Genomic DNA, 55,347 nt, shown 5'->3' on the forward strand with positions numbered 1-55,347 from the left:
ACGCCGGTCTGGTCGGCCACGCGCAGGCGCAGGTAGTAACCGCTCGTGACTTCCTCGATCGGCAGGATCGGCGTGTTCGAGAGGCTGTCCGGCTGGAACGCCAGATGCGGCACGCGATGCTCGGGATCGGCCGTATGCAGGCGCGTCACGTCCACGAGATCGGCCACGACCGCCGAAGCCGTCGGCTCCGCGCCCGCGCCCTTGCCGTAGTACAGCGTGGTGCCCACGGCGTCGCCGTGCACGACCACCGCGTTCATCGGGCCTTCCACGTTCGCGAGCAGGCGCTTCGCCGGGATCAGCGTCGGATGCGTGCGCAGCTCGATGCCCTTCTCCGTGCGGCGCGCGATGCCCAGCAGCTTGATGCGATAGCCGAGTTCTTCCGCGTACTTGATGTCGATGGCGTCGAGCTTGCTGATGCCTTCCACGTAAGCCTTGTCGAACTGCACCGGCACGCCGAACGCGATCGCGCTCATGATCGTGGCCTTGTGCGCGGCGTCCACGCCTTCGATATCGAAGGTCGGGTCGGCTTCCGCGTAGCCGAGTTCCTGCGCGCCCTTCAGTGCGGTCGCGAAGTCGAGGCCGCGCTCGCGCATTTCCGAGAGGATGTAGTTCGTCGTGCCGTTGATGATGCCGGCGATGTACTGGATGCGGTTGGCCGTCAGACCTTCACGCAGCGCCTTGATGATGGGGATGCCGCCCGCCACCGCCGCTTCGAACGCGACCATCACGCCCTTGGCGCGTGCGGCCTGGAAAATTTCCGTGCCGTGCACCGCCAGCAGCGCCTTGTTGGCCGTGACCACGTGCTTGCCGTTGGCGATCGCGCGCAGCACGAGGTCCTTGGCGAGGGCGGTGCCGCCGATCATTTCGGCGATGATCGAAATCGACGGATCGTCGACGACGGCGTTGAAGTCGGTCGTCAGGTCGACGCTGCCGGCTTCGCTGCCGAGCGCCGCGGTGGCCTTGGCCGGATTGCGCACGGCAATGCGCGCGATCTCGATGCCGCGGCCCGCGCGGCGTTTGATTTCTTCCTGGTTGCGGCGCAGTACCGTGAAGGTGCCGCTGCCCACCGTGCCGAAGCCCAAGAGACCTACTTTGATCGGTTCCATGCAGCGTGTGTTCGTCTAAGTGTGTGAAAAGGAAATGCGTTTGCGTGGCGTTTTTCGTGGCGTCTGCGTGACGGGTGCCGTCGCTCAGGTGCCGTGACGCTGGCGATAGCCGTCGAGGAAGCGCGCGATCCGGTTGATCGAATCGGTCAGGTCGTCGACGTTCGGCAGGAACACCACGCGGAAGTGATCCGGCTGCTTCCAGTTGAAGCCCGTCCCCTGCACGAGCAGCACGCGCTCCTGCAGCAGCAGATCGAGGATGAACTGCTGGTCGTCCTGGATCGGATAAAGCTTCGGGTCCAGACGCGGGAACATGTACAGCGCCGCTTCCGGCTTCACGCAGCTCACGCCCGGAATGGCCGTGAGCATGTTGTACGCGAGTTCGCGCTGGCGATACAGGCGGCCGCCCGGCTGGATCAGCTCGTTGATGCTCTGGTAGCCGCCGAGCGCCGTCTGGATGGCGTACTGGCCCGGCACGTTCGCGCACAGGCGCATCGACGCGAGAATGCCGAGGCCTTCGGTGTAGTCCTTCGAGCGGCGGCGGTTTTCGCCCGTCATGCCCGAGAGGAACATCCAGCCGGCGCGGTAGCCGCACGCGCGGTAGCTCTTCGAGAGGCTGTTGAGCGTGACCGTGATGACGTCTTCCGAGAGCGAGCCGAGCGCCGTGTGCGTCTTGCCGTCGTAGATGATCTTGTCGTAGACCTCGTCGGCGAAGATGATCAGGCCGTGCTCGCGCGCGATCGCCACGAGGCCTTGCAGCAGCTCGTCCGAATACAGCGCGCCCGTCGGGTTGTTCGGATTGATGACGACGAGCGCGCGCGTGTTCGGCGTGATCTTCGCGCGGATGTCGTCGAGATCGGGCATCCACGCGTTCGATTCGTCGCAGATGTAGTGAATGGGCGTGCCGCCCGACAGGCTCACGGCCGCCGTCCAGAGCGGATAGTCGGGCGCGGGCAGCAGCACTTCGTCGCCGTCGTTCAGCAGCGCCTGCATGGCCATCACGATCAGCTCGGACGCGCCGTTGCCGATGTAGATGTCGTCGAGCTCGACGCCCTTGACGCCCTTTTGCTGGGCGTAATGCATGATCGCCTTGCGCGCGGCGAACACGCCCTTCGAGTCCGAATAGCCCGAGGAGCCCGGCAGGTTCAGGATCATGTCCTGAATGACCTCGTCCGGCGCGTCGAAGCCGAACGGCGCCAGATTGCCGATGTTCAGCTTGATGATGCGATGGCCTTCTTCTTCGAGGCGCTTGGCATGCTCGAGCACCGGCCCGCGGATGTCGTAGCAAACGTTCTGCAGCTTGTTGGATTTGAGAATCGGTTTCACGGCGGGCTTTCGGTCTGGGAAACGGTCTTAAGGGGCCAAATAGGCGAGTCGGGCATTGGCCGGGCGCGGCATACCGGGTAACTATACAGAGCGGGCCGAACGGCGCACGGGCCGCGAGCCTGTCGAGGCAAGGGGCGAGCGTGGCTGCGGCACGGGCCAACTCCGGCTAACCACGGGAAACTGCGGACATCTTCGGGCAACGTGCCAGTTGCAGCTTGTGACTGCGTTCGCCGGCTGGGTGTGTCCACTGGGTGTATCCAGACAGGATGTCGCAGGCGAATGGCGCGGATGTGGCGCTCGGACTGACGGGCTCGAAGCGGTTCAGGCCGGACCCCGCTGGGGCGACGGCGCGCCGCGGCGGCTAAAAAGCTATAATTTAGCGGATTTTGACCGACTTCCGCAATGCGCAAAGCGCCGTCACGGGCCGTGCCAGGCCACGGGCAGCGGCAGCGCGCGGCGTCCTTCGTCCGCGCCGTGCCTGCGCCGGCGCGCGCTGTCCGTAATAAGACCTTCGCTGAGACCTTCCGGAATTCCGTTTTGAAACTACACCAGGACTCCAGCGGCGCCCTGAACACCGTCACCGGTTATGGCGCCGATTACGTCGAGATCAATCTCGAGCGTCATAACGGCAGCATCCTCGTCATGCCTGACTCGCCGGTCCAGCCCTGGCCGGTGAATGCGTTCGACTCGCTCACCCCCGACCATTTTGCGGCGCTGCTGCCGCTCAAGCCCGAAGTCGTCGTGTTCGGCAGCGGCGAGCGCCTGCGCTTTCCGCATCCGCGCCTGACCGCGCCGCTGTCGGCCCAGCGCATCGGCGTGGAGGCGATGGATTTCAAGGCCGCCTGCCGCACCTACAACATCCTGATGGCCGAAGGCCGCCGCGTGGCGCTCGCGCTGCTGATCGAAGCCTGACTGAAGCCTGGTCGGGGCCTGATCGCAACCTGATTAAAGTCCGATCGCGCCCCGGATCGGCCGCCCGATCGCGCGGCCTCGTGCCCGCCCCTTAAGCTTGCCTTCAGGTACGCTCCCCGTGCCGTAGTACACTTGCGCGCCGCGCGGGCGAGGCGCGTATCCACGCCGCCACCCGACCGACTGCAACGTTGACAAAAACAGGCTGGAATCCATGAACGATACGCCCTCGCGGCTGCCGCTCAACCGCAGCGCGATCCTGCTTCTGATCGTCGCTCTCGCCGTGATCTGGTTCTTGCCGCTCGGCTGGCGCCATCTGCTGCCGAGCGACGAAGGCCGCTATGCCGAAATGGCGCGCGAAATGCTCGCGACCGGCGACTGGATCACGCCGCGCTACAACGGCTACAAGTATTTCGAGAAGCCGCCCCTGCAAACCTGGATGAACGCGCTGACGTTCGCGTGGTTCGGCATCGGCGAATGGCAGGCGCGCCTCTACACGGCGCTGACCGGCTTCGCCGGCGTGCTGCTGGTCGGCTTCACCGGCGCGCGCGTGTTCAACGCCGCCACCGGCTTCTTCGCCGCCGTCGTGCTCGCCTGCGCGCCGTACTGGAACCTGATGGGCCACTTCAACACGCTCGACATGGCCCTGTCGTTCTGGATGGAACTCACGCTCTGCGCGCTGCTGCTCGCCCAGCGCCCCAATCTGCCGCGCAACACCGCGCGCCTGTGGATGTGGGTCTGCTGGGGCGCGATGGCGCTGGCCGTGCTCTCGAAGGGCCTCGTCGGCCTGATCCTGCCGGGCGCCGTGCTGGTGCTCTACACGCTGATCTCGCGCGACTGGGCGCTCTGGAAGCGCCTCTACCTCGTGAGCGGCCTGATCGTGTTCTTCGCGGTCGTATCGCCGTGGTTTGTGCTGGTGCAGGAGCGCAATCCCGAGTTCTTCAACTTCTTCTTCATCGTCCAGCAGTTCCAGCGCTATCTGACGCCCGCGCAGAACCGCCCCGGCCCGTTCTATTACTTCGTGCCGGTAATGCTGGTCGGCTTACTGCCGTGGCTCTCCGTGAGCGTGCAGAGCGTGCGCCACGCGCTGCGCACGCCGCGCCAGCCGAACGGCTTCGCGCCGGTCACGCTGATGCTGGTCTGGAGCGCCTTCATCTTCCTGTTCTTCAGCGCGTCGCATTCGAAGCTGATCTCGTACACGCTGCCGATCGCTCCGCCGCTCGCGCTCGTCATCGGCCTCTATCTGCCGCTGATGACGAAAAAGCAGTGGAATCGCCATCTGATCGGCTATGCGCTGCTGGCCGTCGCGCTGATGGCGGGCTCGTTCGTACTCACGCGCCTCGGCGACTCGCGCAACCCCAACGCGCTCTACCGCGAGTACCAGGTCTGGGTGTTCGCCGCCGCCGCCGCCGCCTTCGTCGCGACCATGATCGGCTTGCGCATCGCTCGCGCGAAGAACACGCCCGAAACCGGCGCGCGCGCGCCCGCCGTGGCGCTCGGCACCGCGTGGCTGCTGCTCGCGACCATCGCCGGCACGGGCCACGACGTATTCGGCACGCTGAGTTCCGGCGCGCCGCTCGCGCCCGCCGTGCGCGCGGCCATCGCCAAAATGCCGCCCGACACGCCGTTCTATTCGGTCGGCGTGCTCGATCACACGCTGCCCTTCTACGTGCGCCACTCGATGACGATGGTCCAGGTCACCGACGAACTGGCCTTCGGCATCTCCGAGGAACCGCAGAAATGGGTGCCGACCGTCGCCGAATGGGAGCAGCGCTGGAAGACCGAACGCTACGCGCTGGCGCTGCTGCCCGCGCAGCGCTACGACCAGCTGGCCGCGCAAGGCTTCCCGATGCAGGTGATCGCCCGCGACGCGCGCCGCGTGGTGGTGGAAAAGCCGCAGCCCTGAGCCTGGCGGATCGCGGGCGCGCATGAGCGATAATGGCGGGTTGTGACCCTGACGGCGCCGGCCCGGCAGCCGCGCAGCGCGCGGGCCGTTCCACGCGCCCGCCTGTGGCTGCCCGCCCGCCGCAGCGGCGTCGCGGACCGCGCCCGGTCCGCCCCCATAACCGAGTTGATCACCAGAATGATGAATCCGATTTCCCTTATCTGCATCCTGGCCGGCGTCGGCCTGAATGCCTGTGCGCAACTGTTGCTGAAAGCCGGTGTCAATGCCGTTGGACACTTCGAATTCAGCCGTGCGAACATCCTGCCCATCGGCTGGAAGCTCGCCACGCAGCTGCCGATCATCGGCGGACTCACCTGCTACGTGTTCAGCGTGGTCGTGTGGATCGTGGGCCTCTCGCGCGTCGACGTCTCGATCGCTTACCCGATGCTCTCGCTCGGCTACGTGGTCAACGCGTTCGCGGCCTGGTATCTGTTCGGCGAAGTGATGAGCGTGCAGCGCCTCGTCGGCATCGGCATCATCCTGATCGGCGTGGTCGTGCTGGCGCGCAGCTGATCGGCGCAGCCGGGCCATCCGCCACATCGAAGCCACATCGAAGCCACATCGAAGCCACATCGAAGCGACATCGAAGCAAATCGTAAGGTCGGCGGCGCATGCTTCGCGCCGCCACAGCCTCACTCACTATCTGACGTTCTGACGAGCCAAGCCCTCATGACCCAGTCATCCGCGCAATCCTCCGTACCGTTCCTCCCGTTCGTCAAACCCGAGATCGACGAGGAAACCATTCAGGGCGTCGTCGACGTGCTCCGCTCGGGCTGGATCACGACCGGCCCGCAGAACCAGGCGTTCGAAGCCGCGCTGTCCGAGTATTGCGGCGGCCGTCCGGTGCGCACCTTCAACTCGGGCACGGCGACGCTGGAAATCGGTCTGCGCATCGCGGGCGTCGGTCCCGGCGACGAAGTCATCACCACGCCGGCCTCGTGGGTGTCCACGAGCAACGTGATCTACGAAGTGGGCGCGACGCCCGTGTTCGCCGACATCGACCCGCTCACGCGCAATATCGACCTCGACAAGCTCGAAGCCGCCATCACGCCGCGCACCAAGGCGATCATTCCGGTGTTCCTTTCGGGCCTGCCCGTCGACATGGACCGCCTCTACGCGATCGCCCGCCAGCACAAGCTGCGCGTGATCGAGGACGCCGCGCAGGCGTTCGGCGCGAGCTGGAACGGCAAGCGCATCGGCGAACTCGGCGACATCGTCTCGTTCAGCTTCCACGCGAACAAGAACCTCACGGCGATCGAAGGCGGCGCGCTCGTGCTCAACAACGAGGACGAAGCGGAACTCGCGCGCAAATACCGGCTGCAGGGCATCACGCGCACGGGCCTCGACGGCATGGACTGCGACGTGCTCGGCGGCAAGTACAATCTCACGGACGTGGCCGCGCGCGTGGGCCTCGGCCAGCTCAAGCACATCGAGCGTTTCACGCTGCAGCGCCGCAATCTCGCGAAGGCGTATTTCGCGGGCTTCGAAGGCGGCGCGGCCGTGAAGCTCGGCATGGGCCTGCCGCACGCCGACTTCGCGAACAGCAACTGGCACATGTTCCAGATCACCCTGCCGCTCGAAAAGCTCACGCTCACGCGCGCGGAATTCATGGAACAGCTCAAGGAACGCGGGATCGGTTCGGGCGTGCACTACCCGGCCATCCACCTGTTCACGCTCTATCGCGAGCGCGGTTTCCGTGCGGGCATGTTCCCGCACGCCGAGCGGTTCGGCGCGACCACGGTCACGCTGCCGCTCTTCACGCTGATGACGGAAGCGGACGTCGCGCGCGTATGCCACGCCGTCAACGACATCTGCACGCAGTTCGCGAAGTAGGCATCGCCAGCAAGTACCTGCACGGAGTGGGCGCTGTTCGGCCAATCGCGCCCGCCCCGCCCGCCGTACACTGTCGTGCAACACGGATTACCCCAACGGAAAAGACGCACACATGAGTCAAACGGAACAACGCACCTTGACCCCGGAAACGCCGGAAGTCTCGGTCATCATTCCGGTCTACAACGAGGAAGCCGGACTGGCCGCGCTGTTCGCGCGCCTGTACCCGGCGCTCGACAAGCTCGGCACCTCGTACGAAGTCATCTTCATCAACGACGGCAGCCGCGACCGCTCCGCCGCGATGCTCGCCGAGCAGTTCCGCGCGCGCCCGGACACCACGCGCGCGATCCTGCTCAACGGCAACTACGGCCAGCACATGGCGATCCTCGCGGGCTTCGAGCAGTCGCGCGGCGAGATCGTCATCACGCTCGACGCCGACCTGCAGAATCCGCCCGAGGAAATCGGCAAGCTGGTCGAGAAGATGCGCGAAGGCTACGACTACGTGGGCACGATCCGCATGCAGCGCCAGGACAGTCTGTGGCGACGCAAGGCTTCGCAGGCCATGAACCGGCTGCGCGAGCGCATCACGCGCATCAAGATGACGGACCAGGGCTGCATGCTGCGCGCCTACAACCGTCATATCGTCGATACGATCAACCGTTGCGGCGAAATCAACACCTTCATTCCGGCGCTCGCGTACACCTTCGCGCAGAACCCGGTCGAAGTCGACGTCGCGCACGAAGAGCGCTTCGCGGGCGAGTCGAAGTACTCGCTCTATAGCCTGATCCGCCTGAACTTCGACCTCGTCACCGGCTTCTCGGTCGTGCCGCTGCAGTGGCTGTCGTTCATCGGCGTGATTCTTTCGCTGGGCTCGGCGGGCCTGTTCGTGCTGCTGCTGATCCGCCGCTTCATCATCGGCGCGGAAGTGCAAGGCGTGTTCACGCTGTTCGCCATCACGTTCTTCCTGCTCGGCGTGATCATCTTCGCGCTCGGCCTGCTCGGCGAGTACATCGGCCGTATTTATCAGCAGGTGCGCGCGCGTCCGCGCTATCTGGTGCAGACGATTCTCGAAGCGCGCAACGGCCGCGAAGTGGTCGAAGTGCCGCGTCAGGACGTCGTGCAGGCCGTGCAGACCGCGCTGAATCCTGTCGGCGCCGCGAACCAGAACGTCAACCCGAACGTCGGCGCCAACGTCGACCAGGAAGCCGGTCAGGACGCACGCCACGGAGCCCAGTCATGAAAGCGCGCGCCGTCGTCTTCGCGTATCACAACGTCGGGGTGCGTTGCCTGCAGGTACTGCTCGCGCGCGGCGTGGACGTGGCGCTCGTCGTCACGCACGAAGACAGCCCGACCGAAAACATCTGGTTCGGCAGCGTGAAGTCGGTGGCCGAGGAACACGGCATCGACGTCATCACGCCGGCCGATCCGAAAAGCCCCGAGCTGCGCGCCGCGATCGCCGCCGCGCAGCCCGACTTCATCTTTTCGTTTTACTACCGCCACATGTTGCCGGTGGATCTGCTCGCGCTCGCCGCGCGCGGCGCCTACAACATGCACGGCTCGCTGCTGCCGAAGTATCGCGGCCGCGTGCCGACCAACTGGGCGGTGATCAAGGGCGAAACGGAAACCGGCGCGACGCTGCACGAGATGGCCGCGAAGCCCGACGCGGGCGCGATCATCGCGCAAACGCCGGTGCCGATCCTGCCCGACGACACGGCGGCGATGGTCTTCGACAAGGTGACGGTGGCCGCCGAGCAGACGCTCTGGCGCGTGCTGCCCGCCCTCGTCGCGGGCGAAGCGCCGCACCTGCCGAACGATCTGTCGCAAGGCAGCTACTACGGCGGGCGCAAGCCCGAAGACGGCCGGCTCGACTTCTCGCAGAGCACGCAGGACGTCTACAACCTGATCCGCGCAGTCGCGCCGCCGTACCCGGGTGCGTTCACGGACATCGGCGAGCATCGTTTCGTGATCGCGCGCGCGCGGCTGGTGCGCCCCGGCACGCAAGACGCCGAACGCGTGCGCGCCCTCGCCGGATTGCCCGCCGGCATCCACGTAAGCGATAATGCGCTTTTCGCCCTTTGCGGCGACGGCCGCGCCATCGCGATTCACGAACTGCGGCACGCACCGAATCTGGAACACGGCGGTCAAGAGACCGTCGTCACGCCCGCCGCGTTCTCCGACCTCATTTCATCTGTCCCCCGTCCATGAAAAAAGTTCTGATCCTGGGTGTCAATGGCTTCATCGGCCATCACCTCTCCAAGCGCATCCTCGAGACCACGGACTGGGAAGTGTTCGGCATGGACATGCAGACGGACCGCCTCGGCGATCTGGTCAAGCATGAGCGCATGCACTTCTTCGAAGGCGACATCACGATCAACAAGGAGTGGGTCGAGTATCACGTCAAGAAGTGCGACGTGATCCTGCCGCTGGTCGCCATCGCCACGCCGGCCACCTACGTGCAGCAGCCGCTGCGCGTGTTCGAACTCGACTTCGAGGCGAACCTGCCGATCGTGCGTTCGGCGGTCAAGTACCGCAAGCACCTCGTCTTCCCGTCGACCTCCGAGGTCTACGGCATGTGCTCGGACGAGCAGTTCGACCCGGACGCGTCGGCCCTCACCTACGGCCCGATCAACAAGCCGCGCTGGATCTACGCGTGCTCGAAGCAGCTGATGGACCGCGTGATCTGGGGCTACGGCATGGAAGGCCTGAACTTCACGCTGTTCCGTCCGTTCAACTGGATCGGCCCGGGCCTCGACTCGATCTACACGCCGAAGGAAGGTTCGTCGCGCGTCGTGACGCAGTTCCTCGGCCACATCGTGCGCGGCGAGAACATCAGCCTCGTCGACGGCGGCGCGCAAAAGCGTGCGTTCACCGACATCGACGACGGCATCGAAGCGCTGATGAAGATCATCGACAACAAGGACGGCGTCGCCTCGGGCAAGATCTTCAACATCGGCAACCCGACCAACAACTTCTCGGTGCGCGAACTCGCGCACAAGATGCTGGCGCTCGCCGCCGAATTCCCCGAGTACGCGGAAACGGCGAAGAAGGTCCAACTGGTCGAAACGTCGTCGGGCGCGTACTACGGCGCGGGCTACCAGGACGTGCAGAACCGCGTGCCGAAGATCGACAACACGATGCAGGAACTCGGCTGGGCGCCGAAGTCGACCTTCGACGAAGCGCTGCGCAAGATCTTCGAAGCGTACCGCGGCCATGTCGGCGAAGCGCGTGCGCTCGTCGAACAGCAGCAAGCGTAACGCCGGGGACAACGCCACTTGGCCCGCATCGTTCTCAAGATCGACGTCGACACGCTGCGCGGCACGCGTGAAGGCGTGCCGAATCTCGCGCGCATCTTCGACCGCTACAAGGCGCGCGCGACGTTCCTGTTCAGCCTCGGCCCGGACCATACGGGCTGGGCGCTGCGCCGCGTGTTCCGTCCGGGCTTTCTGAAGAAGGTCTCGCGCACCTCGGTGGTCGAGCATTACGGCATCCGCCAGCTGATGTACGGCGTGTTGCTGCCCGGCCCCGACATCGGCGTGGAAGCGGCCGCGCAGATGCGCGCGATCCACGAAGCCGGTTTCGAGTGCGGCATCCACACGTGGGACCACGTCTACTGGCAGGACAATGTGCGCACGCGCGACGCGCAATGGACCGCGCGTCAGATGCAGAAAAGCTTCGACCGCTTCACGCGCATCTTCGGCACGCCGCCCGTCACGCACGGCGCGGCAGGCTGGCAGATGAACGAGTCGGCGTTCGAGCAGATCGACACCTGGGGCATGCAGTACGCCTCGGACGGGCGCGGCCATTCGCCCTATCGTCCGGTCGTGAACGGCCGCACGCTCAACCACGTGCAGATGCCCACCACGCTGCCCACGCTCGACGAAGTGCTGGGCGTCGATGGCGTGGACACGGACACCGTCGCCGCGTGGATGCTCAAGCTCACCGAGAACAATCCGCACGATCAGGTGTTCACGCTGCACGCGGAACTCGAAGGCCAGAAGCTCGCGCCCGTGTTCGAACAGCTGCTCGCGGGCTGGCGCGCACAGGGCCACACATTTGCCACGATGGGCGACTACCATGCGACGCTGGACCCGGATTCGCTGCCATCGTACCCTGTCACCTGGGGCGAGATCGCGGGCCGTTCCGGCCAGTTGATCGTCCAGCCCGACTGAACCCCGCCGCCCGCGCCACCGCGCCTGTCTTCGCGCACGCAGCCCATGCCGCCGGCACGGCGCCGCGAGCGGCACACACCGTCCCGGCCGACCGGCGCCCGCGCCGCCCCCGCGCCAGCCAATAACAAAGGGAGAGCCACGTGCCTGACGTGACCATCGCTGTCGACCAACCCGTTCCCGACTTCACCGCGCCCGCCACGGGCGGCGACTTCACGCTCTCGAGCCTCAAGGGCAAGAAGGTCGTCCTCTACTTCTATCCGAAAGACAACACGCCGGGCTGCACGCGCGAAGGCATGGAATTCCGCGACCTGTTCGCGAAGTTCAAGAAGGCCGGCGCCACGATCGTGGGCGTCTCGCGCGACAGCGTTCGCTCGCACGACAACTTCAAGGCCAAGCTCGAACTGCCGTTTACCTTGGTATCGGATGGCGACGAAGCGCTCTGCTCGCTCTTCGGCGTCATCAAAATGAAGAAAATGTATGGCAAAGAAGTGCGTGGAATCGAGCGCTCCACCTTCCTCATCGACGCCGACGGCGTGCTGCGCCGCGAGTGGCGCGGCCTCAAGGTTCCGGGCCACGTCGAGGAAGTTCTGGAGGCTGTACAAGCGCTTTGAGGCGCGTTATATTGGGCTGCAATGAGTGCCTGTCCAACCCATTTTTTGATGCATTGCAGCGGTCTCGCAACCGGTCACGCCGTGGCCGGAAATGCGCTTCCGGGGCAGCGTGTCAGCACAGCAGTCAAGCCGCTTGCCTCGTCAGTCGGGGCAGCGGCTTTTTTGTTGGCCTTTCTGTTGAATGTCACTCCCTCCACGTCGCGCCGGCGTAGCGACCCGGTGCGCGTCAACGTCAAGGAGCCGATCGAAAAACAGGCGAACCGGCATTTTCAGACCTGAGCGCGCACCCAGCGCGGTCACGGCGGCGGCCCACCCGGCTGTCCGCACGCGCCGCCCGAAAGCGCACCTTACTGGGTAACCCCGCGACCACTCGACCCGATTTTTTCGAGGGACACCATGCCTTTGCCTACTCCCCCCAGCAAGCTCGGCAACCTGCTGCCGCCCGAGGAATACAAGGCGCGCGCGAAGCCCTCGCGCAGCACCCGCAAAGCCGCGGGTGAGAACGACGCCGCCGATGTTGCCTCGGAACTTGCCAACGACGCGACCGCCTATGGTGCGGCAAGCGTCGCCCAACCGATGACCGAGGCCGCGAACGCCGCGACCACGCTGCGCACCGTGCCGCTGCCTTCCGCCAGCGCCGAACTCGCCGCGCTCGAACCCGTCGCGCCGGCCCCCGCACGAAAACGCAAACAGACCGCCGCGTTGCTGCAGCCGCTCCAGACGCCCGCGGCCGAAGCGCCCGTTGCGCGCAGCGGCAAGCAACCCGCCGCGAAAACCTCGGGCGGTACGGCCGCACCGGCCACGCGCGGCAGCACGAAAAAACGCGTGCATCCGGAAGAAGCCGTCGAAGTCCAGAAGCTGTTCGTGCTCGACACCAACGTGCTGATGCACGACCCGACCTGCCTGTTCCGTTTCGAGGAACACGACGTCTATCTGCCGATGATGACGTTGGAAGAACTCGACAACCACAAGAAAGGCATGTCGGAAGTCGCGCGTAACGCGCGTCAGGTCAGCCGTACGCTCGATCAGCTCGTGGCGAACGCGGGCACGATCTCCGAAGGCATTTCGCTCGCGCGCCTCGGCAGCCGCGAAGCGCTCGGCCGCCTGTACTTCCAGACCACGCTCACGCACATCGATCCGGTCGACGGCCTGCCCGAAGGCAAGGCCGACAACCAGATTCTCGGCGTGGTGCGCGCGTTGCAACGCGACCGGCCGGACCGCCTCGTCGTGCTGGTGTCGAAAGACATCAACATGCGTATCAAGGCGCACGCGCTCGGCCTGCCCGCCGAAGACTACTTCAACGACCAGGTTCTCGAAGACAAGGACCTGCTCTACTCGGGCATCCGCGCGCTGTCGCAGGACTTCTGGGCGAAGCACGCCAAGGGCATGGAGTCCTGGCAGGACACCAAGACCGGCACCACGTATTACCGCGTGACCGGGCCCGAGTGCGCGTCGATGCTCGTCAATGAGTTCGTCTATCTCGAGCCGCAGAACGGCGAGCCCGCGTTCCACGCGATCGTGCGCGAGCTCAACGGCAAGACGGCGCTGCTGCAGACGCTGCGTGACTACGGCCACCACAAGAACAACGTGTGGGGCATCACGGCGCGCAACCGCGAGCAGAATTTCGCGCTGAACCTGCTGATGAATCCGGAGATCGACTTCGTCACGCTGCTCGGCCAGGCCGGGACGGGCAAGACGCTCGTCGCGCTCGCGGCGGGCCTCGCGCAGGTGCTCGACGACAAGCGCTACAACGAGATCATCGTGACGCGCGCGACGGTGCCGGTCGGCGAAGACATCGGCTTCCTGCCGGGCACTGAAGAGGAAAAGATGCAGCCTTGGATGGGCGCCTTCGACGACAACCTCGAAGTGCTCCAGAAGACCGACGACGCCGCCGGCGAATGGGGCCGCGCCGCGACCCAGGAGCTGATCCGTTCGCGCCTGAAGGTCAAGAGCATGAACTTCATGCGCGGCCGTACCTTCGTCGACAAGTATCTGATCATCGACGAGGCGCAAAACCTCACGCCCAAGCAGATGAAAACGCTCGTGACGCGCGCGGGCCCCGGCACGAAGATCGTGTGCCTCGGCAACATCGCGCAGATCGACACGCCGTATCTGACCGAAGGCAGTTCGGGTCTGACTTACGTGGTCGACCGCTTCAAGGGCTGGGCGCATAGCGGGCACGTGACGCTGGCGCGCGGCGAGCGTTCGCGTCTGGCCGATTACGCCTCGGACATTCTCTAAAGCGCTCTGCCGGCGCGGGTTTCTCGCCGCGCCACGCCTGTTGAGCCGTACCTGGAAGGACCGCATCCGGATCGCCGGATGCGGTCCTTTTTTCTTGTGCGTCGCCCGCGCCCACGGGCGTCTCGGCCCTTCGGGCCGTCCCGAACCCGCAACAGATCGCCCGCGAACTTCAAGTAATTCTTGAAGAATTCTTGCCGAAGCCGTGCCCCACGGGCTACCATCCGCTCATTACCGGTTTTCCCCAATGGCGGACGTGCGTCGTTCGCCGTCCGCTTTTCATGCGCCGACTCTGGCTTCCGTTGCTGATCGTGATATTCCTTGCGGCGTGTTCGAGCGCGCCGCAGAAGGTGTCGCGCGGCGGCGGATCGAGCGGCGGCTACGCCTGGCGCACCAAGCCGCCCGGCTTCCCCAATTTCGTCGACCACAGCATCGGCCGCGAGGAAATCTCGATCCAGGCGATGGGTCTCGTCGGCATTCCCTACCGCTGGGGCGGCAATACGCCCGATAGCGGCTTCGATTGCAGCGGTCTCGTCAAATACGTGTTCGCGCGCGCCGCGTCGGTCGATCTGCCGCGCACCACGGCCGACATGAGCCAGCGCGGCGAGTCGATCGAGCCGGACGAAATCGCGGCCGGCGACCTCGTGTTCTTCAACACCACCGGGCGGCCGCACTCGCACGTGGGCATTTACGTGGGCAATCTGCGCTTCGTGAATGCGCCGTCGACGGGCGGCACCGTGCGGCTCGACTATCTGACCAATCCGTACTGGTCGAAGCATTTCGACGGCATCCGCCGCATGGCGCCGCCCAAACGCGCGCCGAGCACGCCGTTCGATACGCCGACTTACGAGGCGGCGACGCCTGCTCCGGTCGCGCCGGCCGCAAACGTGGCGGTTGCCGCGCCTGCGGCTCGCGTCAGCGCTGCGGCGGTGGATCAGCGTCGCCTGACGAGCACGCCGCCAACTACCTACACGAGTACGGCGACGAGCACCGCCGCGATACCTGCATCGCCCGCGCCGCAGGCCGCGTCCGCCGACGCCTTCGAGCCGCCGCCCGCCGCGATGGGTGCTGCGCAGATGCAGGCCCGCGACGCGGGAGCGGTTGCGCCGGTCGCCGCCGCGCCCGACGCCATCGATGCCGCCGCCGACGCGTTCGAGCCTCCACCGCCCCGCGCGGCCGCCGCCGAACGTCAGGCCGCGCAGGCCGGTTCAACGGCCATCCAGTCGACCCAGCCCGCTCAGGCGCCGGTCCAGATCATGCGCGCCTCGACCGCCGGCGCCGCATCGCCCGCCCCCACGCAATCGAGCGACGACCCGATCGCACGCTTCGCGAACGGCTCGTACTGAACAACGCCCCCGCCGCGTACCCGCGCACACGCCGCCGGCTGACGCGGCATCCAGCCCGATTCGCCCTGGCCGGATGGCCAACGCGGCCTTTCGGCGGTTTCGTGCATCCGCCGCGTCTGCTATCGTTTTGGTACTGTTTTTGGACTCTTTCCGCAGCGAGGCAGCGATGGATCTCGGACTTGGCAACAAGGTGGTGCTGATCACAGGCGGCAGCAAGGGCATCGGGCTCGCCTGCGCCCGCGCGTTTGCGCAGGAAGGCGCGAAAGTGGCGATCGTGTCGCGCGATCCCGCCAACCTCGCGCGCGCCCGCGAGCAACTGGCCAGCGAAGGCCTGCACGTGCATCTCACGCGCGCCGACCTGCACGAGGCGCACAGCGCCGCCGACGTGGTCGAAGAAGTCTCCACGGCCGTCGGGCCCATCGACATCCTGATCAACAGCGCAGGCGCGGCCCGCCGCTACGACCCGGAACTGCTCGACGCCGAGGCCTTCAAGGCCACCATGGAAGCCAAATACTTCCCGTATATCTATCCGCAGCAGGAAGTGCTGCGCCGCATGGTCGAGCGGATCAAGGCCGGCAAGGCGCTGGAACCGGGCGCGATCGTCAACATCATCGGCATGGGCGGCAAGTACGCGAGCGACATCCATATCGCGGGCGGCGCGGCCAACGCGGCGCTCATGCTCGCCACCGTGGGTCTCGCGCACTATCACGCGCGCTACGGCATCCGCATCAACGCGATCAATCCTGGCGCCACGCTCACGGAGCGCCTGCAGGAAGCCGTGAAACTGGAAGCGGGCCGCGAAGGCACCAGCGCCGAAGAAACCCTCGCGCGCGGCGAGGCCAAGGTGCCGCTCGGGCGTTATGCCAGACCCGAGGAGATCGCCGACGTCGCGCTGTTCCTGGCCAGCCGCCGCGCAAGCTACGTAACCGGCGCCCTCGTGCCGATGGACGGCTGCAGCACGCCGATGATCTGAACCGGCGCGGCAGCGTGGCGGGCAAAAAAACGGCACCCGAAGGCGCCGTTTTGCAACACTGTGGCGGAGGCCCGCTTACATCAGCCGATGGCCGATCCACCAGCCCGCCGCGGCGAGCGTAGCCGAAGCCGGAATGGTCAGCACCCAGGCCCAGACGATGTTGCCCGCCACGCCCCAGCGCACGGCGCTGAGCTTTTGCGTCGCGCCCACGCCGACGATCGCGCCGGTAATCGTGTGGGTGGTCGACACGGGAATGCCGAGCCACGAAGCCGTGAAGAGCGTCAGCGCCCCGCCCGCTTCGGCGCAGAAACCGCCCACTGGCTTGAGCTTGGTGATCTTCTGGCCCATGGTCCGCACGATGCGCCAGCCGCCAAACAGCGTGCCGATACCCATCGACAGATAGCAGCCGCCGATCACCCAGATAGGCGGCGCGTCCGAGCCAACCGCCGAGTAACCGGTTGCGATCAGCAGCATCCAGATGATGCCGATGGTCTTCTGCGCGTCGTTGCCGCCGTGGCCGAGGCTGTAGAGGCCCGCCGAAACCAGCTGGAAGCGCCGGAAACGCCGGTCGACCTTGCTCGGTGGTGTGCGGAAATACAGCCACGACACCAGCAGCATGAACAACGATCCGAGGATGAAACCGAGCAGCGGCGAAATGAAAATGAACGCCACGGTCTTCATGAGCCCGTCGAAATTCAGCGAATGCCAGCCCGACTTGGCGAGCGCCGCGCCCACGAGGCCACCGATCAGCGCGTGCGACGAGCTCGACGGAATGCCGTAGTACCACGTCAGCACGTTCCAGCCGATCGCGCCCACCAGCGCGCCGAACACGACGTAGTGATCGACGATATCGGGGTCGATGGTGCCCTTGCCCACCGTCTGCGCCACCTTCAGGTGGAAGACGAAATAGGCGATCACGTTGAACATGGCTGCGAACGCCACCGCCTGCTGCGGTTTGAGCACGCCGGTGGACACGACGGTGGCGATGGAATTCGCCGCATCGTGAAAGCCGTTCATGAAGTCGAAGATGAGCGCGATGGCGACGAGTGTCGCGACCACCCAGAGGGCGAGTTGTATCGAATGCATCGTGGTTGGCTCAGGCGTTCTCTAGCACGATGCCTTCGATGATGTTCGCGACATCCTCGCACTTGTCGGTGATCGCTTCGAGCAATTCGTAGATCGCCTTCAGCTTGATCAGATTCTTGACGTCGTCTTCCTCGCGGAAAAGCTTCGAGATCGCGCCGCGCAGCAGGCGGTCGGCGTCGGACTCGAGGCGGTCGATGTCTTCGCACGCTTTCAGGATGTCGCGCGCCTGCTTCATGTCGGAGAGCAGCGCCACTGCTGCCTGCACACGCTCGGCCGACGCCGTGACCACGTGCGCGAGTTCGCTCGCCTCGGCCGTCACGGCCTGCACGTCGTACAGCGAAATGGCGGTGGCGACGTCTTCCATGAGGTCGAGACAGTCGTCCATCGTCGTGATGAGCTTGTGGATCTCGTCGCGGTCGAGCGGCGTGATGAAGGTCTTGTGCAGCAAGTCGATGCACTCGTGCGTCAGCTTGTCGGCGGCCTTTTCGGCGCTCTGCACGTTCTGTTTGTGGACTTCTGCGTCAGCCAGATTGTCGATCAGGAGCTCGAGCTCACGGCCAGCGGAAACGATGCACTTCGCGTGCGCGTTGAAGATTTCGAAGAACTTGCCCTCGGTGGGCATGAATCGACCGAACATTGGGATCCCGGTAATTGGTCTCGGATTGCCGTCACAAAACGGCAAGATAGCCGTCATAAAACGGCAATATTGTAACGTCAGGAGGAAAGGGCCGCACTTGTCGACGGACACGGCAGCGGCATTTGCGCCACTATTGCGCATAAGCCGCCTGCCGCGTCTTGACAGTTCAGACGGCGCCCTTACTCGCTCCCATAGAAGGTTTGCGCGCCGGCAAAATTGTCGAACTTCGTGTATTGACCATGGAACGTGAGTCGAACGGGACCGATCGGACCGTTACGCTGCTTGCCGATGATGATCTCGGCGGTGCCCTTGTCGGGGCTGTCCGGGTTGTACACTTCGTCGCGGTAAATGAACAGGATCACGTCCGCGTCCTGTTCGATTGCACCCGATTCACGCAGGTCCGACATCACCGGACGCTTGTTCGGACGCTGTTCGAGGCCGCGATTCAGCTGCGAGAGCGCGATCACGGGCACATCGAGTTCCTTGGCCAGACTCTTGAGCGAACGCGAAATTTCCGAAATTTCGGTCGCGCGGTTTTCGCCGCTGCCCGAACCGCTCATCAGCTGCAGGTAGTCGATGATGATGAGGCCGAGCTTGCCGCACTGGCGCGACAGACGCCGCGCGCGCGAGCGCAGTTCCATCGGGTTCAGACCGCCGGTTTCGTCGATAAAGATCTGCGCCTCGCTCATTTTCTGCACGGCGTGCGTGAGCTTCGGCCAATCCTCGTCGGTCAGGCGGCCCGTGCGCATGCGGTGCTGGTCAAGGCGCCCCACCGAACCGAGCATACGCATGATGAGCTGCGTGCCCGGCATTTCCATCGAGAACACCGCGACCGGCAGGCCGTATTCCACGGCCACATATTCGCCGACGTTCATCGAAAACGCGGTCTTACCCATCGACGGACGGCCCGCCACGATGATCAGTTCGCCGCCGTGCATGCCCGAGGTCATGCGGTCGAGGTCGATGAAGCCCGTGGGCGTGCCCGTCACGTCGCTCGGATTGGCCGTGTGATAGAGCGTGTCGATGCGCTCCACGACCTGTGTGAGCAGCGGCCCGATTTCGAGGAAGCCCTGAGTACCGCGCGCGCCGTCTTCGGCGATCGAGAACACCTTGGCCTCGGCCTCGTCGAGCAGCTGACGCACTTCCTTGCCTTGCGGATTGAAGGCGTCGGAGGAAATTTCGTCGGCGACCGACACGAGGCGGCGCAGCACCGCGCGATCGCGCACGATTTCCGCGTAGCGGCGGATGTTCGCGGCGCTCGGCGTGTTCTGCGCCAGCGCGTTGAGGTACGCGAGACCGCCCACGTCCTCGGCCTTGCCCGAGGTGCCGAGCGATTCGAACACGGTCACCACGTCGGCGGGACGCGCGGACGAGATCAGGCGGCCAATATGCTCGAAGATCAGGCGGTGATCGTAGCGGTAGAAGTCGCTTTGCGAGAGGAAGTCGGCAATCCGGTCCCAGGCGCCGTTATCCAGCAGCAGGCCGCCGAGCACCGATTGTTCGGCTTCGATCGAATGCGGCGGGACTTTCAGCGACTCGAGTTGGGGATCTTTCGGAGCGTTCATGGAGGGCAATTATCGGACAGCGGACGGGCGCTCACAAGCTTCAAAAAGTGCAACAGCGCGTGCAAGCAAGCGAGTGCGATGAGCGCGCAACAAAAAAGGCAGAAGCCCTGCGGCTCCTGCCTTTCTTGTTCTTTGCGACGTAGAACGGCGCGAACACACGGTCCGTGAGGACCGCATGCGTGCTTAGGCGTGTTCGCCCAGCACCGACACCGTGATGTCGACGAGCACGTCCGTGTGCAGCGAAACTTGCACCGGGTGATCGCCAACGATCTTCAGCGGGCCTTCCGGCAGACGCACTTGCGCCTTTTCCACTGCGAAGCCTTGCTTCGTGAGCGCTTCGGCGATGTCCGCGTTCGTGACCGAACCGAACAGACGGCCGTCGACGCCGGCCTTCTGGCCGATCTGAACGGACAGGCCGCTCAGCTTTTCGCCTTCGCCTTGGGCAGCTGCCAGCTTTTCAGCGGCGGCCTTTTCGAGTTCAGCGCGGCGAACTTCGAATTCAGCGATTGCGTCCTTCGTTGCGCGGCGAGCCTTCTTGTTCGGGATCAGGAAGTTACGTGCGTAACCGTCCTTCACCTTGACGATGTCGCCGAGGTTGCCCAGGTTGACGACTTTTTCCAGAAGAATGATCTGCATTCTATTGCTCCTTGTAGCGTCGTCTTATTAGGCCTTGTGCTGGTCGGTGTACGGCATCAGCGCGAGGAAACGCGCGCGCTTGATAGCCGTGTCCAGCTGACGCTGATAGTGGGCCTTCGTACCCGTCAGACGAGCCGGCGTGATCTTGCCGTTTTCGCCGATGAAGTCCTTCAGCGTTTCGATGTCCTTGTAGTCGATCTGATCGACGCCTGCAGCCGTGAAGCGGCAGAACTTCTTACGCTTGAAGAGCGGGTTTTGCTGTTGACGACGCTTGTCGAATTTCTTACCAGTCGGGCGGGGCATGATTAGTCCTTTCCTGTACCTTGCATTTCGGTGATGTGAAACACCAGGGTTCGCGCGTTGCGGTGCTTTTTCGCCAGAAAACCGGTGAAGAGCGCTTCCACGCCCATCTCGCAGCTTTCGACCAGACCGCAGGCCTTGCCTGCCGCCACCGCGGGCATCGTGAGCTCGACGAATCGGGGAATCCCCGCTTCGACGACCTCCGTGCGGTGCTGCAACGTGACGCTGGCAATCGGAACGCCGGCGGGTGTGTACCGCACCGGTTCGCGTTCGACGACGCTAGCCGTGAGTTGCAGCCTGTTCACGCAGTGTGCTTAAGCAAGTGAGCTCGAATCCTGATGGCTTGTGTAATTAAGCCTGCGCTTCGGTCGGCTGAGCAGCCGCCTTCTTGGCTTCTTCGCGCTGCACTTCCTTCATCATCGGCGACGGGCCGGTTTCGGCCTTCTTCATCTTGACGATGAGGTGACGCAGCACAGCGTCGTTGAACTTGAACGCGTGTTCGAGTTCGTCGAGCGTGGTCTGGTCGCATTCGATGTTCATGCAGACGTAGTGAGCCTTCGCGAGTTTCTCGATCATGTAGGCCAGTTGACGACGGCCCCAGTCTTCGATGCGGTGGATCTGGCCGCCGTGCGACGTGATCGTGCCCTTGTAACGCTCGATCATCGCGGGCACTTGCTCGCTTTGATCGGGGTGCACGATGAAGACGATTTCGTAATGACGCATATTCACTCCTTGTGGATTAAAGCCACCCGGGCGTCGGAACCGGTGCGGCAAGTGAGAAGCCGAAGATTGTAGCGCGGCCACGCTACGCGCGCAAGCCAAATCATGCAGTGACGTGCTGAATCAGGCGTGTTTTCAAGGACTTGCGTGGTGCGCACGGCGGCGCGATACGCGCCAAGCAGGCCCAAAGCCGGCCCAAAGCGGACCCAAAGCGGCGAAAAACGCGCCCTAGCCCCCACTTCCGCCGCCCGCGAGCCGGGCGTCGAGCGCGGCGCGCAGGCCGACGAGCGCATCCGGCCCGGCGTCGGTGACGGCCCACCAGGTCATGCCGCCCGCCTGCCAGTGTGCGAGCGCGTAGCCGTCGTCGCGCGGCGGCGCGGCGGCGTCCGCCTGCGGGCCGGACACGCCCGGCGGGAACACGTAGACGTCGATCACGTGCTTGCGGAAGCGGTACACCAGCACCGCGACGCGCTCGCGCCCCACGTAGTCGAGCCGGCCGCCCACGAGCGGAAAGCCCTGCGCGGCGAGATCCTCGACCGGCGGCGCGTAGTCGATGCGGCCGTTGAACCACGGCTTCACCGTATGGCTATCGGTCGAGATCACGTCGAGATCGCGGCCCGAGATCTGCGCGCGCACGTGGCTCGCCACGAGTTCGTCGACGAAAGCGTCCGATGCGACCGGTTGACGCAGATGCAGCGCCACGACGACGCCTAGCGCACACAGCGCGAGCACGCCCAGCGCCGACCAGGCGAACGCCGGCGCGCGCGCGCCCGACGCATTGCCCGAACCACTGAAGCCAACGAGGGACGGCCACCTCCAGCCCGCGAGCCGGCCCGCCTTCCCACCGGATTTCCCGCCGGCCGCAGACGGCGATTGCGGAGCGCGCACGGTGCGCACGTCATCGTCGCCCCGCAGCGGAGCCGGTTCCGGACTCGCCGCCTCGAGCGGCGGCAAGGCTGCCACGATGCGCGCGGCCAGTCCCGACGGCGCGCGATGATAAGGCGCGACGCGCACGGCCCGCGAAATCGCCTGCGCGGTATCGGCCGCCTCGCGGCACGGCGCGCAGCCATCCAGATGCTCGCGCACGCGCCATTCGTCGGCGGCGGAAAGTTCTCGATCGACGCTCGCATCGAGCAGCGGGCGCGCTTCATCACAGTTCATCTGGCGCCTCCGTCGTGCGGCTCACCGTGGAATTCGAGGTCGGCGCGACCCCGGGCGACATCGACGGCACAGCACTTCCGCCGTCGACGGCCGGCTCCTCGCGGAACCGGCCGTCTGGCCCCCGGCCGGATGGTCTCCACGCCTTGCTGTTGCCCCCGAAATCGGTCTTGCCATCCTGCCTTGCGGCTATCGGCGATGACGGCGGTATTTGTGTCTGCGCACAGCCTCTCGCACCATCAGCCGTGCCCCGCGCGTGTTGCGCCGCCAGCATCGCCGCGAGCCGTTTGCGGCCACGCGAGAGACGCGACATCACCGTTCCGACCGGCACGTCGATGACCATCGCGATTTCGCGATAGCCCATGTCCTCCAGCTCGCGCAATACCAGCACTTCGCGATACTCGACCGGCAGACGCTGCAGCGCGTCCTGCACGCGGCGCGCATCCTCGGCGCGGATCGCGAGCGTTTCCGGATCGACGCTGCCGGTCTCCCAGCCGTCCGGCGGCGTGTCGTCACGCAGCTCGTCGAACGGGGCAACTTCTTCCGCGCCTGCCCGTCGCCGCCACTCGTCGTACCAGACCCGCCGCACGATCGCGAGCAGCCACGGCCGCGCCTGATCGCCGCGAAACGTATCGAAGAAGCGGAACGCGCGCAAAAACGCGTCCTGAACGATGTCCTCGGCGTCGCCGGGATTGCGCGACAACCAGCGCGCGAGGTTGTACGCGGCGTCCAGATGCGGCAGCGCCAGCGCCTGAAAGCGCGCATTGCGCGCCCGCGCGTCCTGCACGTCCTGTGCATCGCGCTGCGTCTCGCCGTGCTGCCCGTTCGCGGTTTCGCCCACGTCGTCCCCTCGCGCCCTCGTGCGCCACCTTCATGCCAACGTTCGTCCCACATCGGCATGACTGGCTTCACGGGCAGTTTATTCCCGCGAATCCCGCGCGAAATCAAAAATAAATCGGGAATGGAACGATGCCGACACCGGTATGGCAGTCATGCGCCGATGCAAAGCCGACAAGCAGACGCGCCCCACCCTCCACGAGGAGACCGACATGCCGACCACCCCCGCGCCTCTTTCGCGCCGACACTTCCTGAAGCTGGCCGCGCTCGGCGGCGGCGCCGTATTCGCTTCGGCGCTGCCCGGCTGGGCCTCGGGCCAGGCGGCCGGCCACGCCGACTTTTTCTTCGTCCAGCTCTCCGACGCCCATTGGGGCTTCGAAGGGGCGGCCATCAATCCGGATGCGAAAGGCACACTGCCCAAGGCGATCGCCGCCGTCAACGCGCTGCCCGCCACGCCCGACTTCGTCGTCTTCACGGGCGACCTCACGCACACGACCGACGATCCGGCCGTGCGCCGCGCGCGCATGCGCGAGTTCCAGCAGATCGTCGCGGGACTGCGCGTGAAGCCGCTCTATCTGATGCCCGGCGAGCACGATGCGAGTCTCGACAACGGCGAGGCGTTTCGCGAGATCTTCGGCGCGACGCACTACACCTTCGATCATCGCGGCGTGCATTTCGTGGTGCTCGACAACGTCTCGGACCCGGCGGGCCGTATCGGCGACGCGCAACTCGCCTGGCTCGCCGACGATCTCGGCCGCCAGCCCGAGGACGCGCGCATCGTCGTCTTCACGCACCGGCCGCTGTTCGATCTCGCGCCGCAGTGGGACTGGGCGACGCGCGACGGCACGCAGGCCATCGCGCTGTTGCAGAAACACGCGAACGTCACGGTGTTCTACGGCCACATTCATCAGGAGAACCACACGATGACGGGCTCGGTCTCGCACCACGCCGCGCGCTCGCTGATGTTCGCGCTGCCCGCGCCGATGTCGCAGCCCAAGCGCCTGCCGGTGCCGTGGGACGCGGCCGCGCCGTACAAGGGACTCGGCTGGCGCAGCGTCGATGTCGATGGCGCGCCCGGCGCGTTTGCGCTGACCGAGGTGCCGATCCGCGAGATCGGGTGAAGGTTGTCACGGGATCGAAGCGCACACAAGGCGCACGCGAAGCACACACAATCAGGAGACCACCATGCTGAAACTTCATCGTTTGCGCGCCCGTGAGCCGCGCCTTGCGCGCCGCCGCTGGCTCGCGCTCGCAGCCGCCACGATGGGCGCGGGCGCATTGCTGCGCGTGGACGCACAGGCCGCGCCGCGCGTCATCAAGGTTCACGCGCGCCGCTTCGTGTTCACGCCCGACCATATCGCGCTCGCGCCGCACGAAAGCGTCATATTCGAGCTGACGTCGCAGGACACGACGATGGGCTTTTCGATTCCGCAGTACGGTGTGCGCGCCGACGTGCCGCCCGGCAGCGTCGTCAAACTCGCGGCCACGGCGGGCGACGCGGGCACGGTGCAGTTTCTCTGCGACATCTTCTGCGGCTCGGGCCACGAGACGATGAACGGCGTGATCACGGTCGGATAAGCGAAATCGTGGATCAGCGACTCAAACGTCGTCGGTCCAATATCCGGGCCGCGAATAGATCGCCTTCAGATAATCGATGAAATAGCGCACCTTGGCCGGCACATAGCGCTGCTGCGGATACACGGCGAGGATGTCGTAATCGGGCAGCGCGTACTCGTCGAGCACGGTTTCCAGTTCGCCGCGCGCGAGCTGCGCGTCGATCTCCCAGGTCGAACGCCAGCCGAGCCCGAGCCCTTCCGTCACCCAGCGGTGCAGCAACTCGCCGTCGTTGCAGTCGAGATTGCCGCCCACGCGCACGGTCGCGAGCTTGCCATTGCGGCGGAAATACCAGCCGCGATTCTGTCCGCCTTGCAGATTGAACGCGAGGCAATTGTGGTTCGGCAGATCTTCGAGCGATTTCGGCCGGCCGTGCTTGCGGAAATAGTCCGGCGTGCCGCACACCACGCGCCGGTTCGAGGCGAGCTTCACGGCGACGAAATTCGGATCGACCGAGCCGCCGATGCGGATCGACAGGTCATAGCCCTCGCGCACCAGATCGACCACGCGGTCAGTCAGGTTGAAGGACACCTGCAACTCGGGTTTGTCGGCGAGAAATTCGGGCGCGAGCGGCGCGACGTGCTTGCGCCCGAACGCGGCGGGCGCCGAGACGATCAGATGCCCGTTCACCACGCGCCGCCCCACCGACAGCTCGTTCTCCGCCTGCTCCCATTCCGCCAGCAGCCCGCGGCAGCGCTCCAGAAACGCGGCGCCTTCCTCGCTGACCACCAGCCGCCGCGTCGAGCGGTACATCAGCTTCACACCGAGGCGCTTTTCGAGCGCGTCGATCCGACGGCCGAGAATCACGGGCGACACGCCCTCCTCCAGCGCCGCCGCCGCGAGACTGCCCGCCTCCGCGACGCGCACGAAGGTCTCGATCTGCTTGAAGCGATCCATCGTCTGTCTCCTTCCGATTCTCTCGTCGCCCGGTCATTCCATACTTTTTGTATCGAAATAAGCGACCCGGACTGATCTTATCAAACCTTTCCTGCAAGCCTACAGTGACCCTCAAGCGCTGTATCCCTCGGCCTGTTCAGGCCGCCGCGACATTCAGGAGACATTTCATGGCCAAAATGAGAGCCGTCGACGCCGCCGTGCTGGTGCTCGAAAAAGAAGGTATCGACACCGCGTTCGGCGTGCCGGGCGCCGCCATCAATCCGTTCTACTCGGCGCTCAAGAAAGCCGGCGGCATCACGCACGTGCTGGCGCGTCACGTCGAGGGCGCCTCGCACATGGCCGAAGGCTACACGCGCGCCGCGCCGGGCAATATCGGCGTGTGCATCGGCACCTCGGGCCCGGCGGGCACCGACATGATCACGGGCCTCTACTCCGCCCAGGCCGACTCGATTCCGATCCTCGCAATCACGGGCCAGGCGCCGCGCGCGCGTCTGTACAAGGAAGACTTCCAGGCCGTCGATATCGAATCGATCGCCAAACCCGTCACCAAGTGGGCCGTGACCGTGCGCGAGCCGGCGCTCGTGCCACGCGTGTTCCAGCAGGCGTTCCATCTGATGCGCTCGGGCCGTCCGGGTCCGGTGCTGGTCGACATGCCGATCGACGTGCAGCTCGCCGAAATCGAATTCGACATCGACACCTACGAACCGCTGCCGGTCTACAAGCCGAAGGCGACGCGCAAGCAGATCGAAGCCGCGCTCGAACTGCTCAACGCGAGCGAGAAGCCGCTGATCGTTTCGGGCGGCGGCGTGCTCAACGCAGCGGCCGAAGACCTGCTCGTGCAATTCGCGGAAACCGTGGGCGTGCCCGTGATTCCGACGCTGATGTCGTGGGGCGCCATCGCCGACGACCATCCGCTGATGGCCGGCATGGTCGGGCTGCAAACCTCGCACCGCTACGGCAACGCGACGATGCTCGCCTCCGACTTCGTGCTCGGCATCGGCAACCGCTGGGCCAACCGCCATACGGGCAGCGTCGAGGTCTATACGAAGGGCCGCAAGTTCGTGCACGTCGATATCGAGCCGACGCAGATCGGCCGCGTGTTCGGTCCGGATCTCGGCATCGTCTCGGATGCGAAGGCCGCGCTCGAACTGTTCGTCGAAATCGCGCAGGAATGGAAGGCCGCCGGCAAGCTCAAGGATCGCAGCGCGTGGGTGGCCGACTGCCAGCAGCGCAAGGCCACGATGCACCGCAAGACGCATTTCGACAACGCGCCGATCAAGCCGCAGCGCGTCTACGAGGAAATGAACAAGGCGTTTGGCCGCGACACCTGCTACGTGAGCACGATCGGCCTTTCGCAGATCGCGGGCGCGCAGTTCCTGCATGTCTACAAGGCGCGCAACTGGATCAACTGCGGCCAGGCCGGCCCGCTCGGCTGGACGATTCCGGCGGCGCTGGGCGTGCGTGCGGCCGATCCGTCGCGCCCGATCGTGGCGCTCTCGGGCGACTACGACTTCCAGTTCATGATCGAGGAACTGGCCGTGGGCGCGCAGTTCAAGCTGCCCTACGTGCACGTGCTCGTGAACAACTCGTATCTGGGCCTGATCCGCCAGGCGCAGCGCCAGTTCGACATGGACTTCTGCGTGCAGCTCGCGTTCGAGAACATCAACGCGCCGGAAGTGAACGGCTATGGCGTCGATCACAAGACCGTGGTCGAAGGTCTCGGCTGCAAGGCGCTGCGCGTGTTCAAGCCCGAGGAGATTGCACCGGCGCTCAAGCAGGCGCAATCGATGGCCGCGGAGTTCAGCGTGCCGGTGGTCGTCGAGGTGATTCTCGAACGCGTGACCAATATTGCAATGGGCGCCGAGATCGACGCGATCAACGAGTTCGAGGAACTCGCCGACAAGCCGGAACACGCGCCGACCGCGATCGCCCTGCAATCCTGATGATTCGACGAAACAGTATTCGTCGTATTGCCTTAGTGTTTGTGTAGTGCTTCCACCCGCTTTTCGCGCTCAGCCCTGATGCGCGAAAAGCGGACGCTCCCACCCTGACCGACCCGCGAGACACTCATGCCGAAATTCGCCGCGAACCTCACCATGCTGTTCAACGAAGTGCCGTTCCTCGACCGCTTTGCCGCGGCTGCCGAGGCGGGCTTCGATGCCGTGGAATTCCTGTTTCCTTATCCGTACAAGGCCGCCGAACTCGCCGAGCGCCTGAACGCGCACGGCCTCAAGCTCGTGCTGCACAACCTGCCGGCCGGCAACTGGGAAGCCGGCGAGCGCGGCATCGCCTGCCTGCCCGATCGCAAGAGCGAATTCAAGGAAGGCGTGGGACGTGCGATCGAGTACGCCCGCGCGCTGCGCGTGCCGCAACTGAACTGCCTCGTCGGCATTCCGACGGCGGGCGTCGATCGCGATACGGCGCTTGCGACCATCGTCGAGAACCTGCGCTACGCGGCGGGCGAACTGAAGCGCGAAGGCATCCGCCTGCTGGTCGAGCCGTGCAACAGCTACGACATTCCGGGCTTCGCGCTGAACCGTTCGGCCGAAGCGCTCGGCGTGATCGAGCAGGTCGGCTCCGACAATCTGTTCCTGCAATACGACATCTATCACATGCAGCGCATGGAAGGCGAACTCGCCGCGACCCTCAAGAAGCAGTTCGCGAAGATCGCTCACATCCAGCTCGCCGACAACCCCGGCCGCAATGAGCCGGGCACGGGCGAGATCCACTATCCGTTCCTGTTCGATCTGCTCGATTCGCTCGGCTACGAAGGCTATATCGGCTGCGAATACAAGCCCAAAGCGGCCACCGTCGACGGCCTCGGCTGGTTGCGCAGCGCGCAGCAACGCGCCGCCGAACTCGCCTGATTTCACGCAGCGCCGACGTTCGCGCCGCGCGTACCGCACGCATCGACTTATCGAACCGCATTCGACTCAACTGGAGACAACACAGATGGCAAAGATTGGTTTTATCGGCCTCGGCATCATGGGCGCGCACATGGCGCGCAACCTTCTGAAGGGCGGCCACACGCTGGCCGTCAACGGCAAATATCCGGTGCCCGACGATCTGCGCACGCAGACGACCGTGGTCGCCGACTCGACCGCCGTCGCGCAGGCTTCGGACATCGTGATCGTGATGGTGCCCGATACGCCCGACGTGCAGAACGTGCTGTTCGCCGACGACGGCGTGGCCAAGGGTCTCTCGGCCGGCAAGCTCGTGATCGACATGAGTTCGATCTCGCCGCTCGAAACGCAGCAGTTCGCGAAGCAGATCAACGCGCTCGGCTGCGATTATCTCGACGCGCCGGTATCCGGCGGCGAAGTCGGCGCACGCGACGCCACGCTCTCGATCATGGTCGGCGGCCCGGAAAAGGCCTTCAACCAGGCCAAGCCGCTGTTCGAGATCATGGGCAAGAACATCTCGCTCGTCGGCGACAACGGCGCGGGCCAGACGACCAAGGTCGCGAACCAGATCATCGTGGCGCTGAACATCGAAGCCGTGGCCGAGGCACTGCTGTTCGCCGCGCGTTCGGGCGCCGATCCGGAGCGCGTGCGCAAGGCGCTGATGGGCGGTTTCGCGTCGTCGCGCATTCTCGAAGTGCACGGCGAGCGCATGACGAAGCGCACGTTCAATCCGGGCTTTCGCATCGAGCTGCACCAGAAGGACCTGAATCTCGCGATCGACGGCGCGCGCAAGCTGGGCATCGCCCTGCCGCATACGGCGAGCGCGCAGCAGCTCTTCAGCGTGTGCGCGGCGAACGGCGGCAAGGCCTGGGATCATTCGGCGATGATCCGCGCACTCGAAATCATGGCGAACTTCGAAATCGCGCAGGCGCCGGAAGCGCAGGCGAAGGCCGCGTAAGCGACGCTAAACGTTGCGCAAGCCGCTGTAGCGATGGACGAATCGGCGATGCGTGCGAGCAAGGCACACGCATCGCATCGCCGGTTCCATCCAGCGGCGTTCGAACGATAAGAAACACCTTCACGTATTCACGCATTCACGCATTCAGGCCGGCGCGCGCGACGCGACGGCCATCGGTGGGGCGCTTCGTGGCGGCGGCAACCGCTGCGAGGCAAATCGGGGCCGCTCTGGGCTGAGGGCGGCCAGTGGGGTCCGAAAGCGGCACTCGGCGACGACGGGGAAGCCTTGGTCGGTCAGACGTCGTCTCCGGGTGTCCGCCTGTCGGATGGCCGCGCCCTTCAATTCCCGCACTGCCCACGCGCAACGCCCGCGCGGCATTTCACAATCTTTTACCTCCTCGCGCTGGACGCGTTCGCGTCCGCGTTTCTAGAATCGTGCTTTCATTCGTGTGTCACGCCGGCAGCGCAAGGTGAACGCGCAGGTCAACGCGCAACTGGCTGCGTGGTCACTCAATCAACCCCCAGCACGTGAGGAGTGTGATCGATGGGCATTATCAATTTCATCAAGGAAGCCGGCGAAAAACTGTTCGGCTCGGCCTCCGCGCCGGCGCAAGCCGCCGAACCCGCCGCCGCACCGGCTGCGAATCTCGCGGACCTGAACCAGAAGGCCGGCGACGCGATCGCGGCCTATATCCGCTCGCAGGGCCTCGACGCCGACAACCTCGGCGTGACCTACGACGGCGTCTCGCACACCGTGACCGTCACGGGCAACGCCGCCGATCAGCCCACCAAGGAAAAAATCCTCGTGGCCGCGGGCAACGTCCAGAACGTCGACAAGGTCGACGACCAGCTGACCGTCACGAATCCCGCACCGGAAGCGCAGCACCACACGGTGGTCGCGGGCGACAACCTCTGGAAGATCGCCGAAAAGTACTACGGCAGCGGCGCGAAGAACGACGTCATCTTCCAGGCCAACACGCCGATGCTCAAGAGCCCGGACAAGATCTATCCGGGTCAGGTGCTCGTCATTCCGCCGCTGCAGTAAAGTAAAACCTGCGGCCGGAACGGAAACGGGCCTTGCGGAGCGATCCGCAAGGCCCGTTTTTCATGCTGATTCTCGTGCTGCGCGAGTCAGCGATCAATACGTATCGAACACACGCTGCAAGGCGTCCTTCTGCGTGTTGCCCGCGGCCAGCGCGAGCATCAGCAGCACACGCGCCTTGTACGGGCTCAGCGTGCCCGCGGAAACGAAGCCGAGCGCGTCGTCCTTCGCCGCGCCGTTGTGCATCACGTGACCCGAACCCACGCGCGAGGCGCGCACCACGGCCACACCTTGCGCAGCCGCGTCGGCGAGCGCCTGCTGGAGCGTGGCGTGGATCGAACCATTGCCCGTGCCCGCCACGACGATGCCGCGCACGCCCGCGCTCACGAGCGCATCCACGGCAATGCGCGAGACGCCCGCATAACTCGTGACGATGTCGACCTGCGGCCACTGCGCCGCGTCGTCGACCACCGCGAACGGCGTATCGAGCGTGTGCGGGCGCAGCGCGCGGCGCTGGAAGTCCACGCGGCCGTCCTGCACCCAGCCCAGCGCACCGATTTCCGGCGACTGGAACGCATCGACGGCATAGGTGCTGATCTTCGCGACGTCGCGCGCGCAATGCATGCGGTTGTTGAACGCGACGAGCACGCCCTGCCCGGCCGCCGCGCCGCTCGCCGCGACCGTCACGGCATTGAGCAGATTGAGCGGACCGTCGGCCGACAGCGCAGACGCCGGACGCATCGCCGCCGTGAGGATCACCGGCTTGGCGCTCTTCACGGTCAGATGCAGCAGATAGGCGGTTTCTTCGAGCGTGTCGGTGCCGTGCGTGATCACCACGCCGTCGATGTCGTCATCGGCGAGCAAGGCGTTCACGCGCTGCGCGAGCGTGGTCCAGAGCGCGAACGACATGTCCTTGCTGTCGACGCTCGCGACCTGCTCGGCGTGGATCTGCGCGACGGCGTCGAGGCCCGGCACTGCGGCCAGCAATTGCGCCACGCCGATCACGCCGGCCTGATAGCCCGCCGTATTGGCCGCGTCGGGCGCGGAGCCGGCGATGGTGCCGCCCGTGGCGAGCACCGCGATGCGCGGCAGCGCCGAAGCGCCGGCCGCGTTCTGGGAGGAAGAAGAGGTAGTCATGGCGGCGATTTTAAGCGATCCGCCCTCCACCGCCATCTGGCCCGTTGCTCGGGCCAATCAACACGCCTCAGACCACTTCGCGCAACTGGCTCGCGATCTGCTGCTCGGTCAGTTGCGGCGCGAACATCTCGATCAGCCGGTACGCGTACTGACGCAGGAACGCGCCCTTGCGCAGACCCACGCGCGTCGTGCTCGCCTCGAACAGATGCTGCGTGTCGAGCGCGACCAGTTCGCTGTCGCGCTTCGGATCGTAGGCCATCGCCGCGACCACGCCCACGCCCATGCCGAGTTCGACGTAGGTCTTGATCACGTCCGCGTCGATGGCGGTCAGCACCACGTCGGGCACGACGCCCGCTTTCGCGAACGCCTGGTCGATGTGCGAGCGGCCCGTGAAATCCTGGTCATAAGTGATGATCGGATATTCGGAGATGTCTTCGAGCGTGAGATTCTCGCGGCCCACGAGCGGATGCGTCTTCGGCACGACCACCACGTGATGCCACGAATAGCACGGGAACGTCACGATATCGGGGAAACGATCGAGCGCTTCGGTCGAGATGCCGATATCGGCCTCGCCGTTGATGATCATCTGCGCGATCTGCTGCGGATTGCCCTGGCGCAGCGCCAGATGCACCTTCGGGAACACCTCGCGGAACTGGTGCACGACCTTCGGCAGCGCATAGCGCGCCTGCGTGTGAGTCGTCGCCACGACGAGGTGGCCGCTGTCCTGATCGGCGAACTGGCGCGCCACGCGGCGCAGGTTCTCCGCGTCGAGCAGCATGCGCTCGATCAGCTGATGCACGGCCTTGCCCGGCTCCGTGAGACCCGTGAGGCGCTTGCCGCGTCGAATGAAGATGTCGACGCCCAGCTCGTCCTCCAGATCCTTGATCTGCTTCGACACACCCGACTGCGACGTGTACAGCACGTTCGCCACTTCGGTCAGGTTCATGTTCTGCCGCACGGCCTCGCGCACGAAACGCAACTGCTGAAAATTCATGTTCTTCTCTCCGGAACTGCCGACCGTTTATTGATGTTTTTAGTGTAGTGGATGCGCGGCTAGCCGCGCATCGTTGCGCCGATATTGTGCTGATTGGGTTTATTGCGCCGGAAACACGCGCAGGCCGCGCGGCACCGCCGTCACGCCGTCGCCGACCGAAAGATCGAGCGCGCGCCACGCCTCGCGGTCGAGCTGCGCTTCGAGCGCGCCGCCCGTGCGGCTTTCGAGTTCCACACGCACCGAACCGCCCAGCGTCACCACGCGGCGCACGTCGACGACGATGCCGTCGCCATGCTGCGCCGCGTCGCGATGCAGCACCAGATCGTGCGGACGCACATAGGCGAGCGCCGGACCTTCGAAACCCGCCTGCACCGAGATCGCCTGCGCCGCGCCATCGGCGACAAAACCGCTCGCCGTCACGCTGCCGCGCAAACGGTTCGCCGCGCCGAGGAACTCGTAGACGAACGCCGTCTGCGGATGATCGTAGACGTCCTGCGGGCTGCCTACCTGCTCCACGTGACCGTGATTCATCACGACGATGCGGTCGGCCACTTCGAGCGCTTCTTCCTGATCGTGCGTGACGAAGATCGTCGAGATATGCAGATCGTCGTGCAGACGGCGCAGCCAGCCGCGCAATTCCTTGCGCACCTTCGCGTCGAGCGCGCCGAACGGCTCGTCGAGCAGCAGCACTTTCGGCTCCACCGCGAGCGCGCGCGCCAGCGCGATACGTTGACGCTGGCCGCCCGACAGCTCGGACGGATAGCGCTGCGCGAGCCAGTCGAGCTGCACGAGCTTGAGCAGTTCATGCACCTTCTCGCGGATCACCGCTTCCGACGGCCGCTCGTTGCGCGGCTTCACGCGCAGGCCGAACGCCACGTTCTCGAACACCGTCATGTGACGGAACAGCGCGTAATGCTGGAACACGAAGCCCACCTGACGCTCGCGCGCGCCCACCTCGCCCACGTCCTGACCTTGCAGCACGACCTGGCCTTCATCGGCGTATTCGAGGCCCGCGATCACGCGCAGCAGCGTGGTCTTGCCGCAACCCGACGGCCCGAGCAACGCGACCAGTTCGCCCGCCGGAAAATCGAGCGAGACGTTGTCGAGCGCGGTGAAGTCGCCGAAGCGCTTGTGCAGATTGCTGACGGTGATGCCCATGATTACAGCTCCTGTTGAAGCGATTGACGCGCGGCGCCGGTGCGGGACGCGGGTTGCGAATGAGGTTGATTGCCCGACGCGGCCGTCGACGCGGCCGCATAAGCCGGCGGCGGACCGGCGTGGGCCGGCACGTCGTCGTCGCGCAGTTCGGCAGACATGTGGCGCTCGGCAAGCAGCTTGAGCCCCAGCGTCACGAGCGCGAGCAGCGCCAGCAACGACGCCACGGCAAAGGCCGCCGCGAAGTTGTATTCGTTGTAGAGAATCTCGACGTGCAGCGGCATGGTGTCGGTCTGGCCGCGAATGTGACCCGAGACCACCGAGACCGCGCCGAACTCGCCCATCGCGCGCGCATTGCAGAGAATCACGCCGTACAGCAGACCCCAGCGGATGTTCGGCAGCGTCACACGGCGAAACATCTGCCAGCCCGACGCGCCCAGCACGTGCGCGGCTTCTTCTTCGTCGGTGCCCTGCGCCTGCATCAGCGGAATCAGCTCGCGCGCGACGAACGGGAAGGTCACGAAGATCGTCGCGAGCACGATGCCCGGCACCGCGAAGATGATCTGCACGTTATGGTCTTCGAGCCACGGACCGAACCAGCCCTGCGCGCCGAACATCAGCACGTAGACGAGACCCGAGATCACTGGCGAGACCGAGAACGGCAGGTCGATCAACGTGGTGAGCAGCGCCTTGCCGCGGAAATCGAACTTCGCGATCGCCCACGACGCGCACAGGCCAAAGGCAAGATTCAGTGGCACCGCGATCGCGGCCGTGATCAGCGTGAGCTTGATGGCGGCGAGCGCGTCGGGATCGGCGAGCGATTCGAAATAGAAGCCGATGCCCTTCGAGAGCGCCTGCCAGAACACCGCGACGAGCGGCACCACGAGGAACAGCGCGAGAAACGCCAGCGCGATGCCCGTCAGCAGCCAGCGCACCCACGGCGCTTCGGTCACGGGGTTGGGACGGCCTGCCGGAATACGGCGTGCGTTCGTGCTCATTGCGCACCTCCGGCGGCGACTTGCGTGGTTTGCGTCGTGGTTTGCGTCGTGGTTTGCGTTGCATTCGGCGCACGCGGCGCGCCGCCACCGCGGCTCGTGCGGCGCTGCAAATACCATTGCAGCGTGTTGATCAGCAGCAGCATCACGAACGACACGCACAGCATCACCACGGCCAGCGCCGTCGCGCCTGCATAGTCGTATTGCTCGAGCTTGGTGATGATGAGCAGCGAGGTGATTTCGGACTTCATCGGCACGTTGCCGGCGATGAAGATGACCGAACCGTACTCGCCCAGCGCGCGCGCGAACGACAGCGCGAAGCCGGTCAGCAGCGCGGGAAACGCCGCCGGCAGCACGACGCGGCGGAACGTCAGCCAGCGCGACGCGCCGAGGCACGCGGCCGCCTCTTCCTGCTCGCGCTCGAACTCTTCGAGCACGGGCTGCACCGTGCGCACCACGAACGGCAGGCCGATGAACGTCAGCGCGACCAGCACGCCGAGCGGCGTGAAGGCGATCTTGAGTCCGAGCGGCTGCAGATACTGGCCGATCCAGCCGTTGCCCGCGTACACGGCCGCGAGCGAAATGCCGGCCACCGAGGTCGGCAGCGCGAACGGCAAATCGACGAGCGCGTCGATCACGCGCTTGAACGGGAACGTGTAACGCACCAGCACCCACGCGAGCAGAAAGCCGAACACCGCGTTGATGAGCGCGCCGCCGAGCGCGGCGGTAAACGTCAGGCGGTACGACGCGATCACGCGCGGCGACCACACGGCGCGCACGAACTGCGCCCAGTCGAGCGTGGCGGTCTTGAGAAAGGTGGCCGCGAGCGGAATCAGCACCACGAGGCTCAGATAAGCCACGGTGATGCCGAGCGTCACGCCGAATCCCGGCAGCGCGCCTGGCTTGCGTAATCGGAACGTCGTCATGCTGGATCTCTTCACATGGGTTGCGCGTCTGTTGCGCCGAAAGGCGCGCCTCATTGGGCGCGCCTTGTTTTTATCGTTACGTCGATACTGCTACTGCACAACCGCGACTGCGCTTATTGCGGCTGGTAGATCGAGTCGAACACGCCGCCATCCGCGAAATGCGTCTTCTGTGCGTTGGCCCAGCCGCCGAAGGTGTCGTCCACCGTGTAGAGCTTCAGCTTCGGGAACTTCGCCGTCAGCGCCGCCGGCACCTTGTCCGAACGCGGACGGTAGAAGTTCTTCGCGGCGATCTCCTGACCTTCCTCGCTATAGAGGAACTGCAGATACGCCTCGGCCTGCTTGCGCATGCCCTTCTTGTCGACGACCTTGTCGACCACGGCAACCGGCGGCTCGGCCAGAATGCTCACCGACGGCACCACGATCTCGAACTTGTCCGGACCGAATTCCTTCAGCGACAGGAAGGCCTCGTTTTCCCAGGCGATCAGCACGTCGCCGATGCCGCGCTGCACGAAGCTCGTGGTCGCGCCGCGCGCGCCCGAATCGAGCACGCCCGCATTCTTGTAGAGCTTCGTCACGAACTCCTTGGCCTTCTGGTCGTTGCCGCCCGGCTGATGTTCGGCGTACGCCCAGGCCGCGAGGTAGTTCCAGCGCGCGCCGCCCGAGGTCTTCGGATTCGGCGTGACGATCGACACGCCCGGCTTCGTCAGATCGTCCCAGTCCTTGATGTGCTTGGGATTGCCCTTGCGCACCAGAAACACGATGGTCGAGGTGTACGGCGAGGCGTTGTCGGGCAGGCGCTTTTGCCAGTCCTTCGCGACGATGCCCTTGTTGGCGAGCGCGTCGATGTCCCAGGCCAGCGCCAGCGTCACCACGTCCGCCTGCAGGCCGTCGAGCACCGAGCGCGCCTGTGCGCCCGAGCCGCCGTGCGACTGCTTGATGGTGAGCGTTTCGCCCGTCTTCGCCTTCCACTGCTTGATGAAGGCTTCGTTGATCTCCTGATACAGCTCGCGCGTCGGGTCGTACGACACGTTCAGCAGCGAGGTATCCGCGTGCGCAGCCGGCGCCATCGCCACCATGCCGACGAGCGGTGCGATGCCGATGACCAGTTTTGCAGCCAGCGAAGTCAGCCAGCCTGCGCGCCCCGTATTGCCTTGATTCATCCACTTTCTCCGTTTTGTCGTGTGGTGCTTGCGATCGATGAAGGCCAGTCTAGCGATCCGCTTACATTATTAAAAATGATGTTTTTTCATTCTTTAATACGCAAAAGTGGTAAGGGCGGAGGAATCGGACGTTTGAGCGTGTTTTCGTCCGTCCGATCGCCGGGAAACGCTGCTGTGGCGGCACCCAAACGACAAAGTTCAAGTAACACTTGAAAAGCGGCGAATACTGTATAAAAATACAGTTACCTGTTCAAACATACAGTGTCGACATGACCAAACTCACCGCACGACAGCAGCAGGTTTTCGATCTGATCCGCCGCGCGATCGAGCGCACCGGCTTTCCGCCCACGCGCGCCGAGATCGCCGCCGAACTGGGCTTCAGCTCGGCCAACTCGGCGGAAGAGCATTTGCGCGCGCTGGCCCGCAAGGGTGTGATCGAGCTTGCGGCGGGCGCCTCGCGCGGCATCCGTCTGATGCCCGGCCCCGACGACCTGCCGCACCAGTTCACGCTGCCGCACGCCAGCATCATGCAGCTCTCGCTGCCGCTGGTCGGGCGCGTCGCGGCAGGCAGCCCGATCCTCGCGCAAGAACATATCTCGCAGAACTACGCCTGCGACCCGGCGCTGTTCTCCAGCCGCCCCGACTATCTGTTGAAGGTGCGCGGGCTGTCGATGCGCGACGCCGGCATCCTCGACGGCGACCTGCTCGCCGTGCAGAAGAAAGCCGAAGCGAAAGACGGCCAGATCATCGTGGCGCGTCTGGGCGACGACGTCACCGTGAAGCGTCTGAAGCGCCAGCCCAACGGCATCGAACTGATCGCGGAGAACCCCGACTACGACAACATCTTCGTGCAGGCCGGCAGCGCCGACTTCGCGCTCGAAGGCATTGCCGTCGGTCTGATCCGGCCCACCGAATTCTAAGAATCCATCCGCGCCTGTCAGCGCTGGTTTTGCGCCTCGTGGCGCACTTCTCTGGAGAGAGTCATGGAACGCCTTGCCCGCCTGTTGCCCTTCCGTCAATTCGGCCGTCTGCGCCATCTGCGCGGAATCGCCTCGTGCGCAATGCGTGAAGCGCGCGCCTCAGCCGCCGCGCTCAATGGCTCGCTTTTCGAGAAGCTGGAAACGCCGGAACTGCCGCCGCTGCCGTCGGCGCAACCGGCCTTCGCCCGCGTGTCGCTGAACAGCACGCTGAATACGGAACAGCCGGACCGCCGCGCGCCGGTGCGCGTGTATCACGGTCAGTCGCGTCTCATCATGGTCGGCACGATGGACGCGGTGTGCCGTGCCATCGACCGCTGCATCGCCGAACAGCAAAGCGATCTGGCGGCGGCGCTCGCGAAGTAAGGTGTGAAATCGGAAGGTGGGAAATAGCGTGTCGGCGGAGGTTCTTGCGGGTGTAGGGATCGTTTTGGCGCACGTGTGGTCAACACTGTGATTGAATCGCCGACTCAACCGCTCCGACTCAACCGCTATTTGAACCCTTGCGCTGCTCGCGCGGCGCGCCTGCTCTCCGATGACCGATACCGATACACCCAAGCTTTCTCGCTCTCGCGCCGGCAAGTCCTCGAACTGGAAGAAGCCCGTCGCCATCGCCGTTGCGGCGGCGGCCGTGGTGGCCGCGCTCGGTTACGGCTACGCCTCGCCGTATATCGCGCTGAATCATCTCAAACAGGCCGCCGACGCACGCGATGCGGCCGCGCTGAGCGAATACGTCGATTACCCCGCGTTGCGCGCGAGTCTCAAGCAACAGGCCGGGGAAATGCTGCAACGGCGCATTCAGGCCGAGCACAGCAGCAATCCGTTACTGCTGTTTGGCGCGGTGATCGGCTCGGCGCTGATCGGCCCGCTCGTCGACGCCTACGCCACGCCTGAAGGCGTCGCCGCGCTGCTCAACGGTATGCCGCCCACCGGCAAGCCCGGCGAACAACCCGCCGCGCCGCCGCCGGCTCCGCCCGCAGAAAACGCGCCGCCATCCGCGCCGCCAAGTGGCACCTCATCCGAAGCGCCCGCCAACCCCGGCGCACCGGCCGAGCCCGCTCAAGCGCAACCCCGCTCGCAAGCCACGGCGGGTTATCGCAGCATCAATGAGTTCGCGGTCACATGGCAGCGCAGCGCGCACAGCGAGCGCTATGCCGCCATCCTGGAGCGGCACGGCCTGTTCTCGTGGAAGCTCGCGGCGGTGGAATTGAACGAACCCGATTCGGGAAGCGGCGCGAACACGCCAAACTGATCGGGCGCGAATGGCTGATCGTCTGCATCAAGGCGGCAATCATTGCGCGGCGGGCCGGCAAGACGTTAAACGCATGCCAGCCCCGCGCACGCGCCCTACGCGGCCGCTTGCTGCTTGTCTTCAGCAGGCGACGAACACGCCACGAGAATGCTGCACGACACACGATCGAGCAGCGGCGTATTGCCCGCGCCCATCCACCAGCGCGACAGACCTGTGCGGCAGCGATGCCCCACCACTACGAGATCGGCCTGCAGTTCGTTGGCGAGATTCGCGATTTCGTCGATCGGATGACCGAACGCGAAGTGGCCCTGCGCGCGCACGCCGCGTTCGGTGAGCCAGTCGACGCCCTCCTGCAGAATCTCGCGCGCCGTTTCCTCGAAGCGGCCGCACGCCACATCGGTCAGCAGGCCGGCGCTCTGGGCGATGGTCGAGCGCATGTCCACGACCGAGAGCAGATGCGTCTCGGCGTGCAGATCCAAGGCCAGATCGGCCCCGCAACGCAGCGCCTTGCGGCCTTCGCGCGAGCCGTCGTAACAGAGCAGGATTTTCTTGTAGCTCGCCATGATCATTTCCCCCAACACCCACGCGAAAACGCAGGTCGTACCTGCATCATGGTGCGCCGCAATTGCACATGCAAGGGCTGGAAAACGCCAGGTGCGCGGCAGCGCTCAAACCGCGCGCAACACCCGCCGGCACTGGATTTGCGCACAAGGACAATGATTGCCGCGTCAGCGATTGACGCGGCATGCGCACCTGCGCCTGCATGTGCACACCAGGCGCGCGCCGAGGCTTCCGTGTGAGCCATCGCGCTCGCGCGCGCGATCGGCATGCACCAACCTCGCGCGCCGCAATGCTCTAGAATAGGCCGCCTTGCGCGTGCACCACCTGCGCGCTCACCGACATCGCTCAACCATGCCCGCCATCGAATTCGAGCAGGTCATCAAACACTATGGAGACAGGACGGTCGTCAACGGTCTGTCGTTCGACGTCGTCCCCGGCGAATGTTTCGGACTGCTGGGTCCGAACGGCGCGGGCAAGACCACGACGCTGCGCATGCTGCTTGGCATCGTCTCGCCCGATGCGGGCCGCATCAGCCTGTGCGGCGAACCCGTCCCCGCGCGCGCCCGTCATGCGCGCGCCCGCGTCGGCGTGGTGCCGCAATTCGACAATCTCGATCCCGATTTCACCGTGCGCGAAAACCTGCTCGTGTTCGGCCGTTACTTCGGGCTCTCCGCGCGGCAGACTCAGGATCTCGTTGCGCCGCTGCTCGAATTCGCTCGGCTCGAAAGCAAGGCCGACGCGCGCGTGGGCGAACTGTCCGGCGGCATGCGGCGGCGGCTTACGCTCGCGCGCGCGCTCGTCAACGATCCCGACGTGCTCGTGATGGACGAACCCACCACGGGCCTCGACCCGCAGGCGCGTCATCTGATCTGGGAGCGGCTGCGTTCGCTGCTCGCGCGCGGCAAGACCATTCTCCTCACGACGCATTTCATGGAGGAGGCCGAACGATTGTGCAATCGCGTCTGCGTGATCGAGGAAGGCCGCAAGATCGCCGAGGGCGCGCCGAAAGCGCTGATCGAAACCGAAATCGGCTGCGACGTGATCGAGGTCTACGGACCGGAACCGGCCGCGCTGCGCGACGAGCTTGCGCCTTACGCCAAGCGCACCGAAATCAGCGGCGAAACGCTGTTCTGCTACGTCGACGACCCGGCGCCCGTGCACGCGCAGTTGCGTCCCCGCTCGGACCTGCGCTATCTGCACCGGCCCGCGAATCTCGAAGACGTTTTCCTGCGGCTCACGGGCCGCGAGATGCAGGACTGAGCCGCCCACGACCGACACCATGCAGACACGCACTCACACTCCGCCCGACACGCACCGCGCCCCGCCGCCCCTGCGCGAGCCGCGCGCGGCGCTGCCCTCGAACGCGACGCACTGGATCGCCGTGTGGCGGCGCAACTATCTCGTGTGGCGCAAGCTCGCGCTCGCGTCGATGTTCGGCAATCTCGCCGATCCGATGATCTATCTGTTCGGTCTGGGCTTCGGGCTCGGGCTGATGGTCGGTCACGTCGACGGCGTCTCGTACATCGCCTTTCTCGCGGCGGGCACGGTGTCGTCGTCGGTGATGATGTCGGCGAGCTTCGAATCGATGTATTCGGGCTTTTCGCGCATGCACGTGCAGCGCACGTGGGAGGCGATCATGCACACGCCGCTGTCGCTCGGCGACGTGGTACTCGGCGAAGTGATGTGGGCCGCCAGCAAGTCGATGCTCTCGGGCGCGGCCATCATGATCGTGGCGGGCGCGCTCGGCTATGCGAGCTTTCCGTCGATGCTGCTCGCGCTGCCCGTGATCGCGCTCGCGGGCCTCGCGTTCGCGAGTTGCGCGATGATCGTCACCGCGCTCGCGCCGTCCTACGACTTCTTCATGTTCTATCAGACGCTGGTGCTCACGCCGATGCTGCTGCTCTCGGGCGTGTTCTTCCCGATCGCGCAACTGCCTGCGGCGGCGCAGCACATCACGCTGATGCTGCCGCTCGCGCATGCCGTCGAACTGATCCGCCCGGCCATGCTCGGGCGTCCCGTCGAGCACGCGGCGCTGCATCTGGCCGTGCTTGTGTTCTACGTGCTGGTGCCATTCGGGATCGCGTCGATCCTGTTCCGCCGGCGCATGATGCGCTAGGACGCGCGGCGTCAGTCTTCGTCGTCGCCCCAGGGAATGTCGACGTCCGAGATAAACGCGACCGTCGCGAACGGGCCGCCTTCCTGACGCCCGATCTTGCCGTCGGCGCGATGCCATTCCACGCGGAACATCGTCCCCTGCGTCTGCGCGAGCAGGCGCACGGTGCGGATTTCCTCGGGATCGGCGTCCTCGACCGGGCCGTCGAGCGAGATCAGCAACTGCTGCGGCCAAAGGCCGTCGGCGGGATCGTAGATGCGATCGCCATCGGGAATCGCGACGTTCGCCTCGACCCCGATGGTCGCCGACGCCTCGATGATCATCTTGCCGAGCGCGCGCAACACCGCCGTCGCGCGGGCCGAATTGGCCTGTCGGATCGCGAGGTCGCCGCGCGTCAGCGCCTGTTCGAGTTTGGGATTGGTTTTTTGCTGTGCCATGCCGGTTCCCGGGCCAAAGCCCTCGTCTGTGCGGACGGCGCCGCCGCCGTCCGTCGTTGATGCGTGATCCTTATGACGCCATCGTAGCATTGCGCCCGCGACGTTTTGGCTTCAATTGACCCCGATTCTTCGAACATGGCGTCGATATGGCGTCGACACGGCGCGACGCCGCGACGTCAGAAACCGAGCGCCACCGTCGCCAGCCCCGCCACGATGCCGAACAGCACGACCACCGTGCCAACCAAAACGAGCACGCGCGGCCGGAACGAGCGCGCCAGCATCGCGAACGACGGCACGCTCACGGGCGGCAGCGTCATCAGCAACGCGCCGGCCGGGCCCACGCCCATGCCGAGCGCGAGCATCGCCTGAATGATCGGCACTTCGCCCGCGGTCGGGATCACGAACAGCATACCGGCGACCGCGAAGGCGACGATCCAGCCGAGGCTGCTCGTCACATCGGGACCGATGTGCGGGAACAGCCACGCGCGCGCCGCGCCCAGCAGCAGCACGAGCACGATGTATTCAGGCACGAGGCGCACGGCCATGCGCAGGAACAGGCGCGCCCAGCGCACCAGCGCGTTGCCGCCCTCGGCCTGCTGGCGCGCGAACAGCGCGAGACGGTCGTCGGCGGCGCGCGCCTCGTCGGGCGTGACCATGCGGTTGGCGAGCCAGCCGAGGCCGAACACCATCAAGAGGCCCAGCGCGAGACGCAGCGCGCTCCACTGCCAGCCGAGCACGAAGCCCATGAACACGAGCGTCGCCGGATTGAGCACCGAGTTGCCGAGCCAGAACGCGATCGCGCCGCCCGTCGACGCATTGCGCGCGCGCAGCCCCGCCACGACGGGCGCCGCGCAGCACGTGCACATCATGCCGGGCACCGCGAGCAGACCGCCCGCCGCCACGCTGCCGAAGCCGCGCCGGCCAAGCACGCGCGCGACCCACTGCCCCGGCAACAGCGCCTGCACGCCCGAGCCGAGCAGCAGCCCGAGCACCATCGCCTGCCAGATCGCCTTGCCATAGGCCAAAGCGTAGTCGAGCGCGGCGGCGAGCGACGGCACCGGTGCACTCGCCGCGCCGCCCGTCAGGATCGACTTGCCGATCGAGTGCGTGGCTTCGGCCGTGAACGCGCGGTGGTAATACGGAAACCACTTCACGTAGAACAGCCCGGCGACCGCCAGCAGAAGAAAAACGGGCCAGCCCCAGCCGGGCGCCGAGGACGGCAGTTGCGGCGGACGGGACGAAGGCGCGTCGGGTGCGCTGGTCATGATGGTGTGACTCCGCGAAAGGCGAATGGAATGCGAAACAGGGAAAACGGCGGAAACCGGCTCGGGGCGGATCGTGCGACCCCGGCCCCGGGCGGCCCCTGCAAGCGCGCTTTCGGCGCGCGGCAGGGCGTGCGCAGCATCGTAGTGCATGACTCGCGAATCGCCAATGTCCGGCGTTGGGCGATTCGCGAGCCGTCGTGCGCGTGGACGGCGAACTGTCGGGGGACGGAGCGTGCCCCGCCCCGCCTTCAGTCAGCGGCCATCAGGTCAGCGCGCGATCAAGGCGCCGGATTCGGCTGCAGTTCGTGCAGCGCGTCGATCCGCGCGAGCACGTCCGCGGAGAGCTTCACATCGACGCTCGCGATGTTCTCCTTGAGCTGCGCTATCGACGTCGCGCCGATCAGGTTGCTCGTCACGAACGGGCGGCTGTTCACGAACGCGAGCGCAAACTGCGCAGGCGACAGACCGTGCTCTTTCGCGAGCGCGACGTAACGCGAAATCGCCGCGATCGCCTGCGGCTTGCTGTAGCGCTGGAAGCGCTCGAACTTCGTGATGCGCGCGCCCTCGGGCCGCGCGCCGCCCTCGTACTTGCCCGAAAGCCAGCCGAACGCGAGCGGCGAATACGCGAGCAGGCCGATGCCCTCGTGGTGCGTGAACTCGGACAGACCGAGTTCGAAGGTGCGATTCACGAGGCTATACGGATTCTGGATGCTGACGATGCGCGGCAAGCCGAGCTTTTCGGCGGCGCGCAGAAACTGGGCGACGCCCCAGGGCGTCTCGTTCGACACGCCGATATGGCGCACCTTGCCCGCCTTCACGAAATCGGCGAGCACCGCGAGCGTTTCCTCGATCGGCACCGTGTAGGCGTCGTCGATCCACGGATAGTTGCTGCGGCCGAAGGTCATCGTGCTGCGGTCGGGCCAGTGCAGCTGATACAGATCGACGTAATCGGTTTGCAGGCGCTTGAGGCTGCCGTCGAGCGCCTCGGTCAGATTCTTGCGGTCGAACTGATTGCCTTCGCCACGGATATGACGCGGATTGTGCGGCTGGCGCGCCGGCCCCGTCATCTTGGTCGCGAGCACGAACTGGTCGCGGCGCGCGCCATTGCGGGCAAGCCACGTGCCGATGAAGCGCTCGGTCTGCCCTTGCGTTTCGGGACGCGGCGGCACCGGATACATCTCCGCGGCGTCAATCAGCGTGACGCCCTGGTCGAGCGCGTAGTCGATCTGTTCGTGGGCGTCCTGTTCCGTGTTCTGTTCGCCCCATGTCATCGTGCCGAGGCCGATCAGGCTGACCTTGACGTTCGTATCGCCGAGTGTGCGGTATTCCATCGAAGCGTTTCCATCATCAGGTTGCGGGAGAACGCCGACGCTATCACGCCGGCCGGAATTTTTCAGGAAGCGCTGAATTCGCGCGGCGCGGAGTCAGAGCCGTCGAAACCATCGAAGCGAAAAAACGAAAAAGCCGGAGCCGGTAAAACCGGTCCGGCTCGGATCGCGCGGGTTGCGAAGGTTGTCGCGAAGACTGGTCCGCTTAAGGCCCGACGCGCTCCACGGCCCAGCTCGAATTGCGCACCAGATAATACTGGCCGCTCACGCCGACCCAGTGATAACCGCGCGGCGGCGGCTTGAGACGATACTGCTGCCAGTCGTCGATCACATATTGACGATCGCGATACTCGGGCGGCAGACGGTCGCCCTTGCGCAACGCGTGCGGCGGCGGCGCATCGGGCGGCGGACGGTCGGGCGGCGGCCCGCCGTGATACTCATTCGGGCCCGGACGGGGCGGTGGCTGCTGCGCGAACGTCGATACCGATGCCAGCATGGCCGGCAAAGCCAGCGCAGCGAGAAGCACGAAGCGTTTCTGCATTGTTCACCTCCTGGTTAGCGAGTCGAAACCGGACGAAGACAGTCGAGTCGATCCGACCACGTCGCGCCCGAAGCCGCCAGGCGCGCTCACCTCGCGATTCATGGTAGTACAGCGCGCAACGAGACCGGCGCGAGCGCGTCCGCACGCCGCGCGCCTGCTGCGGCATGTGTTTGCGAGGTGTTTGCGCATTGACCGCTGTATTTGCCCCGCCGCACGCCCGAATGGCGCAGACGTGCCAGAATCGTCGCGTGCGTTTGAGGAGAACACCGCATGGAAAACCAGCGCAGCTACGAATACATGGGCTTCGACATGACCGCCGGCGTGGACGGCGATCACAACGTGGGCTTTCTCGTCACGACCCAGACGATCCGCAGCCTCACCGACGACAGCCACGCCAACGTGCCCGTCGACGGCGTCGCCTCCGGCCGCTTCCCCACTCAGGACAACGCGTTCGACGCCGCATTCGACCGCATCCGCGAAGCGATCGACCAGCGCGTGCGCGCGGCCTCCTGACGAGGCCTTTCAGACGCCCGAAAAGCAGAACGCCGGGCGTCGTGAAGACACCCGGCGTTCATGCCGCCCGTCAGACGGGCGGCCGGTGCAGAGCGGCCGAGGCGCGAAGCCTGGCCGCCGGACAGCACTTATTGCGCTTGCGACGATTGCGAGCCGTGCGCGCCCGACTGCGAAGCCGAGCCGGTCACGCCGCCGTAGGCCGCGTCGACGCCTTGCTGCTGTGCGCGCTCGGCCGCGACGGTCTGCGCGCTCTGGCCTTGCTGCGAAGCCGGTGCGCCGACGTTCGGGCGATAGAAAGGTGCCGGGCCGTAGCCGCTGGCGAACGCCGGAGCGGCAACAGAAGCGGAAGCTGCGACCAGCAGCGCTGCGATCAGTTTGGTCTTCATGGAGGACTCCAAATCAGGTTCAATTGCGGTTCGGGAATGGCGCCGCGCCTGGGAGGTCAGACCCATGAGCTGCGTCAGTGAGACTCAGTGTATACACCTACTATCGGAAAATAATCGCGATAAACCGAATTGACTATTCCGCTTCCAGAAACAATGCTGTGAGCCAAACCAGGCTTGGCTGAGCGACGAACAGACCCTAAAAAGACGTCCCAAACTTTTTTCTGCGACGCAGCATTTGGCGACGGGATTACATAACGCGCGAAGGGTCTTTCGGTAAAAGGGAAAGATGGAAGCGCTTCCATACGGGCAGTTTGATGGCGGTTTGCTGGCGATATGACAGAAAACGTTCATTGCGGCCCTGATTTTTCTGCCGGAGCCTCGCGTGCCGCACCGCAAAATCGCCGTCAGCGCCCTTCGAGTCATGCGATAAAATAGAAGGTTGATTCACGCCTGCCGCGCCTTGTCGCGCACTCATCTGCCATGTCCGCCACCCGTATTGCCAGCCCCCGCCGCGTGTCCGTCGCGCCGATGATGGACTGGACTGACCGTCACTGTCGCTCGCTGCATCGATTCATTTCCCGAGACACGTGGCTGTATACGGAGATGGTGACGACCGGCGCCCTGCTCCACGGCGACGTGCCGCGCCACCTCGCCTTCACGCCCGCCGAAGCGCCCGTCGCGCTCCAGCTCGGCGGCAGCGAGCCGGACGACCTCGCGCGTGCGGCGAAACTCGGCGAGCAATGGGGTTACGACGAAATCAACCTGAACTGCGGCTGCCCGTCGGAGCGCGTGCAGCGCGGCGCGTTCGGCGCGTGCCTGATGAACGAGCCGCAACTCGTGGCCGATTGCGTGAAAGCGATGCGCGACGTGGTGTCGGTGCCGGTGACGGTCAAGCACCGCATCGGCGTGGACGCAGTCGAGGACTACGCATTCGTGCGCGACTTCGTCGGCACGATCGCGGACGCAGGCTGCGACGTGTTCATCGTCCACGCGCGCAATGCGATCCTCAAAGGGCTCAGCCCGAAGGAAAATCGCGAAATTCCGCCGCTCAAGTACGACTACGCGTACCGCCTGAAGCGCGACTTCCCGAATCTCGAAATCATCATCAACGGCGGCATCAAGACGCTCGACGAAGTGGCGACGCATCTCGAACATGTCGACGGCGTGATGCTCGGCCGCGAGGCTTATCACAATCCCTACGTGCTCGCGGACGTGGATGCGCGCTTCTACGGCGCGAGCGCGCCGGCACTCACGCGCGACGAAGTCGAGGCGAAGCTCATCGAGTATTGCGCGGCGGAATTGAAGCGCGGCACGTATCTCGGCGCGATCGTGCGCCACGCGCTGGGCCTCTATCGCGGCGAAGCGGGGGCGCGCGGCTGGCGCCGCGTTTTGTCGGACAGCCGCAAGCTGCAAAAAGGCGATCTCGCGATCTTCGACGAGGCGCGTGCGCATCTGCGCGCCCCGCTCGACGCCGACGCCGAGCTTTCTCCTGAAAATATTTGAATAAAGGGGCTAGACAAGTCCATGAGGGCATGTCTATAATCTTGCTTCTTGATTGACGCCGCTCACGAAGCAGCGCTAACAAGCAAGCAGTAAAACGCAGTAACGAACGTAGTAACAGTGGTGGCTGTAGCTCAGTTGGTAGAGTCCAGGATTGTGATTCCTGTCGTCGTGGGTTCGAGTCCCATCAGCCACCCCAAAGAATTCAAGAAAACCGCATCGTACGATGCGGTTTTTTTTCGTCCATATCCAAGACCAATGCAAAGTTCGACGGGGATGACGTCATCCGGCATGGTGGCGTCCGACAGTATTCCGCTTGTGTCCATCGCACTCGCCACCTACAACGGCGCCCGCTACCTGCCCGAGTTGCTCGCTTCGATCGAATCGCAGACGTGGCCGCGTCTCGAACTCGTCGTTTCCGATGACGGCTCCACCGACGACACGCTCGACGTACTGCGCAACTGGCGCGGCGCGCTGACCATCCGCATCGTCTCGAGCGGCGAACGTTTGGGTATCGTCGGCAATTTCGGCCGCGCCGTCGCGGGCTGCGAAGGCGCCTACGTCGCGCTCGCCGATCAGGACGACGTCTGGTCCGCCGACAAGATCGAGGACATGGTGCGCGCCCTTCGCGCCCAGGAATCGCAACGCGGTCACGCGCTGCCGATGCTCGCGTATTGCGACATCGAAGTCGTCGATCACACCTTGTCGCGTATCTCGAAGTCGTACTTCGACCAGAACGGCAAATCGCGCGACGCCTCGCGCCTGCGCGATTTTCTGTTGAGCAACCATATTCCCGGCTGCTCAATGCTGCTCAATCGCGCCGCCATCGAACTGGCCACGCCGTTTCCGGCCGGCATCGTCATGCACGACTGGTGGCTCGCGATGGTGGTCGCCTCGTTCGGCGCGATCACGCACGTCGACAAACCGCACATCAAGTATCGGCAGCACGACAACAATGCCGTCGGCGCATCCGTGCCCAAGCGCGTGACGCGCGCCAACGCCTCGGCGAACGCGTCGCCCGCCGTCACGACAAACATCCCCAGCTCGACGCAACGCCGCGCCGAAGGCCGCAAGCGTCAGCTGCACGCCATCGGCCAGCAGTTCACGCTGTTCTCGATGCTGCATGGCGAGCGTTTGCCGTCGATCGCACACAAGGATCTCAAGGCGTTCCGGCGCGCGGTCTCCAGCACGGCTCACGCTGTTTTGTTCGTGATGCGAAGTAAAACCGGCGAGACATCATGGCGTGGATTGAAAATGCTGCGACGCCTTCGGCCCGCGATCCGCGCGAACGCCACGGCATCAGTTTGAGGCCGCGTCGCCGAAACCGGGTTCTAGAGAAGGATTGTCCGTATCGGCTTCATGCGGTTTCGCGGCGCGCGGTGGCGCGGGAAACGGCTCGGCCATCATCGACTCCGCCGGATAGAGCGTAAAAAACGAACGCGCCTCGTCGGTCGAGCGGCTAGCCAGCCAGTTCTCGTATTCCTGCGGCGGCACGATCACGACTGAGCGCTTCTCGTCGCCCGGCTTGTGAAAGCGGCTCATCAGCGGATGCGAATCGGCGTTCACCGTGAGCATCGTGAACGAAACCGCGCGACGCGGCGTCTCGCCCTCCTCCGCCGCCTCCTCCCATTCGCGCCAGAGCCCCGCAATCGCGAACGGCTCGCCCGACGCCAGCGCGATGCGCCAGCGCACCGCCTTGCCGCTCTCGTAATTCGGCTCGAAAAAGGCCTCGCACGGCACAAGACACCGTTGCTGGCGCTTCCACGCGCCGCTGAACGAACGCTTTTCGCCGACCGATTCCGCACGCGCATTCATCGTGTCGAACACGCGCACGCCGGGCGGAATGTGCCTGCGCGGCACCATGCCGAAGGTCGCGAGACTCGCTTGCGTCGCGCCGTCGATCCTGCGGATGATCGGCGCGGCGTAGTCCTTGTAGATGTCGTCGCGCCAAGGGCTATCGGGCGGCTCGACGCCGAAATGCCGGAACAGTCGATCGCGGCGCGCAGCGGCGTAGTTCGTACACATGGGCGGCTCTCCTTCGGATCGGCCCATCTTAGTCGCTGTGCGGCATGGGAGCACGTCGAGCAGGAATTTCGCTGTCAGACAGCGATCCGCCTATCGGTAGTAATTACCCGATAGTAACGATTCGAAATATCTGTCTATATACAGCGAGCGAGCGATTTGGTACTTTGTAACCTGATCGAAGGCAAGGGCCTCTCCCCAGTTTCGCTCGCGTTGCTGGTTGCCCTCTGCTTTTACTCGGCCGTGCCCGTTTGCGGGCGCGGCATTTTTTTGCGCGGTTGCGCATCCGGGCAATCGGAAGAATTCGTTGATGTGCGCGGTCTCGGCTACCCGCGCGAGCGGTTATGCCGCTGCCCCGCTGTCGATCCAGGCGCGCGCGGCGGCAAAACCCGCTTCGGCGGCGGCGTGCTCGGTCGGCCAGAGCCGCTCGATGTGGACCAGTTCCCAATCCTTGCGCACGGCGCCGTCCTTGAGCACGCGATAGTGCGCCTTCACGCCCGTGAGGATCTGCTCGACGGCCACTTCAATGTCGTAGCCGTTGTAGCGTTCCTCGTAGTCGCCCATGTCGATGCCCTTCGGCTCCATGATCGTTCTCCCTCGTGGCTGTCGTGGCTGGCCGATCCATGCTAGCACTTCCACTCCGGCCGGGCCCCGCGACGCTCGCGCCCACGCAGGCAAACGAATGCCCGCGCGAGCCGCCCGGAACGATCACACACGAACGACAACTGCGGTGATCACCGAAGTGATCACGCCGCGCTTACAGACGCGCGATCGACACCTCGGTCGACTTCACCAGCGCGACCACTTCCGAGCCCACCTTGAGGTCGAGCTCGTCGATCGAGCGCGTCGTGATCACAGAGGTCACCACGCCGAACGGCGTGTCGACGTCGACTTCGGACACCACGGGTCCGCGAATGATTTCCTTCACTTTGCCGCGAAACTGGTTGCGCACGTTGATGGCGGAAATGCTCATGAATTCGACTCCAAAAGTTCGTTCTGAAATGACGGGTGATTGAGGTTCAAACGATTCGACAGATTCAGCCGGTTCAACGGGCCCAAAGGCTTCACAGCGCCCAGCGCACGTCGGTCGGATGCAGTCCGTGCGGTCGCGCGTTCGCATGCGGCACTTGCGCCGCAGCGCCCGGCGTGCTGCCGAGCACACGCTGCAACACGCTTTCTTCGAGCGCCGCGAAGCGCGCATCGGCGCGGGCACGCGGACGTTCGAGCGGGACGTTCTGATCGAGCGCGATACGCCCCTGCTCGACCAGCAGAATGCGATCGCCAAGCGCGACGGCTTCGTGCACGTCGTGCGTGACCAGCAACGCCGTGAAGCGATGCTCGCGCCACAGACGCTCGATCAGCGCATGCATTTCGATGCGCGTGAGCGCGTCGAGCGCGCCCAGCGGTTCGTCGAGCAGCAGCAGGCTCGGGCGATGCACCAGCGCACGCGCCAGTGCCACACGTTGACGCTGGCCGCCCGACAAACGCGCGGGCCATTCGTCGGCGCGCGCGAGCAGGCCCACTTCGTCGAGCACGGCGCGGGCGTCGTCGCGAGCACCACGGCCAAGGCCCAGCATCACGTTCTGCAGCACCGTTTTCCAGGGCAGCAGACGCGCGTCCTGAAACATGATGCGCGTATCGAGCGCTGCGCCCGCTTCGCCGCGACGCGTCAGCTCGCCCGCATCCGGCTGCTCCAGTCCGGCCACGAGACGCAGCAGCGTGGACTTGCCGCAGCCGCTGCGGCCCACGATCGCGACGAAACTGCCGCGCTCGATGGAGAGATTGAAATCGTCGAGCACCACGCGATCGCCGTAGCGCTTGCCCACGCCGCGCAATTCGACCGACGCATCCTGAGGCTGCGTCTGCGTGCGCGCCGTCACCGCCGCTTCACGCGCGAAGTCATGTGCCGTTTCGTTCGCCTCGCGCGCCTGTACGCGCGGCTGTTCGATCTCCGCTTCGAGATCGCGTCCGGCGATGCCGCTGAGACCGGACGTCAAGGTACTTGCGTTCATGCGTCGCTTCCTCGTTGATAGGCGGGGTGCCAGCGCAGCGCCACGCGCTCGAGCCACTTGGCGAGCCAGTCGGCGAGTTTGCCGAGCGCCGCGTACAGCAGAATGCCGACCACCACCACATCGGTTTGCAGGAACTCACGCGCGTTCATCGTCATGTAGCCGATGCCCGACTGCGCGGAAATCGTTTCGGCGACGATCAGCGTGACCCACATCAGCCCGAGCGCGAAGCGCACGCCGACGAGAATCGAAGGCAGCGCGCCCGGCAGGATCACTTCGCGATAGAGCGCGAAACCCTTGAGGCCATAACTGCGCGCCATCTCCACGAGGTTCTGGTCGACCGAGCGGATACCGTGAAACGTGTTCACGTACACCGGAAAGAACACGCCCAGCGCGACGAGAAACACCTTCGCTTCCTCTTCGATGCCGAACCAGAGGATCACGAGCGGAATCATCGCGAGCGCGGGAATGTTGCGGATCATCTGGATGGTCGAATCGAGCGCGGTTTCGACCGGCTTGAACAGGCCCGTGGCGAGTCCGAGCGCGAGACCGATGCCGCCGCCGATCGCGAAACCCGAGACCGCGCGCCACGTACTCACGCGCACGTCCTGCAGCATTTCGCCCGACTGGATCAGCGACCACGCGGCCTTCACGACCGCGAGCGGCTCGGGCAGCACGCGCGTCGACAGCACGCCGACACGCGCGGCCAGTTCCCAGGCCGCGAGGATCGCGAGCGGCAGCAGCCACGGCGCGAGTCGCGCAAACGCTTTGCGCAGCAGCGCGGTATTGGCGCGCGCGCCGCGCGGCGCGACGCTTGCGGTCACCGTTGCGGTTGCAGCGGATTGAGTCATCGGAACGTTCTCCTTGTTGCATCGCGCCGCAACGCGATTGAAGCTGGTGAATGCGCGGAAAACGGCCTTAGCTCTGGCTGGCTTTCGGCAGATAGTGATTGCCGACCACCTCGCCGAACGGACCCGACAGCGGACCGTCCGACTGCTTCGCCTGACGTCCCGGCAGCAGCGGGAACACCAGCTCGGCAAAGCGGTAGGATTCCTCAAGATGCGGATAACCCGAAAGAATGAAGGTCTCGATGCCGAGATCCGCGTACTCCTTCATGCGCGCCGCCACCTGTTCCGGATTGCCGACCAGCGCCGTGCCGGCCCCGCCGCGCACGAGGCCCACGCCCGCCCACAGATTCGGATAGACCTCGAGATCCTTGCGCGAGCCGCGCTTGCCGCCGTGCAGCGCGGCCATGCGGCGCTGCCCTTCCGAATCCATCCGGCCGAACGCGGCCTGGGCGCGCGCGACGGTTTCATCGTCGAGATGGCTGATGAGTTTGTCGGCGGCCGCCCACGCTTCCTCTTCGGTCTCGCGCACGATCACGTGCAGGCGGATGCCGAAGCGGATCTTGCGGCCCTTCTGCGCCGCGCGCTCGCGAATGTCGGCGATCTTCTTCGCGACCGCTTCGGGCGGCTCGCCCCACGTCAGATACGTGTCGATGTGCTCGCCGGCGATCTCGTGCGCAGCCGCCGACGAACCGCCGAACCACAGCGGCGGATGCGGATGCTGCACCGGCGGGTAGAGCGCCTTGCCGCCCTTCGATTGCAGATGCTTGCCCTCGAAATCGATCGCCTCGTTGGTATGCGAAGCGGCCAGCAGCTTGCGCCAGATGTGCAGATATTCGTCGGTGATTTCATAGCGCGTGTCGTGATCGACGAACACGCCATCGCCTTCGAGTTCGGCCGTGTCGCCGCCCGTCACCACGTTGATCAGGAGACGCCCGTTCGACAGCCGGTCGAACGTGGCGGCCATGCGCGCGGCCAGACCCGGCGACGACAGACCGGGGCGTACGGCGACGAGAAACTTCAGGCGCCGCGTGGCCGCGATCAGGCTCGATGCCACCACCCACGCGTCTTCGCACGAACGTCCCGTCGGCAGCAGCACGCCTTCGTAGCCGAGCGAGTCGGCCGCGACCGCGACCTGCTGGAAGTAAGCGAGATCCGTTGCGCGTGCGCCTTCGGTGGTGCCCAGATAGCGGCTGTCACCGTGGGTCGGGATGAACCAGAACACATTCATGCGAAGCTCCTGCTAATCGTTCGAGACGTGAGTCGAAAGGGATTACGACGGCCGCGCCGTCTACATGGGGACTCAGTCTAGGGATCGGCCCTGGGGTTGCGAACGATTTTTTTGAGCTTAGTTTTTCCACTTTCGTGCTTTACGCGACGCTTTAGCGTACGCGGCATACGGTCGCGCAGCGCGCGCCGATATAATGGCGCGATCAAGAATCAAGCCGTGCGGTGCGCCTTACGCGTGCCTGGCGCGGCTCAGCCACTCTCGCCCGTTCACATGCAAAAACTGATTTTGCCGTTCGTTTCCGGCTTTCTCGCGTCGCTGTTCTTTCGCGAAGCCACGCTGGCGCTGCTGCACGCGGCACAGGTCGTCGACATCACCGGTTTCTCGACCGAGCCGTTCGCCCCGCTCGGCCTGCCCGAGTTTCTCGTCAATGCGATTTTCAGCGCGTGCTGGGCGATCCTGATGGCGTGGCTGCTGCGCGTGTCGCCGTCGCGGCCCGCGCCGTGGGTGCAGGCGTTCGTGTTCGGCGGCATCGTGCTCACGGCCGCGATGGTGTTCGCGATCGATCCGCTGCGTGGCATCTGGCCGAGCGGCAACATGCTGCCGCGCCTCGCCACGGGCTTTGCGTCGAACGCCGTCTGGGGATGGGGCGCGCTCGTCTTCATGCGCGCCTTCATGAGCGAAACCGACGAGGACTGAGCCTCGCCGTCGTATGCGGCGCATCGCGCGCCGCTCGCTCGTCTCGCGGCTTTTGTTACGTTACCTGCCTTGGCCGCTCCGCCGGCTCGCCGGACTCAATCCGGCAACGCGCGCAACGGATGGTCAGTCAAACTCCACGGACTCTCGAACATCGCGTTCACGTCCGCGGCCCGCACGTCTTCCACGCGCGCGAAGCGCCAGTTCGGGCGATTGTCCTTGTCGATGATGCGCGCGCGGATGCCTTCCATCACGTCGCCGCGCGCGAAGCTCGAACGCGTGAGATCGAGATCGCGGCGCAGCACGTCGGCCATCGATCCTTCGGCGCGCGACACCGCCTCCAGCGAGACCGCCATCGATAACGGCGAGCGCTCGCGCAACACGCCGATCGTCTGCTCGGCCCACTCGCTTTCCGAGCCCTTCCCCGCCTGCCTCGCGGCGTCGAGCGAGGCGAGGATCGCGCCCACATCCGGCTGCGAGAAATGCCGGTCGATCCACGCACGCG

Annotated in this window: 59 protein-coding genes and 1 tRNA gene (2 of these 60 only partly in view); 28 read left to right on the forward strand and 32 right to left on the reverse strand. The window is 65.3% G+C overall.

The window, feature by feature from the left end; genetic code table 11:
* Together BMY06_RS16875 and BMY06_RS16880 are read right to left on the reverse strand one after the other, a co-directional pair.
* A protein-coding gene (locus BMY06_RS16875) for a homoserine dehydrogenase (protein WP_065060068.1) crosses the window boundary here: on the reverse strand, positions 1-1,106 show its 5' portion. It extends 226 nt beyond the left edge of the window; only the first 1,106 of its 1,332 coding nucleotides appear in the window; it begins with the start codon at positions 1,104-1,106; its stop codon lies off the left edge, out of view.
* Between the two features lie 84 nt (positions 1,107-1,190).
* Positions 1,191-2,429, reverse strand: coding sequence for a pyridoxal phosphate-dependent aminotransferase (locus BMY06_RS16880; protein ID WP_065060069.1), 1,239 nt, complete (start codon positions 2,427-2,429; stop codon positions 1,191-1,193).
* A 537-nt stretch (positions 2,430-2,966) separates the two neighbouring features.
* On the opposite strand from BMY06_RS16880, the gene BMY06_RS16885 reads away from it, so the two are divergent.
* The 12 genes from BMY06_RS16885 (at position 2,967) to BMY06_RS16940 (ending at position 16,450) form a co-directional block, all read left to right on the forward strand.
* Positions 2,967-3,341, forward strand: a complete 375-nt coding sequence (locus BMY06_RS16885; RefSeq protein WP_065060070.1) for an Mth938-like domain-containing protein — start codon at positions 2,967-2,969, stop codon at positions 3,339-3,341.
* A 211-nt stretch (positions 3,342-3,552) separates the two neighbouring features.
* Complete coding sequence (locus BMY06_RS16890; RefSeq protein WP_074984239.1) at positions 3,553-5,244, forward strand: glycosyltransferase family 39 protein; 1,692 nt, start codon at positions 3,553-3,555, stop codon at positions 5,242-5,244.
* A gap of 180 nt (positions 5,245-5,424) precedes the next feature.
* Entirely contained in the window at positions 5,425-5,796 is a 372-nt protein-coding gene (locus BMY06_RS16895; protein WP_065060114.1) for an SMR family transporter, read from the forward strand.
* 156 nt (positions 5,797-5,952) lie between these two features.
* Positions 5,953-7,116, forward strand: coding sequence for a DegT/DnrJ/EryC1/StrS family aminotransferase (locus tag BMY06_RS16900; RefSeq protein WP_074984241.1), 1,164 nt, complete (start codon positions 5,953-5,955; stop codon positions 7,114-7,116).
* Between the two features lie 112 nt (positions 7,117-7,228).
* Positions 7,229-8,353, forward strand: a complete 1,125-nt coding sequence (locus BMY06_RS16905) for a glycosyltransferase (protein WP_074984242.1) — start codon at positions 7,229-7,231, stop codon at positions 8,351-8,353.
* On the forward strand, positions 8,350-9,318 hold the full coding sequence (locus tag BMY06_RS16910; RefSeq protein WP_074984244.1) for a formyltransferase: 969 nt from the start codon (positions 8,350-8,352) through the stop codon (positions 9,316-9,318). Before BMY06_RS16905 ends, BMY06_RS16910 begins: the two co-directional genes overlap by 4 nt.
* The gene (locus BMY06_RS16915; protein WP_074984245.1) at positions 9,315-10,367 is read left to right on the forward strand and encodes a bifunctional UDP-4-keto-pentose/UDP-xylose synthase; all 1,053 of its coding nucleotides are present in this window, start codon (positions 9,315-9,317) and stop codon (positions 10,365-10,367) included. Before BMY06_RS16910 ends, BMY06_RS16915 begins: the two co-directional genes overlap by 4 nt.
* Before the next feature lie 18 nt (positions 10,368-10,385).
* Positions 10,386-11,282, forward strand: coding sequence for a polysaccharide deacetylase family protein (locus tag BMY06_RS16920; protein WP_065060076.1), 897 nt, complete (start codon positions 10,386-10,388; stop codon positions 11,280-11,282).
* 149 nt (positions 11,283-11,431) lie between these two features.
* Complete coding sequence (locus BMY06_RS16925) at positions 11,432-11,893, forward strand: peroxiredoxin (protein ID WP_065060077.1); 462 nt, start codon at positions 11,432-11,434, stop codon at positions 11,891-11,893.
* A gap of 396 nt (positions 11,894-12,289) precedes the next feature.
* Positions 12,290-14,134, forward strand: coding sequence for a PhoH family protein (locus tag BMY06_RS16930; protein WP_074984247.1), 1,845 nt, complete (start codon positions 12,290-12,292; stop codon positions 14,132-14,134).
* 278 nt (positions 14,135-14,412) lie between these two features.
* Positions 14,413-15,477: a C40 family peptidase gene (locus BMY06_RS16935; protein ID WP_074984248.1), complete on the forward strand. Its 1,065-nt coding sequence runs from the start codon at positions 14,413-14,415 to the stop codon at positions 15,475-15,477.
* A 166-nt stretch (positions 15,478-15,643) separates the two neighbouring features.
* Positions 15,644-16,450, forward strand: coding sequence for an SDR family oxidoreductase (locus tag BMY06_RS16940; protein WP_074984250.1), 807 nt, complete (start codon positions 15,644-15,646; stop codon positions 16,448-16,450).
* A gap of 75 nt (positions 16,451-16,525) precedes the next feature.
* On the opposite strand, the gene BMY06_RS16945 is transcribed toward BMY06_RS16940, so the two are convergent.
* The 9 genes from BMY06_RS16945 to BMY06_RS16985 all read right to left on the reverse strand — a co-directional run bounded on the left by BMY06_RS16945 (position 16,526) and on the right by BMY06_RS16985 (position 23,393).
* Positions 16,526-17,536, reverse strand: coding sequence for an inorganic phosphate transporter (locus tag BMY06_RS16945; RefSeq protein ID WP_065060080.1), 1,011 nt, complete (start codon positions 17,534-17,536; stop codon positions 16,526-16,528).
* Positions 17,537-17,546: 10 nt separating this feature from the next.
* Entirely contained in the window at positions 17,547-18,173 is a 627-nt protein-coding gene (locus tag BMY06_RS16950) for a DUF47 domain-containing protein (RefSeq protein ID WP_065060081.1), read from the reverse strand.
* 179 nt (positions 18,174-18,352) lie between these two features.
* Positions 18,353-19,738, reverse strand: a complete 1,386-nt coding sequence (locus BMY06_RS16955) for a replicative DNA helicase (protein ID WP_065060082.1) — start codon at positions 19,736-19,738, stop codon at positions 18,353-18,355.
* A gap of 183 nt (positions 19,739-19,921) precedes the next feature.
* Positions 19,922-20,374 (reverse strand): 50S ribosomal protein L9, encoded by a 453-nt coding sequence (gene rplI / locus BMY06_RS16960; RefSeq protein ID WP_065060083.1) that lies wholly within the window; start codon positions 20,372-20,374, stop codon positions 19,922-19,924.
* 27 nt (positions 20,375-20,401) lie between these two features.
* Positions 20,402-20,677, reverse strand: a complete 276-nt coding sequence (gene rpsR, locus BMY06_RS16965; protein WP_028216787.1) for a 30S ribosomal protein S18 — start codon at positions 20,675-20,677, stop codon at positions 20,402-20,404.
* A gap of 2 nt (positions 20,678-20,679) precedes the next feature.
* Positions 20,680-20,979 carry a primosomal replication protein N gene (gene priB, locus BMY06_RS16970; RefSeq protein WP_028204898.1) on the reverse strand — a complete coding sequence of 100 codons (300 nt, stop codon included), beginning with the start codon at positions 20,977-20,979 and terminating at the stop codon, positions 20,680-20,682.
* A gap of 46 nt (positions 20,980-21,025) precedes the next feature.
* The gene (rpsF, locus tag BMY06_RS16975; protein WP_028204897.1) at positions 21,026-21,397 is read right to left on the reverse strand and encodes a 30S ribosomal protein S6; all 372 of its coding nucleotides are present in this window, start codon (positions 21,395-21,397) and stop codon (positions 21,026-21,028) included.
* A 225-nt stretch (positions 21,398-21,622) separates the two neighbouring features.
* Positions 21,623-22,555 carry an anti-sigma factor family protein gene (locus BMY06_RS16980; RefSeq protein WP_074984251.1) on the reverse strand — a complete coding sequence of 311 codons (933 nt, stop codon included), beginning with the start codon at positions 22,553-22,555 and terminating at the stop codon, positions 21,623-21,625.
* Complete coding sequence (locus tag BMY06_RS16985) at positions 22,545-23,393, reverse strand: RNA polymerase sigma factor (RefSeq protein ID WP_080180530.1); 849 nt, start codon at positions 23,391-23,393, stop codon at positions 22,545-22,547. The genes BMY06_RS16980 and BMY06_RS16985 overlap by 11 nt, the downstream gene beginning before the upstream one ends.
* Positions 23,394-23,601: 208 nt before the next feature.
* On the opposite strand from BMY06_RS16985, the gene BMY06_RS16990 reads away from it, so the two are divergent.
* Both BMY06_RS16990 and BMY06_RS16995 read left to right on the forward strand, forming a co-directional pair.
* On the forward strand, positions 23,602-24,510 hold the full coding sequence (locus BMY06_RS16990; RefSeq protein WP_074984346.1) for a metallophosphoesterase family protein: 909 nt from the start codon (positions 23,602-23,604) through the stop codon (positions 24,508-24,510).
* 64 nt (positions 24,511-24,574) lie between these two features.
* A complete protein-coding gene (locus BMY06_RS16995) occupies positions 24,575-24,967 on the forward strand; it encodes a cupredoxin domain-containing protein (protein ID WP_074984253.1) in 393 nt (130 codons plus the stop codon).
* A gap of 21 nt (positions 24,968-24,988) precedes the next feature.
* Here the strand turns inward: BMY06_RS16995 and BMY06_RS17000 are convergent, their stop codons facing one another.
* Entirely contained in the window at positions 24,989-25,900 is a 912-nt protein-coding gene (locus tag BMY06_RS17000) for a substrate binding domain-containing protein (RefSeq protein ID WP_065060086.1), read from the reverse strand.
* Between the two features lie 167 nt (positions 25,901-26,067).
* Between BMY06_RS17000 and gcl the strand changes: the two genes are divergently transcribed.
* The 4 genes from gcl (at position 26,068) to lysM (ending at position 30,805) form a co-directional block, all read left to right on the forward strand.
* The gene (gene gcl / locus BMY06_RS17005) at positions 26,068-27,843 is read left to right on the forward strand and encodes a glyoxylate carboligase (protein ID WP_065060087.1); all 1,776 of its coding nucleotides are present in this window, start codon (positions 26,068-26,070) and stop codon (positions 27,841-27,843) included.
* 126 nt (positions 27,844-27,969) lie between these two features.
* Entirely contained in the window at positions 27,970-28,767 is a 798-nt protein-coding gene (gene hyi / locus BMY06_RS17010; RefSeq protein ID WP_074984254.1) for a hydroxypyruvate isomerase, read from the forward strand.
* A complete protein-coding gene (locus BMY06_RS17015) occupies positions 28,676-29,761 on the forward strand; it encodes a 2-hydroxy-3-oxopropionate reductase (protein WP_124261095.1) in 1,086 nt (361 codons plus the stop codon). The genes hyi and BMY06_RS17015 overlap by 92 nt, the downstream gene beginning before the upstream one ends.
* 543 nt (positions 29,762-30,304) lie before the next feature.
* On the forward strand, positions 30,305-30,805 hold the full coding sequence (gene lysM / locus BMY06_RS17020; protein ID WP_065060090.1) for a peptidoglycan-binding protein LysM: 501 nt from the start codon (positions 30,305-30,307) through the stop codon (positions 30,803-30,805).
* A gap of 93 nt (positions 30,806-30,898) precedes the next feature.
* On the opposite strand, the gene BMY06_RS17025 is transcribed toward lysM, so the two are convergent.
* From BMY06_RS17025 to BMY06_RS17050, 6 genes are all read right to left on the reverse strand, one after another.
* Entirely contained in the window at positions 30,899-31,939 is a 1,041-nt protein-coding gene (locus tag BMY06_RS17025; RefSeq protein WP_065060091.1) for an asparaginase, read from the reverse strand.
* A gap of 67 nt (positions 31,940-32,006) precedes the next feature.
* Positions 32,007-32,933 carry a CysB family HTH-type transcriptional regulator gene (locus tag BMY06_RS17030; protein WP_065060092.1) on the reverse strand — a complete coding sequence of 309 codons (927 nt, stop codon included), beginning with the start codon at positions 32,931-32,933 and terminating at the stop codon, positions 32,007-32,009.
* A 99-nt stretch (positions 32,934-33,032) separates the two neighbouring features.
* Positions 33,033-34,091, reverse strand: coding sequence for a sulfate/molybdate ABC transporter ATP-binding protein (locus BMY06_RS17035; RefSeq protein ID WP_074984256.1), 1,059 nt, complete (start codon positions 34,089-34,091; stop codon positions 33,033-33,035).
* A gap of 2 nt (positions 34,092-34,093) precedes the next feature.
* Positions 34,094-35,086: a sulfate ABC transporter permease subunit CysW gene (cysW, locus tag BMY06_RS17040; protein ID WP_074984257.1), complete on the reverse strand. Its 993-nt coding sequence runs from the start codon at positions 35,084-35,086 to the stop codon at positions 34,094-34,096.
* The gene (gene cysT, locus BMY06_RS17045; protein WP_074984258.1) at positions 35,083-36,009 is read right to left on the reverse strand and encodes a sulfate ABC transporter permease subunit CysT; all 927 of its coding nucleotides are present in this window, start codon (positions 36,007-36,009) and stop codon (positions 35,083-35,085) included. The genes cysW and cysT overlap by 4 nt, the downstream gene beginning before the upstream one ends.
* Positions 36,010-36,122: 113 nt before the next feature.
* A complete protein-coding gene (locus BMY06_RS17050; protein WP_074984259.1) occupies positions 36,123-37,169 on the reverse strand; it encodes a sulfate ABC transporter substrate-binding protein in 1,047 nt (348 codons plus the stop codon).
* Between the two features lie 269 nt (positions 37,170-37,438).
* Here BMY06_RS17050 and lexA point away from each other — a divergent pair, with 269 nt between their 5' ends.
* From lexA to BMY06_RS17065, 3 genes are all read left to right on the forward strand, one after another.
* Positions 37,439-38,089, forward strand: coding sequence for a transcriptional repressor LexA (lexA, locus tag BMY06_RS17055; RefSeq protein ID WP_065060097.1), 651 nt, complete (start codon positions 37,439-37,441; stop codon positions 38,087-38,089).
* Between the two features lie 63 nt (positions 38,090-38,152).
* A complete protein-coding gene (locus tag BMY06_RS17060; protein WP_065060098.1) occupies positions 38,153-38,512 on the forward strand; it encodes a hypothetical protein in 360 nt (119 codons plus the stop codon).
* 169 nt (positions 38,513-38,681) lie between these two features.
* A complete protein-coding gene (locus tag BMY06_RS17065; RefSeq protein WP_074984261.1) occupies positions 38,682-39,398 on the forward strand; it encodes a DUF2939 domain-containing protein in 717 nt (238 codons plus the stop codon).
* A 95-nt stretch (positions 39,399-39,493) separates the two neighbouring features.
* On the opposite strand, the gene BMY06_RS17070 is transcribed toward BMY06_RS17065, so the two are convergent.
* The gene (locus BMY06_RS17070; RefSeq protein WP_065060117.1) at positions 39,494-39,961 is read right to left on the reverse strand and encodes a universal stress protein; all 468 of its coding nucleotides are present in this window, start codon (positions 39,959-39,961) and stop codon (positions 39,494-39,496) included.
* A 349-nt stretch (positions 39,962-40,310) separates the two neighbouring features.
* On the opposite strand from BMY06_RS17070, the gene nodI reads away from it, so the two are divergent.
* Both nodI and BMY06_RS17080 read left to right on the forward strand, forming a co-directional pair.
* On the forward strand, positions 40,311-41,219 hold the full coding sequence (gene nodI / locus BMY06_RS17075; RefSeq protein ID WP_065060100.1) for a nodulation factor ABC transporter ATP-binding protein NodI: 909 nt from the start codon (positions 40,311-40,313) through the stop codon (positions 41,217-41,219).
* A gap of 19 nt (positions 41,220-41,238) precedes the next feature.
* A complete protein-coding gene (locus BMY06_RS17080; RefSeq protein WP_065060101.1) occupies positions 41,239-42,075 on the forward strand; it encodes an ABC transporter permease in 837 nt (278 codons plus the stop codon).
* 11 nt (positions 42,076-42,086) lie between these two features.
* On the opposite strand, the gene BMY06_RS17085 is transcribed toward BMY06_RS17080, so the two are convergent.
* The 4 genes from BMY06_RS17085 to BMY06_RS17100 all read right to left on the reverse strand — a co-directional run bounded on the left by BMY06_RS17085 (position 42,087) and on the right by BMY06_RS17100 (position 45,643).
* Positions 42,087-42,509 carry a hypothetical protein gene (locus BMY06_RS17085; RefSeq protein ID WP_065060102.1) on the reverse strand — a complete coding sequence of 141 codons (423 nt, stop codon included), beginning with the start codon at positions 42,507-42,509 and terminating at the stop codon, positions 42,087-42,089.
* 176 nt (positions 42,510-42,685) lie between these two features.
* A complete protein-coding gene (locus BMY06_RS17090; RefSeq protein WP_080180529.1) occupies positions 42,686-43,774 on the reverse strand; it encodes a permease in 1,089 nt (362 codons plus the stop codon).
* A gap of 278 nt (positions 43,775-44,052) precedes the next feature.
* Positions 44,053-45,105, reverse strand: coding sequence for an NADP(H)-dependent aldo-keto reductase (locus BMY06_RS17095; RefSeq protein WP_074984262.1), 1,053 nt, complete (start codon positions 45,103-45,105; stop codon positions 44,053-44,055).
* A 202-nt stretch (positions 45,106-45,307) separates the two neighbouring features.
* Positions 45,308-45,643, reverse strand: a complete 336-nt coding sequence (locus BMY06_RS17100) for an RcnB family protein (protein WP_074984264.1) — start codon at positions 45,641-45,643, stop codon at positions 45,308-45,310.
* A 270-nt stretch (positions 45,644-45,913) separates the two neighbouring features.
* Here BMY06_RS17100 and BMY06_RS17105 point away from each other — a divergent pair, with 270 nt between their 5' ends.
* Positions 45,914-46,156, forward strand: a complete 243-nt coding sequence (locus tag BMY06_RS17105; protein WP_065060105.1) for a hypothetical protein — start codon at positions 45,914-45,916, stop codon at positions 46,154-46,156.
* Between the two features lie 128 nt (positions 46,157-46,284).
* Here the strand turns inward: BMY06_RS17105 and BMY06_RS17110 are convergent, their stop codons facing one another.
* On the reverse strand, positions 46,285-46,542 hold the full coding sequence (locus tag BMY06_RS17110) for a hypothetical protein (RefSeq protein ID WP_065060106.1): 258 nt from the start codon (positions 46,540-46,542) through the stop codon (positions 46,285-46,287).
* Positions 46,543-46,789: 247 nt separating this feature from the next.
* Positions 46,790-46,990: a hypothetical protein gene (locus tag BMY06_RS38745; RefSeq protein ID WP_143064424.1), complete on the reverse strand. Its 201-nt coding sequence runs from the start codon at positions 46,988-46,990 to the stop codon at positions 46,790-46,792.
* 32 nt (positions 46,991-47,022) lie between these two features.
* On the opposite strand from BMY06_RS38745, the gene dusA reads away from it, so the two are divergent.
* From dusA to BMY06_RS17125, 3 genes are all read left to right on the forward strand, one after another.
* Positions 47,023-48,045, forward strand: a complete 1,023-nt coding sequence (dusA, locus tag BMY06_RS17115; protein WP_074984266.1) for a tRNA dihydrouridine(20/20a) synthase DusA — start codon at positions 47,023-47,025, stop codon at positions 48,043-48,045.
* 120 nt (positions 48,046-48,165) lie between these two features.
* Positions 48,166-48,241: transfer RNA gene (locus BMY06_RS17120), tRNA-His, on the forward strand.
* Positions 48,214-49,350 (forward strand): glycosyltransferase family 2 protein, encoded by a 1,137-nt coding sequence (locus tag BMY06_RS17125; protein WP_143064425.1) that lies wholly within the window; start codon positions 48,214-48,216, stop codon positions 49,348-49,350. The genes BMY06_RS17120 and BMY06_RS17125 overlap by 28 nt, the downstream gene beginning before the upstream one ends.
* On the opposite strand, the gene BMY06_RS17130 is transcribed toward BMY06_RS17125, so the two are convergent.
* The 6 genes from BMY06_RS17130 to ssuD form a co-directional block, all read right to left on the reverse strand.
* Complete coding sequence (locus BMY06_RS17130; RefSeq protein ID WP_074984269.1) at positions 49,342-50,067, reverse strand: SOS response-associated peptidase; 726 nt, start codon at positions 50,065-50,067, stop codon at positions 49,342-49,344. The genes BMY06_RS17125 and BMY06_RS17130 overlap by 9 nt on opposite strands.
* A 339-nt stretch (positions 50,068-50,406) precedes the next feature.
* Entirely contained in the window at positions 50,407-50,649 is a 243-nt protein-coding gene (locus BMY06_RS17135; RefSeq protein ID WP_065063265.1) for a hypothetical protein, read from the reverse strand.
* A gap of 172 nt (positions 50,650-50,821) precedes the next feature.
* Positions 50,822-51,037 carry a TOBE domain-containing protein gene (locus BMY06_RS17140; protein WP_028229590.1) on the reverse strand — a complete coding sequence of 72 codons (216 nt, stop codon included), beginning with the start codon at positions 51,035-51,037 and terminating at the stop codon, positions 50,822-50,824.
* A gap of 91 nt (positions 51,038-51,128) precedes the next feature.
* Positions 51,129-52,076 (reverse strand): ATP-binding cassette domain-containing protein, encoded by a 948-nt coding sequence (locus tag BMY06_RS17145; protein WP_074984271.1) that lies wholly within the window; start codon positions 52,074-52,076, stop codon positions 51,129-51,131.
* A complete protein-coding gene (gene ssuC / locus BMY06_RS17150) occupies positions 52,073-52,924 on the reverse strand; it encodes an aliphatic sulfonate ABC transporter permease SsuC (RefSeq protein ID WP_065063261.1) in 852 nt (283 codons plus the stop codon). Before ssuC ends, BMY06_RS17145 begins: the two co-directional genes overlap by 4 nt.
* Positions 52,925-52,991: 67 nt before the next feature.
* Complete coding sequence (gene ssuD, locus BMY06_RS17155; RefSeq protein ID WP_074984272.1) at positions 52,992-54,149, reverse strand: FMNH2-dependent alkanesulfonate monooxygenase; 1,158 nt, start codon at positions 54,147-54,149, stop codon at positions 52,992-52,994.
* A 270-nt stretch (positions 54,150-54,419) separates the two neighbouring features.
* Between ssuD and BMY06_RS17160 the strand changes: the two genes are divergently transcribed.
* The gene (locus BMY06_RS17160; protein WP_065063257.1) at positions 54,420-54,845 is read left to right on the forward strand and encodes a hypothetical protein; all 426 of its coding nucleotides are present in this window, start codon (positions 54,420-54,422) and stop codon (positions 54,843-54,845) included.
* Positions 54,846-54,940: 95 nt separating this feature from the next.
* Here BMY06_RS17160 and BMY06_RS17165 read toward each other — a convergent pair whose 3' ends face one another.
* On the reverse strand, positions 54,941-55,347 hold the end of the coding sequence (locus BMY06_RS17165; RefSeq protein ID WP_074984352.1) for an enoyl-CoA hydratase/isomerase family protein. Its footprint extends 754 nt past the window's final position; only the last 407 of its 1,161 coding nucleotides appear in the window; its start codon lies beyond the right edge, outside the window — the gene reads right to left on this strand; it ends in the stop codon at positions 54,941-54,943.

It is taken from the genome of Paraburkholderia tropica (assembly GCF_900109265.1).
Classification (GTDB): domain Bacteria; phylum Pseudomonadota; class Gammaproteobacteria; order Burkholderiales; family Burkholderiaceae; genus Paraburkholderia; species Paraburkholderia tropica.

Coding starts and splice junctions, on each gene's coding strand:
- BMY06_RS16890 (WP_074984239.1), top strand. CDS start 3,553: ATGAACGATACGCCCTCGCGGCTGCCGCTCAACCGCAGCGCGATCCTG.
- BMY06_RS16895 (WP_065060114.1), top strand. CDS start 5,425: ATGAATCCGATTTCCCTTATCTGCATCCTGGCCGGCGTCGGCCTGAAT.
- BMY06_RS16900 (WP_074984241.1), top strand. CDS start 5,953: ATGACCCAGTCATCCGCGCAATCCTCCGTACCGTTCCTCCCGTTCGTC.
- BMY06_RS16905 (WP_074984242.1), top strand. CDS start 7,229: ATGAGTCAAACGGAACAACGCACCTTGACCCCGGAAACGCCGGAAGTC.
- BMY06_RS16910 (WP_074984244.1), top strand. CDS start 8,350: ATGAAAGCGCGCGCCGTCGTCTTCGCGTATCACAACGTCGGGGTGCGT.
- BMY06_RS16915 (WP_074984245.1), top strand. CDS start 9,315: ATGAAAAAAGTTCTGATCCTGGGTGTCAATGGCTTCATCGGCCATCAC.
- BMY06_RS16930 (WP_074984247.1), top strand. CDS start 12,290: ATGCCTTTGCCTACTCCCCCCAGCAAGCTCGGCAACCTGCTGCCGCCC.
- BMY06_RS16935 (WP_074984248.1), top strand. CDS start 14,413: ATGCGCCGACTCTGGCTTCCGTTGCTGATCGTGATATTCCTTGCGGCG.
- BMY06_RS16940 (WP_074984250.1), top strand. CDS start 15,644: ATGGATCTCGGACTTGGCAACAAGGTGGTGCTGATCACAGGCGGCAGC.
- BMY06_RS16945 (WP_065060080.1), bottom strand. CDS start 17,536: ATGCATTCGATACAACTCGCCCTCTGGGTGGTCGCGACACTCGTCGCC.
- BMY06_RS16950 (WP_065060081.1), bottom strand. CDS start 18,173: ATGTTCGGTCGATTCATGCCCACCGAGGGCAAGTTCTTCGAAATCTTC.
- BMY06_RS16955 (WP_065060082.1), bottom strand. CDS start 19,738: ATGAACGCTCCGAAAGATCCCCAACTCGAGTCGCTGAAAGTCCCGCCG.
- rplI (WP_065060083.1), bottom strand. CDS start 20,374: ATGCAGATCATTCTTCTGGAAAAAGTCGTCAACCTGGGCAACCTCGGC.
- rpsR (WP_028216787.1), bottom strand. CDS start 20,677: ATGCCCCGCCCGACTGGTAAGAAATTCGACAAGCGTCGTCAACAGCAA.
- rpsF (WP_028204897.1), bottom strand. CDS start 21,397: ATGCGTCATTACGAAATCGTCTTCATCGTGCACCCCGATCAAAGCGAG.
- BMY06_RS16980 (WP_074984251.1), bottom strand. CDS start 22,555: ATGAACTGTGATGAAGCGCGCCCGCTGCTCGATGCGAGCGTCGATCGA.
- BMY06_RS16990 (WP_074984346.1), top strand. CDS start 23,602: ATGCCGACCACCCCCGCGCCTCTTTCGCGCCGACACTTCCTGAAGCTG.
- BMY06_RS16995 (WP_074984253.1), top strand. CDS start 24,575: ATGCTGAAACTTCATCGTTTGCGCGCCCGTGAGCCGCGCCTTGCGCGC.
- BMY06_RS17000 (WP_065060086.1), bottom strand. CDS start 25,900: ATGGATCGCTTCAAGCAGATCGAGACCTTCGTGCGCGTCGCGGAGGCG.
- gcl (WP_065060087.1), top strand. CDS start 26,068: ATGGCCAAAATGAGAGCCGTCGACGCCGCCGTGCTGGTGCTCGAAAAA.
- hyi (WP_074984254.1), top strand. CDS start 27,970: ATGCCGAAATTCGCCGCGAACCTCACCATGCTGTTCAACGAAGTGCCG.
- lysM (WP_065060090.1), top strand. CDS start 30,305: ATGGGCATTATCAATTTCATCAAGGAAGCCGGCGAAAAACTGTTCGGC.
- BMY06_RS17025 (WP_065060091.1), bottom strand. CDS start 31,939: ATGACTACCTCTTCTTCCTCCCAGAACGCGGCCGGCGCTTCGGCGCTG.
- BMY06_RS17030 (WP_065060092.1), bottom strand. CDS start 32,933: ATGAATTTTCAGCAGTTGCGTTTCGTGCGCGAGGCCGTGCGGCAGAAC.
- BMY06_RS17035 (WP_074984256.1), bottom strand. CDS start 34,091: ATGGGCATCACCGTCAGCAATCTGCACAAGCGCTTCGGCGACTTCACC.
- cysW (WP_074984257.1), bottom strand. CDS start 35,086: ATGAGCACGAACGCACGCCGTATTCCGGCAGGCCGTCCCAACCCCGTG.
- cysT (WP_074984258.1), bottom strand. CDS start 36,009: ATGACGACGTTCCGATTACGCAAGCCAGGCGCGCTGCCGGGATTCGGC.
- BMY06_RS17050 (WP_074984259.1), bottom strand. CDS start 37,169: ATGAATCAAGGCAATACGGGGCGCGCAGGCTGGCTGACTTCGCTGGCT.
- lexA (WP_065060097.1), top strand. CDS start 37,439: ATGACCAAACTCACCGCACGACAGCAGCAGGTTTTCGATCTGATCCGC.
- BMY06_RS17060 (WP_065060098.1), top strand. CDS start 38,153: ATGGAACGCCTTGCCCGCCTGTTGCCCTTCCGTCAATTCGGCCGTCTG.
- BMY06_RS17065 (WP_074984261.1), top strand. CDS start 38,682: ATGACCGATACCGATACACCCAAGCTTTCTCGCTCTCGCGCCGGCAAG.
- BMY06_RS17070 (WP_065060117.1), bottom strand. CDS start 39,961: ATGGCGAGCTACAAGAAAATCCTGCTCTGTTACGACGGCTCGCGCGAA.
- nodI (WP_065060100.1), top strand. CDS start 40,311: ATGCCCGCCATCGAATTCGAGCAGGTCATCAAACACTATGGAGACAGG.
- BMY06_RS17080 (WP_065060101.1), top strand. CDS start 41,239: ATGCAGACACGCACTCACACTCCGCCCGACACGCACCGCGCCCCGCCG.
- BMY06_RS17085 (WP_065060102.1), bottom strand. CDS start 42,509: ATGGCACAGCAAAAAACCAATCCCAAACTCGAACAGGCGCTGACGCGC.
- BMY06_RS17090 (WP_080180529.1), bottom strand. CDS start 43,774: ATGACCAGCGCACCCGACGCGCCTTCGTCCCGTCCGCCGCAACTGCCG.
- BMY06_RS17095 (WP_074984262.1), bottom strand. CDS start 45,105: ATGGAATACCGCACACTCGGCGATACGAACGTCAAGGTCAGCCTGATC.
- BMY06_RS17100 (WP_074984264.1), bottom strand. CDS start 45,643: ATGCAGAAACGCTTCGTGCTTCTCGCTGCGCTGGCTTTGCCGGCCATG.
- BMY06_RS17105 (WP_065060105.1), top strand. CDS start 45,914: ATGGAAAACCAGCGCAGCTACGAATACATGGGCTTCGACATGACCGCC.
- BMY06_RS17110 (WP_065060106.1), bottom strand. CDS start 46,542: ATGAAGACCAAACTGATCGCAGCGCTGCTGGTCGCAGCTTCCGCTTCT.
- dusA (WP_074984266.1), top strand. CDS start 47,023: ATGTCCGCCACCCGTATTGCCAGCCCCCGCCGCGTGTCCGTCGCGCCG.
- BMY06_RS17130 (WP_074984269.1), bottom strand. CDS start 50,067: ATGTGTACGAACTACGCCGCTGCGCGCCGCGATCGACTGTTCCGGCAT.
- BMY06_RS17135 (WP_065063265.1), bottom strand. CDS start 50,649: ATGGAGCCGAAGGGCATCGACATGGGCGACTACGAGGAACGCTACAAC.
- BMY06_RS17140 (WP_028229590.1), bottom strand. CDS start 51,037: ATGAGCATTTCCGCCATCAACGTGCGCAACCAGTTTCGCGGCAAAGTG.
- BMY06_RS17145 (WP_074984271.1), bottom strand. CDS start 52,076: ATGAACGCAAGTACCTTGACGTCCGGTCTCAGCGGCATCGCCGGACGC.
- ssuC (WP_065063261.1), bottom strand. CDS start 52,924: ATGACTCAATCCGCTGCAACCGCAACGGTGACCGCAAGCGTCGCGCCG.
- ssuD (WP_074984272.1), bottom strand. CDS start 54,149: ATGAATGTGTTCTGGTTCATCCCGACCCACGGTGACAGCCGCTATCTG.
- BMY06_RS17160 (WP_065063257.1), top strand. CDS start 54,420: ATGCAAAAACTGATTTTGCCGTTCGTTTCCGGCTTTCTCGCGTCGCTG.